At 62.2% G+C, this 54633-nt stretch carries 61 protein-coding genes and 3 tRNA genes (1 of these 64 only partly in view); 38 read left to right on the top strand and 26 right to left on the bottom strand.

Annotation, left to right across the window (positions count from 1 at the left end; all coding sequences use genetic code 11):
- Both ilvA and LB524_RS25790 read left to right on the top strand, forming a co-directional pair.
- Positions 1-398: the 3' portion of a threonine ammonia-lyase IlvA gene (gene ilvA / locus LB524_RS25795; RefSeq protein ID WP_140665554.1), read on the top strand. Its footprint begins 859 nt before the window's first position; the window shows 398 of its 1257 coding nt (coding positions 860-1257); its start codon lies off the left edge, out of view; the stop codon is at positions 396-398.
- A complete protein-coding gene (locus tag LB524_RS25790) occupies positions 395-949 on the top strand; it encodes a DUF1697 domain-containing protein (protein ID WP_224531100.1) in 555 nt (184 codons plus the stop codon). Before ilvA ends, LB524_RS25790 begins: the two co-directional genes overlap by 4 nt.
- 47 nt (positions 950-996) lie before the next feature.
- On the opposite strand, the gene LB524_RS25785 is transcribed toward LB524_RS25790, so the two are convergent.
- On the bottom strand, positions 997-1290 hold the full coding sequence (locus LB524_RS25785; protein ID WP_224531098.1) for a DUF2218 domain-containing protein: 294 nt from the start codon (positions 1288-1290) through the stop codon (positions 997-999).
- Between the two features lie 128 nt (positions 1291-1418).
- On the bottom strand, positions 1419-1859 hold the full coding sequence (gloA, locus tag LB524_RS25780) for a lactoylglutathione lyase (protein WP_224531095.1): 441 nt from the start codon (positions 1857-1859) through the stop codon (positions 1419-1421).
- Positions 1860-2076: 217 nt separating this feature from the next.
- On the opposite strand from gloA, the gene LB524_RS25775 reads away from it, so the two are divergent.
- The 3 genes from LB524_RS25775 to LB524_RS25765 are packed head-to-tail and all read left to right on the top strand — an operon-like array spanning position 2077 to position 4043.
- Complete coding sequence (locus LB524_RS25775; RefSeq protein WP_224531171.1) at positions 2077-2670, top strand: cold-shock protein; 594 nt, start codon at positions 2077-2079, stop codon at positions 2668-2670.
- 23 nt (positions 2671-2693) lie between these two features.
- Positions 2694-3254 carry a DUF192 domain-containing protein gene (locus tag LB524_RS25770; protein WP_224531092.1) on the top strand — a complete coding sequence of 187 codons (561 nt, stop codon included), beginning with the start codon at positions 2694-2696 and terminating at the stop codon, positions 3252-3254.
- A 21-nt stretch (positions 3255-3275) separates the two neighbouring features.
- Positions 3276-4043, top strand: a complete 768-nt coding sequence (locus tag LB524_RS25765) for an alpha/beta fold hydrolase (protein WP_224531089.1) — start codon at positions 3276-3278, stop codon at positions 4041-4043.
- Between the two features lie 49 nt (positions 4044-4092).
- Here the strand turns inward: LB524_RS25765 and LB524_RS25760 are convergent, their stop codons facing one another.
- Entirely contained in the window at positions 4093-4689 is a 597-nt protein-coding gene (locus LB524_RS25760) for a hypothetical protein (protein ID WP_224531086.1), read from the bottom strand.
- 133 nt (positions 4690-4822) lie between these two features.
- Here LB524_RS25760 and cysE point away from each other — a divergent pair, with 133 nt between their 5' ends.
- Both cysE and LB524_RS25750 read left to right on the top strand, forming a co-directional pair.
- A complete protein-coding gene (gene cysE, locus LB524_RS25755; protein WP_015318060.1) occupies positions 4823-5671 on the top strand; it encodes a serine O-acetyltransferase in 849 nt (282 codons plus the stop codon).
- A gap of 139 nt (positions 5672-5810) precedes the next feature.
- Positions 5811-6014 (top strand): DUF3126 family protein, encoded by a 204-nt coding sequence (locus LB524_RS25750; RefSeq protein WP_006200852.1) that lies wholly within the window; start codon positions 5811-5813, stop codon positions 6012-6014.
- A 52-nt stretch (positions 6015-6066) separates the two neighbouring features.
- On the opposite strand, the gene LB524_RS25745 is transcribed toward LB524_RS25750, so the two are convergent.
- Entirely contained in the window at positions 6067-6798 is a 732-nt protein-coding gene (locus LB524_RS25745) for a hypothetical protein (protein WP_140823585.1), read from the bottom strand.
- 147 nt (positions 6799-6945) lie between these two features.
- On the opposite strand from LB524_RS25745, the gene LB524_RS25740 reads away from it, so the two are divergent.
- Positions 6946-7272 carry a DUF6949 family protein gene (locus LB524_RS25740; protein ID WP_263485710.1) on the top strand — a complete coding sequence of 109 codons (327 nt, stop codon included), beginning with the start codon at positions 6946-6948 and terminating at the stop codon, positions 7270-7272.
- 19 nt (positions 7273-7291) lie between these two features.
- On the top strand, positions 7292-7819 hold the full coding sequence (locus LB524_RS25735; RefSeq protein WP_015318057.1) for a gamma carbonic anhydrase family protein: 528 nt from the start codon (positions 7292-7294) through the stop codon (positions 7817-7819).
- 36 nt (positions 7820-7855) lie between these two features.
- Here LB524_RS25735 and LB524_RS25730 read toward each other — a convergent pair whose 3' ends face one another.
- The 4 genes from LB524_RS25730 to LB524_RS25715 all read right to left on the bottom strand — a co-directional run bounded on the left by LB524_RS25730 (position 7856) and on the right by LB524_RS25715 (position 10901).
- Positions 7856-8419 (bottom strand): ankyrin repeat domain-containing protein, encoded by a 564-nt coding sequence (locus tag LB524_RS25730; protein WP_224531084.1) that lies wholly within the window; start codon positions 8417-8419, stop codon positions 7856-7858.
- Positions 8420-8639: 220 nt separating this feature from the next.
- The gene (locus tag LB524_RS25725) at positions 8640-9248 is read right to left on the bottom strand and encodes a transglutaminase-like cysteine peptidase (RefSeq protein ID WP_224531083.1); all 609 of its coding nucleotides are present in this window, start codon (positions 9246-9248) and stop codon (positions 8640-8642) included.
- A 283-nt stretch (positions 9249-9531) separates the two neighbouring features.
- Positions 9532-10149 carry a PilZ domain-containing protein gene (locus LB524_RS25720; RefSeq protein WP_015318053.1) on the bottom strand — a complete coding sequence of 206 codons (618 nt, stop codon included), beginning with the start codon at positions 10147-10149 and terminating at the stop codon, positions 9532-9534.
- 119 nt (positions 10150-10268) lie between these two features.
- Positions 10269-10901 (bottom strand): PAS domain-containing protein, encoded by a 633-nt coding sequence (locus tag LB524_RS25715; protein ID WP_015318052.1) that lies wholly within the window; start codon positions 10899-10901, stop codon positions 10269-10271.
- Between the two features lie 430 nt (positions 10902-11331).
- On the opposite strand from LB524_RS25715, the gene LB524_RS25710 reads away from it, so the two are divergent.
- Both LB524_RS25710 and LB524_RS25705 read left to right on the top strand, forming a co-directional pair.
- Positions 11332-12087 (top strand): rhomboid family intramembrane serine protease, encoded by a 756-nt coding sequence (locus tag LB524_RS25710; RefSeq protein WP_140665519.1) that lies wholly within the window; start codon positions 11332-11334, stop codon positions 12085-12087.
- A gap of 86 nt (positions 12088-12173) precedes the next feature.
- On the top strand, positions 12174-12605 hold the full coding sequence (locus tag LB524_RS25705) for a CBS domain-containing protein (RefSeq protein ID WP_015318050.1): 432 nt from the start codon (positions 12174-12176) through the stop codon (positions 12603-12605).
- A gap of 44 nt (positions 12606-12649) precedes the next feature.
- On the opposite strand, the gene LB524_RS25700 is transcribed toward LB524_RS25705, so the two are convergent.
- A complete protein-coding gene (locus tag LB524_RS25700; protein ID WP_015318049.1) occupies positions 12650-12907 on the bottom strand; it encodes a YjhX family toxin in 258 nt (85 codons plus the stop codon).
- A 288-nt stretch (positions 12908-13195) separates the two neighbouring features.
- On the opposite strand from LB524_RS25700, the gene gatB reads away from it, so the two are divergent.
- The 3 genes from gatB to LB524_RS25685 all read left to right on the top strand — a co-directional run bounded on the left by gatB (position 13196) and on the right by LB524_RS25685 (position 16041).
- Positions 13196-14695: an Asp-tRNA(Asn)/Glu-tRNA(Gln) amidotransferase subunit GatB gene (gene gatB, locus LB524_RS25695; protein WP_140792528.1), complete on the top strand. Its 1500-nt coding sequence runs from the start codon at positions 13196-13198 to the stop codon at positions 14693-14695.
- Positions 14696-14699: 4 nt separating this feature from the next.
- Positions 14700-15194: a GNAT family N-acetyltransferase gene (locus tag LB524_RS25690; RefSeq protein WP_140792530.1), complete on the top strand. Its 495-nt coding sequence runs from the start codon at positions 14700-14702 to the stop codon at positions 15192-15194.
- A gap of 148 nt (positions 15195-15342) precedes the next feature.
- Complete coding sequence (locus LB524_RS25685) at positions 15343-16041, top strand: AIM24 family protein (RefSeq protein WP_015318046.1); 699 nt, start codon at positions 15343-15345, stop codon at positions 16039-16041.
- A 133-nt stretch (positions 16042-16174) separates the two neighbouring features.
- Here the strand turns inward: LB524_RS25685 and panC are convergent, their stop codons facing one another.
- Positions 16175-17026, bottom strand: a complete 852-nt coding sequence (panC, locus tag LB524_RS25680) for a pantoate--beta-alanine ligase (protein ID WP_224531082.1) — start codon at positions 17024-17026, stop codon at positions 16175-16177.
- Positions 17023-17865 (bottom strand): 3-methyl-2-oxobutanoate hydroxymethyltransferase, encoded by an 843-nt coding sequence (gene panB / locus LB524_RS25675; protein WP_140616929.1) that lies wholly within the window; start codon positions 17863-17865, stop codon positions 17023-17025. Before panB ends, panC begins: the two co-directional genes overlap by 4 nt.
- Before the next feature lie 228 nt (positions 17866-18093).
- Between panB and LB524_RS25670 the strand changes: the two genes are divergently transcribed.
- The 3 genes from LB524_RS25670 to LB524_RS25660 all read left to right on the top strand — a co-directional run bounded on the left by LB524_RS25670 (position 18094) and on the right by LB524_RS25660 (position 19680).
- Entirely contained in the window at positions 18094-18492 is a 399-nt protein-coding gene (locus LB524_RS25670) for an NADH:ubiquinone oxidoreductase subunit NDUFA12 (protein WP_015318043.1), read from the top strand.
- Between the two features lie 138 nt (positions 18493-18630).
- Positions 18631-19233 (top strand): DUF2155 domain-containing protein, encoded by a 603-nt coding sequence (locus tag LB524_RS25665; protein WP_224531081.1) that lies wholly within the window; start codon positions 18631-18633, stop codon positions 19231-19233.
- Between the two features lie 63 nt (positions 19234-19296).
- Positions 19297-19680 carry a hypothetical protein gene (locus LB524_RS25660; protein ID WP_140616926.1) on the top strand — a complete coding sequence of 128 codons (384 nt, stop codon included), beginning with the start codon at positions 19297-19299 and terminating at the stop codon, positions 19678-19680.
- A gap of 9 nt (positions 19681-19689) precedes the next feature.
- Here LB524_RS25660 and aat read toward each other — a convergent pair whose 3' ends face one another.
- The 6 genes from aat to LB524_RS25630 form a co-directional block, all read right to left on the bottom strand.
- Positions 19690-20307, bottom strand: a complete 618-nt coding sequence (gene aat / locus LB524_RS25655) for a leucyl/phenylalanyl-tRNA--protein transferase (RefSeq protein WP_140616925.1) — start codon at positions 20305-20307, stop codon at positions 19690-19692.
- Between the two features lie 26 nt (positions 20308-20333).
- Positions 20334-21677: an acetyl-CoA carboxylase biotin carboxylase subunit gene (accC, locus tag LB524_RS25650; protein WP_015318039.1), complete on the bottom strand. Its 1344-nt coding sequence runs from the start codon at positions 21675-21677 to the stop codon at positions 20334-20336.
- A gap of 10 nt (positions 21678-21687) precedes the next feature.
- Positions 21688-22140 carry an acetyl-CoA carboxylase biotin carboxyl carrier protein gene (gene accB / locus LB524_RS25645; RefSeq protein ID WP_015318038.1) on the bottom strand — a complete coding sequence of 151 codons (453 nt, stop codon included), beginning with the start codon at positions 22138-22140 and terminating at the stop codon, positions 21688-21690.
- Between the two features lie 26 nt (positions 22141-22166).
- On the bottom strand, positions 22167-22601 hold the full coding sequence (gene aroQ / locus LB524_RS25640; RefSeq protein WP_015318037.1) for a type II 3-dehydroquinate dehydratase: 435 nt from the start codon (positions 22599-22601) through the stop codon (positions 22167-22169).
- A gap of 145 nt (positions 22602-22746) precedes the next feature.
- Positions 22747-23583 (bottom strand): DsbA family protein, encoded by an 837-nt coding sequence (locus LB524_RS25635; protein ID WP_224531080.1) that lies wholly within the window; start codon positions 23581-23583, stop codon positions 22747-22749.
- A gap of 69 nt (positions 23584-23652) precedes the next feature.
- The gene (locus tag LB524_RS25630) at positions 23653-25047 is read right to left on the bottom strand and encodes a M48 family metalloprotease (protein ID WP_224531079.1); all 1395 of its coding nucleotides are present in this window, start codon (positions 25045-25047) and stop codon (positions 23653-23655) included.
- A 147-nt stretch (positions 25048-25194) separates the two neighbouring features.
- On the opposite strand from LB524_RS25630, the gene LB524_RS25625 reads away from it, so the two are divergent.
- Positions 25195-26343 carry a pyridoxal phosphate-dependent aminotransferase gene (locus LB524_RS25625; RefSeq protein ID WP_140665505.1) on the top strand — a complete coding sequence of 383 codons (1149 nt, stop codon included), beginning with the start codon at positions 25195-25197 and terminating at the stop codon, positions 26341-26343.
- A gap of 4 nt (positions 26344-26347) precedes the next feature.
- The gene (locus tag LB524_RS25620; RefSeq protein WP_015318033.1) at positions 26348-27295 is read left to right on the top strand and encodes a glutaminase; all 948 of its coding nucleotides are present in this window, start codon (positions 26348-26350) and stop codon (positions 27293-27295) included.
- A 93-nt stretch (positions 27296-27388) separates the two neighbouring features.
- On the opposite strand, the gene LB524_RS25615 is transcribed toward LB524_RS25620, so the two are convergent.
- Positions 27389-30343, bottom strand: coding sequence for a ribonuclease E/G (locus tag LB524_RS25615; RefSeq protein ID WP_224531078.1), 2955 nt, complete (start codon positions 30341-30343; stop codon positions 27389-27391).
- A gap of 650 nt (positions 30344-30993) precedes the next feature.
- Here LB524_RS25615 and LB524_RS25610 point away from each other — a divergent pair.
- The 7 genes from LB524_RS25610 (at position 30994) to LB524_RS25580 (ending at position 39265) form a co-directional block, all read left to right on the top strand.
- The gene (locus LB524_RS25610; protein WP_015318031.1) at positions 30994-32271 is read left to right on the top strand and encodes an N-acetylmuramoyl-L-alanine amidase; all 1278 of its coding nucleotides are present in this window, start codon (positions 30994-30996) and stop codon (positions 32269-32271) included.
- Positions 32272-32485: 214 nt separating this feature from the next.
- The gene (locus tag LB524_RS25605) at positions 32486-34930 is read left to right on the top strand and encodes a penicillin-binding protein 1A (protein WP_140720555.1); all 2445 of its coding nucleotides are present in this window, start codon (positions 32486-32488) and stop codon (positions 34928-34930) included.
- 124 nt (positions 34931-35054) lie between these two features.
- Positions 35055-36186 (top strand): peptide chain release factor 2 gene (prfB, locus tag LB524_RS25600; RefSeq protein WP_015318029.1). Its coding sequence is split into 2 segments (ribosomal slippage): positions 35055-35120 and positions 35122-36186, totalling 1131 coding nucleotides; the frame shifts between segments, so codons are not numbered across the junction.
- Between the two features lie 584 nt (positions 36187-36770).
- Complete coding sequence (locus LB524_RS25595; protein ID WP_015318027.1) at positions 36771-37139, top strand: hypothetical protein; 369 nt, start codon at positions 36771-36773, stop codon at positions 37137-37139.
- Between the two features lie 114 nt (positions 37140-37253).
- Positions 37254-37622 carry a GFA family protein gene (locus LB524_RS25590; RefSeq protein ID WP_015318026.1) on the top strand — a complete coding sequence of 123 codons (369 nt, stop codon included), beginning with the start codon at positions 37254-37256 and terminating at the stop codon, positions 37620-37622.
- 133 nt (positions 37623-37755) lie between these two features.
- Complete coding sequence (locus LB524_RS25585; RefSeq protein ID WP_015318025.1) at positions 37756-38406, top strand: OmpA family protein; 651 nt, start codon at positions 37756-37758, stop codon at positions 38404-38406.
- 253 nt (positions 38407-38659) lie between these two features.
- Positions 38660-39265, top strand: coding sequence for a hypothetical protein (locus LB524_RS25580; RefSeq protein WP_224531076.1), 606 nt, complete (start codon positions 38660-38662; stop codon positions 39263-39265).
- A 153-nt stretch (positions 39266-39418) separates the two neighbouring features.
- On the opposite strand, the gene LB524_RS25575 is transcribed toward LB524_RS25580, so the two are convergent.
- Both LB524_RS25575 and LB524_RS25570 read right to left on the bottom strand, forming a co-directional pair.
- Complete coding sequence (locus LB524_RS25575) at positions 39419-41002, bottom strand: DEAD/DEAH box helicase (RefSeq protein ID WP_015318023.1); 1584 nt, start codon at positions 41000-41002, stop codon at positions 39419-39421.
- Positions 41003-41194: 192 nt separating this feature from the next.
- Positions 41195-41968 carry an NAD kinase gene (locus tag LB524_RS25570; RefSeq protein WP_041163462.1) on the bottom strand — a complete coding sequence of 258 codons (774 nt, stop codon included), beginning with the start codon at positions 41966-41968 and terminating at the stop codon, positions 41195-41197.
- 540 nt (positions 41969-42508) lie between these two features.
- Between LB524_RS25570 and LB524_RS25565 the strand changes: the two genes are divergently transcribed.
- On the top strand, positions 42509-42715 hold the full coding sequence (locus LB524_RS25565) for a hypothetical protein (RefSeq protein ID WP_224531074.1): 207 nt from the start codon (positions 42509-42511) through the stop codon (positions 42713-42715).
- 127 nt (positions 42716-42842) lie between these two features.
- Positions 42843-43412 carry a DUF2569 family protein gene (locus tag LB524_RS25560; RefSeq protein ID WP_224531071.1) on the top strand — a complete coding sequence of 190 codons (570 nt, stop codon included), beginning with the start codon at positions 42843-42845 and terminating at the stop codon, positions 43410-43412.
- A 105-nt stretch (positions 43413-43517) separates the two neighbouring features.
- Here the strand turns inward: LB524_RS25560 and LB524_RS25555 are convergent.
- A tRNA-Thr gene (locus LB524_RS25555) sits at positions 43518-43593 on the bottom strand.
- A gap of 156 nt (positions 43594-43749) precedes the next feature.
- Between LB524_RS25555 and LB524_RS25550 the strand changes: the two genes are divergently transcribed.
- The 3 genes from LB524_RS25550 to LB524_RS25540 all read left to right on the top strand — a co-directional run bounded on the left by LB524_RS25550 (position 43750) and on the right by LB524_RS25540 (position 44933).
- Positions 43750-43917 carry a hypothetical protein gene (locus tag LB524_RS25550; RefSeq protein WP_140717303.1) on the top strand — a complete coding sequence of 56 codons (168 nt, stop codon included), beginning with the start codon at positions 43750-43752 and terminating at the stop codon, positions 43915-43917.
- Positions 43918-44111: 194 nt separating this feature from the next.
- Positions 44112-44336 (top strand): hypothetical protein, encoded by a 225-nt coding sequence (locus LB524_RS25545; RefSeq protein ID WP_015318009.1) that lies wholly within the window; start codon positions 44112-44114, stop codon positions 44334-44336.
- Between the two features lie 291 nt (positions 44337-44627).
- Positions 44628-44933 (top strand): BA14K family protein, encoded by a 306-nt coding sequence (locus LB524_RS25540; protein WP_041163844.1) that lies wholly within the window; start codon positions 44628-44630, stop codon positions 44931-44933.
- 67 nt (positions 44934-45000) lie between these two features.
- Here LB524_RS25540 and LB524_RS25535 read toward each other — a convergent pair whose 3' ends face one another.
- Positions 45001-45375, bottom strand: coding sequence for a hypothetical protein (locus LB524_RS25535; RefSeq protein WP_224531068.1), 375 nt, complete (start codon positions 45373-45375; stop codon positions 45001-45003).
- A 149-nt stretch (positions 45376-45524) separates the two neighbouring features.
- Positions 45525-46346, bottom strand: a complete 822-nt coding sequence (bhcR, locus tag LB524_RS25530) for an HTH-type transcriptional regulator BhcR (RefSeq protein ID WP_224531065.1) — start codon at positions 46344-46346, stop codon at positions 45525-45527.
- Positions 46347-46553: 207 nt separating this feature from the next.
- On the opposite strand from bhcR, the gene gcl reads away from it, so the two are divergent.
- From gcl to LB524_RS25515, 3 genes are all read left to right on the top strand, one after another.
- The gene (gene gcl / locus LB524_RS25525; protein WP_224531063.1) at positions 46554-48335 is read left to right on the top strand and encodes a glyoxylate carboligase; all 1782 of its coding nucleotides are present in this window, start codon (positions 46554-46556) and stop codon (positions 48333-48335) included.
- A gap of 171 nt (positions 48336-48506) precedes the next feature.
- Positions 48507-49304 carry a 2-oxo-tetronate isomerase gene (otnI, locus tag LB524_RS25520; RefSeq protein ID WP_140665433.1) on the top strand — a complete coding sequence of 266 codons (798 nt, stop codon included), beginning with the start codon at positions 48507-48509 and terminating at the stop codon, positions 49302-49304.
- A gap of 89 nt (positions 49305-49393) precedes the next feature.
- A complete protein-coding gene (locus tag LB524_RS25515) occupies positions 49394-50305 on the top strand; it encodes a 2-hydroxy-3-oxopropionate reductase (protein WP_140616907.1) in 912 nt (303 codons plus the stop codon).
- 120 nt (positions 50306-50425) lie between these two features.
- Here the strand turns inward: LB524_RS25515 and LB524_RS25510 are convergent, their stop codons facing one another.
- Positions 50426-51274: a TrmH family RNA methyltransferase gene (locus LB524_RS25510; RefSeq protein ID WP_224531061.1), complete on the bottom strand. Its 849-nt coding sequence runs from the start codon at positions 51272-51274 to the stop codon at positions 50426-50428.
- Positions 51275-51474: 200 nt separating this feature from the next.
- Here LB524_RS25510 and LB524_RS25505 point away from each other — a divergent pair.
- Together LB524_RS25505 and LB524_RS25500 are read left to right on the top strand one after the other, a co-directional pair.
- Positions 51475-51559 (top strand) — tRNA-Tyr (locus LB524_RS25505).
- 89 nt (positions 51560-51648) lie between these two features.
- A tRNA-Gly gene (locus LB524_RS25500) sits at positions 51649-51722 on the top strand.
- Positions 51723-51800: 78 nt separating this feature from the next.
- Here the strand turns inward: LB524_RS25500 and LB524_RS25495 are convergent.
- Complete coding sequence (locus tag LB524_RS25495; protein WP_140874006.1) at positions 51801-52265, bottom strand: YidB family protein; 465 nt, start codon at positions 52263-52265, stop codon at positions 51801-51803.
- A gap of 131 nt (positions 52266-52396) precedes the next feature.
- Here LB524_RS25495 and LB524_RS25490 point away from each other — a divergent pair, with 131 nt between their 5' ends.
- Positions 52397-52654 carry a GlsB/YeaQ/YmgE family stress response membrane protein gene (locus LB524_RS25490; protein WP_015318000.1) on the top strand — a complete coding sequence of 86 codons (258 nt, stop codon included), beginning with the start codon at positions 52397-52399 and terminating at the stop codon, positions 52652-52654.
- A 109-nt stretch (positions 52655-52763) separates the two neighbouring features.
- Here LB524_RS25490 and LB524_RS25485 read toward each other — a convergent pair whose 3' ends face one another.
- Complete coding sequence (locus LB524_RS25485) at positions 52764-53651, bottom strand: DMT family transporter (protein ID WP_224531059.1); 888 nt, start codon at positions 53649-53651, stop codon at positions 52764-52766.
- Between the two features lie 293 nt (positions 53652-53944).
- Here LB524_RS25485 and LB524_RS25480 point away from each other — a divergent pair.
- On the top strand, positions 53945-54633 hold a 689-nt coding region (locus LB524_RS25480; RefSeq protein WP_224531056.1), incomplete at its 3' end, for a GTP-binding protein.

Here is a 54633-nt window from a genome sequence, read left to right as displayed (position 1 = left end):
GCGCGCTGGCGATCGACGCGCTGAAGGATTTTTCCAGGAAGGAGATCAGGGGCAAGACCATCGTCGCCGTGGTGTCTGGGGGCAATTTCGATTTCGAGCGGCTGCCGGACGTCAAGGAAAGGGCGCTGCGCTTCGAGGGCCTGAAGAAATACTTCATCATCCGTTTTCCGCAGCGGCCGGGCGCGCTGCGCGACTTCCTCGACATGCTGGGTCCCGACGACGACATCGCCCGCTTCGAATATCTGAAGAAGTCGGCGCGCAATTTCGGCTCGGTGCTGATCGGCATCGAAACCAAGGATCGGCGCAATTTCGATCTCCTTGAGGCAAATTTCGAGGCCGAGGGCGTCCAGTATCAGGACATCACCGAAAACGAGACATTGGCCGGGTTCATCATATGAGCGGAAAGATCTTCATCGCCCTGTTTTCCGGCATCAATGTCGGCGGCAACCGCATCGTCAAGATGGCGGAGTTGCGGGCCTTCTTCGAGGATCTCGGCTTTTCCGATGTCGCCACCTATGTGCAGAGCGGCAATGTCGTGTTCCGGGCCGACAAGGGTGATGCGGCCGCGCTGACCAAACGGATCGAGGCGGCCTTCGAGACAAAATGGGGTTTCCATTCGCGCATCATGGTGCGCGATTTCAAATGGTTCGAAAGGCTGGTGCGCGAAAATCCATATCCGGAAGCGGCCGCCGACCACACAAAGCTCCACGCCTATGCGCTGGAGCGTGAGCCGACCGCCGACGAGGTGGCGCGGTTGGCGGAAAAGTGCACTGGTCCCGAGCGTTTCGAGGTCAAGGGCGACGTGCTCTACCTCAGCGCGCCGGACGGGCTCGGCAAATCGGTGTTCGCCAACCTCATTCCGCGCACGTTGAAAGTGCCGGGCACGGCACGCAATTGGCGTTCGGTGCTGGCGCTGCTGGAGATGGCGGGCAAGTCCCGCAGCGACTGATCCGTGCGTCTCGCCGGAAATGCGGGGCGGCGACACGCATGAACGAACTACGCCGCCTCGGCGCGTTTCCAGTCGAAGGCCAGTTCTTCGCGGAACGCAAAGCGCTTGATGTGGTCGGCAACGACGCTTTCGAGGCGCTCGATCGAAGCGGGCTCGTCGGTCGATACCGTGATGTGCAGCGCTGCCCCGTCGGCGTCCATGGCCGTACGGCCGAGTGAAAGGTCGATGATGCCGTGGTTGGGGTCGAACTCGACGGGAAACTTGTGCGCCCAATGCTTGCACAGCTGTTGCAGATAGCGGCTTGCATGGGCCGTGGTGACATTGGCATGGCTTGTCGGCATGAAGGTTCTCCGAAGCTCAATCTCATGACGAGGCGCCGCTCTTCCGAGCAGGCGCCATGGCTGCATAGATAGGCACAACCTCGCCAAACACCATCGAGTGGCCGCCGGCCACTCGAAAAGGTGATCGATTACCAGCTTCCGGAATTCGCCATCGATGCCCACGGCTCGGCCTTGGCCTTGGCTGGGCCTTTTTGCAGAAGCTCGATGGAGATGCCGTCAGGCGACTTGATGAAAGCCATGTTGCCGTCGCGCGGCGGCCGGTTGATGGTGACGCCATTGTCCATCAGATGCTGGCAAGTGGCGTAGATATCGTCGACCTCATAGGCGAGGTGACCGAAATTGCGCCCGCCCTTGTAGTCTTCCGGATCCCAATTGTAGGTGAGTTCGACCAGCGGCGCCTTCTCGTTGATGCCGCTCTGCTCGTCTTCCGAAGCGGCCAGGAAGATCAGCGTGAAGCGGCCCTGCTCGTTTTCATAGCGGCGAACTTCCTTCAGGCCGAGCTTGTTGCAGTAGAAATCGAGTGAGGCATCGACATCGGCGACGCGGACCATGGTGTGCAGATAGCGCATGTGTTTTCCTCGATCTGTTGGGTTGCGGCGCAACATAGGGTCGGCCCGGTCAAAGGGCAATCGTGAGGCGGCAAGCGGTGCCGGCAAAGAACAAATCCGGTATTCCCGCAATGAACCGTGAAAAAAGGCACGTCAGGTCTTGCACACACCGGAAGCCGCGGTGTTAATCTGGTATCAAGAATCAGTTGCGGTGTTCTTGAATAAAGGGGGCATTCTTATGGGGGAAAAGGCCTCTTTGACGGGGCGGGCCAATACCCTTGGCGACGCTTTGACGCGCGACGAAGGCGGCGATGCCGACCTGGCCGAGATTGCCGGCGCCATCAAGTGGTTCGATGTGGCCAAGGGCTATGGCTTTATCCTTCCCGATGACGGTGTTTCGGGCGATATCCTCCTCCATGTGACTTGCCTTCGACGGGACGGCTTCCAGACTGCCCTGGAAGGCGCGCGCGTGGTCTGCCTTGTCAAGCAGGGTGAGCGCGGGCTGCAGGCGTTCCGTGTGCTTTCCATGGATGTCACCACCGCCGTCCATCCCGCGGAAATGCAGGAACAGCGCACCCACGTCTCGGTGACTCCGGAGAGCGGGCTCGAACGCGCTTTGGTCAAATGGTTCAACCGCACCAAGGGGTTTGGTTTTCTGACGCGCGGCGAGGACACCGAGGACATTTTCGTCCATATGGAGACCTTGCGGCGCTACGGCATCACCGAGCTTCGGCCAGGGCAGGTCGTGCTTGTCCGTTTCGGCCGCGGTGACAAAGGCCTTATGGCCGCCGAAATTCACCCCGATATGGGCACCTTGCCGGTCTCGCATTAGGGCGATCCGGCCGAGGATTTCATATGACACACAGGAACGGGCTGACGGCGGGCGTGATGTGCGCTGTGGCTGCCGTCATTGTCGCCGCCGCCGCATTCTTCTATTTCCAGGTACCCAGCGCGGCCGATGGCCGGGCCATGGTCCTTCCCGTCGATCCCGCGCCGCTGGTTGTGGCGACGAAAAACGGAGATCGCTCGTTTTCCATTGAAGTCGCTGACACCGACGCGGAGCGGGAGGCCGGGCTGATGTATCGCCAGGAGATGGCGGACGACCATGGCATGCTGTTCGTTTTTCCGATCCAGCAACAGGTCGGCTTCTGGATGAAGAACACGCCGATGCCGCTTGACCTGATCTTTATTGGTCAGGACGGCAAGATCCGGGCTATCAAACAGGGCGCACCGCAGTCCGAGGCCGTCATTTCACCTGGCGTACCCGTGCGTTTCGTACTTGAACTCAAGGCCGGCACGGCCGCCAGGAACGGCATCGAATATGGCAATCTGTTGAGCCACCCGGCCATCGGCACGGTCTCCGGTCCGAGTGCGCCGCCGGCGGACGACGGCGATGCGCCAAGTGGCGGCGGCTGAGTGCCGATGGTGGTGTAGCCGATGCAGTTTTTCTTTCATGACGGGTTCGATCTGGCTTTCCTCGACCGCCAGCCGGCATCGGGCGAGGGCGATCCGGTGCTCATGATCCACGGCTTTGCGTCGAGCCATTATGTCAACTGGGTGTCGCCCGGCTGGTTCAAGACGCTCAACGATGCCGGCTACCGCGCCATCGCCTTCGACAATCGCGGCCACGGCTCGTCATCCAAGAGCTATGAGGAGGTCGATTATACACCGGCGAAAATGGCTTCGGACGCGGCAGCCCTGCTCGGTCATCTCGGCATCGAGCGCGCCCATGTCATGGGTTATTCGATGGGCGCGCGCACCGCGGCCTTCCTGGCACTGTCCGACCCGGACAAGGTGGCGACGCTGGTCTTTGGTGGCCTCGGCATCGGCATGATCGATGGGGTAGGCGATTGGGATCCGATCGCCGCCGCCCTTCTGGCCGAGGATCCGGCCGCGACCACCCATCCGCGCGGTCGCTCTTTTCGCGCCTTCGCCGACCAGACCCGCAGCGACCGCCGGGCGCTTGCCGCCTGCATCGTCACCTCACGGGAACTGCTTGATGAGCAGGATATTGCCCGCATCGCCCAGCCGACGCTGATCGCGGTCGGTACCACCGACGACATTGGCGGATCGCCGGACGAGCTTGCGGCGCTGATGCCGAACGCCAGGGCCTTCCACATCGAGGGCAGGGACCATATGCTGGCCGTCGGGGACAAGACCTTCAAGCAGCGCGTGCTGGAGTTTTACGCCGAAAATCCGCTCTGAGGCTCCGGCGTTTGGGGACGAGCGTCTCGGGTCGCGAAAATGATCTAAATCAGGTCAAGGCCTGCAGCGACCGCGCCATGTTCCGCCTTGCCTGCGGCTCGAAGCGCTGCCGGAACTCCTGCGTGTGAAAAATATGCGGGCGGGCAAGGAAGCTTTTCAGCACCGCGCCGCGGCCGGCACGCCACATCGGCTCTTCCACCCAGCCATATTCGTGGCGAACCGCGCGTTCATAGGCGTCGAATGCATCCGGCGCGGCACCCAGGATCGAAAGATCCATGTCGAGGAACAAGCTGGCGTCGCGCGTCGCCGCAACGTCGTCGAACAGCGGCACCTGGTGCGTGGCGGTGGCGAGGATCATTGCGCTGACGCGGCTCAGCCGCCCGGCATCGATGCGGCCGGCGAGCTTTTGCTCGGCAAGGGCGGCACTTTGCGCCTCATTGTCCTTGGCCCTGCTGTCATACACGGCGTCGTGGAACCAGATCGCCGCTTCGACGGCCTCGGGGTCGTCCAGAAGCGTTCGATAGTCGCCGGCCAGACCCAGCATCGCTTCGATATGGGCGAGGTTGTGATAGTGGCGATCGCCGGCCTTGTAGAGGACCGAAAGCTCGGTTTTAAGGGCATCGTCGATCAAGGGTTCGTTTTCCATGGCTGCTTGAATTCCCGCGAACCAAATCCATTTGACACAGCACTAAGGAAAATTGAGTTCAATCATGCTATGAACTGGCTTATATGTGCGGCCAGATGGCAGGCAGACTAGCAGGACGCAGGACGAGACGTCGATGAACAGCATCAGCATTTCCCGCCAAAGCGCGTTACAGCCGGTCGATCCGATCTGGCGTTCGATCCGCGACGAAGCGATGGAAGCGGTCAACCGCGACCCCTTGCTGGCCGCGTTCCTCTATTCCACGATCCTCAACCAGGAGAGTCTGGAAGAGGCTGTCATCCATAGGATCGCGGAGCGGCTTGCCCATCAGGATATCGGCTCCGATCTCATCCGCCAGACCTTCAAGTCGATGCTCGCCGACGACAAGGACTGGCCGACCACGGTGCGCGTCGACATACAGGCTTACTATGACCGCGACCCGGCTTGCGACCGGTTCATCATGCCGGTGCTCTATTTCAAGGGCTTTCATGCCATCCAGACCCACCGGCTGGCGCATTGGCTGTGGAACCACGGCCGCAAGGATTTCGCGCTTTACCTGCAGAGCCGTTCGTCCGCGGTCTTCCAGACCGACATCAATCCGGCCGCGCGCATCGGCAAGGGCATCTTCATCGATCACGCCACCGGCCTCGTCGTCGGCGAGACGGCGGTTATCGAGGACGACGTTTCGATCCTGCATGGCGTGACGCTGGGCGGCACCGGCAAGGCCGGCGGCGACCGCCATCCCAAGATCCGCCACGGCGTGCTGATTGGCGCCGGCGCCAAGATTCTCGGCAACATCGAGATCGGCCATTGCTCAAAGATTGCCGCCGGATCGGTGGTGCTGTCGCCTGTGCCGCACAACAAGACGGTAGCCGGCGTGCCGGCCCGCGTGGTTGGCGAGACCGGCTGCGACCAGCCTTCGCGCCAGATGGACCAGCTTCTGCCGTCGCAGAAGATGGACCATGTCATCAGTTTCGATATCTGATTTGCCGGCAGTTGCCCCGGATGATTGCCCGGCAGCGCTGCCGCTTCCGGTGCAATAAGGCCGGCTTGCCTTTACATCGCCATTGTCGACGTGCCAGAAGCGCCGTTCAAACGAGCAAGCCGATGATCGGAGAAGACTGTTGAAGCCGGACGAAATCAGAAAGCTGGACGCCTATTTCAAGCGCGTCTTCCAGAACCCCAAGCTTGAGGTCAAGGCACGGCCGCGCAAGGAAGATTCGGCCGAGGTCTATGTCGGCGACGAATTCCTCGGCATCGTCTTCAAGGACGAGGACGACGGCGACTACAATTTCTCGATGGCGATCCTGGACATCGACCTGGCCTGAGCCCGCAATGCCACGGCAGGCCGCATCGAGCGCGGCCGGCCTCTTCTGCCTGTCAATGTCCGGTCTTTAGGATTCGCCCCGCCTTGGCCGTGATTGCCGCGTCTAGCGTCTGCCAGTCGTCAAGGAATTCCCTTGGGAAGCGATAGGTAAGGCTGAGATCGTCCCCGACATGGATATCCCGCTCGCAGGGCGCCAGCGATTCGCCGGCGCTCGGCCCGCTGAGGCAGCGGGCCACGAAAGGGTCGGTGCCCGCGCGCTTGCCGACGACCAGCACCTCGTTCAGGTAGCCTGATTTCTCATTGAACCCGTAGACCGTCGTGCCGCCGGGGCCTGGTATGCCGGGCTGGATGATGAGCGCGCTGTAGATCGGCCCGAACCGGCCGCTCATGTCGCGCGACATCATCTGCTGCTCGAAGGACAGGAAAATGATGTTCCTGTTGGCTCCGGCGTGATTGAAATCATCGCGCGACGCCTCGCTGTAGCCGTCCATCTGGGGATAGCGCATATAAAGGTCGAGGCGCGTGGCGACGCCGTCGCGCCGGGCCTGCTCGAACCGGATGAAATTGGCCGGCACGGTGATGACGTTCTTGCCGATCACCACTTCGCGCACGGTCGCGTCGTCGGTGTAGCCGGCCATGGCAATGGAACGGCCGAACCATTTGCCGCCAAGGCTGATGGCTATCGACAGCAAGGCCAGAGCCGCGAACGCGTAGAACACCCGCTTCATCAGCATGGAATCGACCACGGTCAGTTTCGGGCCGTCGGCGATCGCTGCCTGCTTCATCTCGGTCCTCGTTCCACCGCCAAACGGCCATCCGTGTGTCCGCGGTCCAAGTGTCCCTTGACGGCACACTTCGCACGGCACGGCCCTTGCAGACTTCCTGAAACGACTGTGCGATTGCATGGTAAATGGAGGGTTAATGTGGCCCAGATGGAACTCTTGCTGTTCGCTTTTGTCGTCGGCTTGACGGTTTGCGGTCTGGCGGGCTCGACAATGGAGCTGGTATCGGGTCGCAAGGTCGCCTTCACCGAACCCTATGTGTCGCCCGCCCATGTGCTGCGCTCGCTGGCTGTGACCGCGGGCGCCGGGCCGTTCATGCTGGTCAACGATGCGCTTGACGCCAGGCGCGCGAACCGCATCTCGACAGTGGCGCTCCTGTCATGCGGCTGCACCGCTATTGCCTGGTCGTTGGCGCTGGGCATCGTCGTACTGGCCATTGCTTCCTGGGCCGTCGGTCTCCTAGGGTTTCCAGCCTGAGGCGATTCGGAGACCGACAATGCCGCTTTATGCGATCGATGGAACGGAGCCGAGCTTCGCCGACGCGGACTCGAACTGGATCGCGCCCGATGCGACGCTGATCGGCGACATCAGGATCGGCCGCAATGCCGGCTTCTGGTTCGGCGCCGTCATCAGGGGTGACAACGAGCCCATCGTCATCGGCGCCGACACCAATGTGCAGGAACATACCGTCATGCACACCGATCCCGGCTTTCCGCTGACCGTCGGCGAGGGCTGTACGATCGGCCATCGCGCCATGCTGCATGGCTGCACGATTGGTGACAACAGCCTGATCGGCATGGGCGCCATCGTGCTCAACGGCGCCAGGATCGGCAAGAATTCACTCGTCGGCGCCGGCGCGCTGGTCACCGAAGGCAAGGAATTTCCGGACAATTCGCTGATCGTCGGCTCGCCCGCCAAGGCGATCCGGGTGCTGGACGACGCGGCGGTCGAGCGGCTGCGGGCCTCGGCCGCGCACTACGTCGCCAACGCCAGGCGCTTCAAGCTCGGGTTGAAGAAGGTCTGAGGTCTCGGCCGGCATGCCGTCGGCCACCGGCGCCTATTAATCCCGGCTGCCGGTTGCGCGCTCCGCAAGGGCTGCCCGCAGCAGCGATGCGCCCACCTCGAACCCTGCAATCTCTGCTTCTTCCAGCGCTGTCGTGCAGTGGTCGATGCGAGTCCTCAAAGAGGGATCCGCGCCGGCGGCAAGAAGCAGGCGGATCGCCTCGGCGTCTCGCATGGCCACGGCGTGATGGAGCGGCGTCCAGTCGTTGACACCTCGCATGTCTGCACTGGCGCCGTGATCGATGAGGATGCGGATGATGTCGAGCTTGTCGGCGCGCTCGGTGGACAGCGCCGCGATGATCGATGGAAATCCGGCATGATCGTCGTAGTTCGGGCTCGATCCGGCGTCGAGCAGCGCCGCGACGAAGGCAAGAGGGCTCCAGTAGATCGCGTATTCGAGCGGATGGCCAAGGCCGAGCTCAAACGGCATGCGCTCGTCAAACCAGCGGGGCGAACAGCCCAGGACGGTGCCGAGGCCCTCGAAGTCACCAGCCTTGAAGGCATCGTCGATCGCCTTGAACAGACGATGGCGTTCGCATCGATCTTCCGGAGTTTCCTGCATGGCTGCGGTCCAGAAGGCGGAGTTGCCGACTGATAATATCTCGATCTTCCGCCTGTGGAGATTAATATCACAATGTACTGATGTCTTCCCAGAAATGGCGGAGCCGGCCCGGGGACGGGGCCGGCTCCTTTGACCCGGTCGTTGGGGACGGGGAGGGTGGGGACTCGACCGGGCTTCTCGTTAGGCGCGTCGTGCAACGCGCCTGATCTCATTGGCGTCCTCAGCGGACGCTGGCGACCGCATCGGAACGGCCGTCGTTGATCGTCACCCAAACGCCGGAATTCTCCGTCGATTGACGCTTGAGATAGGTGTAGTCGGTATCCGTCCAGGACAGCACCTTGGTCTCAAGATTGTCGAGGATGAACTCGCCGAGGCTGGTGCGCACGGTCAGCACCGCGTGGCCGTCGCCATTCGGCTGGCGCGCAACCGTCATCAAGAGGTCACCGGCCGGCACGCCCGCATCCATCAACTCGCGGCGCTTTTCCAGCGCGTAGTCCTCGCAATCGCCATAGCCATTGTCCGGGTAGGCCCAGTATTCCTCGGCACCGTAGTTTTCCATGTCGGTGCGCGGCTTGATGCGGGTGTTGACCGAATTGTTGACGCTGACGATCGTCGCCCAGAGCTTGCGGCTCAGGTCGACAGGCGCCCCCTTGGCGGTCTTCTCGTTGCATTCGCCGGGGATGCGTTGGCAGAATTCATAGTGGCCAACAGGCTGCGTCGTGCGTCCGCCGGTATGCATATAGGCCGGTCCCGCGGCATATGCTGATCCCCAGGCGAAAAGCTGCATCGCCATTGCCATCAGCAACAGCTTGCCCCTCGTTTTTTTCATTGTTCAGTCTCCCCGTTCGAAGGAGACAGTGCCACATCTGGATTTATTCGACGCAAAGGCCCGAAGTAGATTTTAAGTAAAACGCCTATAGAATAAACATAAAATTTGAGTCATTTTAGTATTGAATTGGTTGGATTGTTGCACTGGGGTTTCGGCAAATTCGGCCTCGCCCGGACCATTTCCGACTATGTCGACCTGCCGTCCAAGATCTATCGATCGCCGTACCCCGAAATCGAAAAAGCCGGCCGCGAGGGCCGGCTTGACGGGCATGCTTTGCGGCCGATCAGGCGCGCGGCGTGTTGAATTCGGAATCGAGCGTCTCGGGGCGCTGGATGACGGCGAATTCGATGGCGACGCCATCTTCGAAATGCCGGACGATCTGACCCCGCATCGTGCCGAGCATGACCTGGACGCCGATCGCCGGTTTCACGTCGATCTCGATCGCGGCGCCCGACAGCGACAGATCGATGATCCGGCACTGATACTGGCGGCCGTCGGTGAGCTGCAGCACGCTGGTCGGGTTGCGGGGCGAGACGCGCTCGTGGCGGCGGTCTTCCGGCAGGTCGAGTTCGTGCTTGTTGGCAAGCCATGTCAACTGCGCGGCGAGTTTGTCCTTCTTGCGGTCGGACGCGATCACCGTCATTGCGAAGCCATCCGGCAGCGTGCGTGTCAGCACACCCTCGATGCGGCCGATATGGTCGATATAGGCGATGACTTTCTCGCCGGGCATGCCGATGCGGTCGGTGCGAAGCGCCACGTTGCCGGGCGACATGTCCACGACCTGGCATGGGTGCTCAGTGCGGTCCTCCAGCATGAAACGTCCGTAGATCTTGACCCGGACGCGCTGAAAGTTACGCCTTTCAGCTTGGGACGGCGCGTAGTCGACCGCCGCTGACCTCATGACTGCCTACACCCCGTTTGGCATTCCCGCGCGTGGATGCGAGGAACTTCAGCAGAGAACTACAACAAATCGGGTTAACAAAGGGGAAAAACGAGCCTGCAAGACCATGCGATCGTCAACTATTCGTCCCGCCCGCCGTCGAAAACGACGAGATGGCGGATGCGGCGGGCACGGCCGAGCGCGGAGATCGTTTCAGGCGCCTCGATCTCGTCGGGAACGAGCGAGGGAACGTTGATCGCCGGACGGCTGTTCAGCAGTTCCTTCTCCGGGTCGATGACGCGGATGGAATCGATCAAGGCGTCGGTGATCGGATCCGCGCCCAGCCAGAACGGCTTCTCCACGGCGCTGATCACGCCGAGGCAGCGTGGATTTTCGATGCCGCCGTCGAGCGGCAAGGCGAGCAATTCGAACTTGTTGGAGCGGCCGTTGCGGCTGAAGCCCTCGAAAATGATCAGCACGACCGATTTCTGTTCGAAAACCCCGTGAATGAGCCGCGAAACCAGCCTCTGGTCCTTCTCCCGCCACAGCGACGGGAAGGAGAATCCCTTGAGTTCGCGGCCGTAGGAGGCGCAGAGCCTGGTGCCGGCCAGGCGAAATACAGGCTGCCCACGCGTGTCCTTTTCGAGGATGAACGTATCGGCCAGCAGCGACTTGATATCGGCCGGCTCGACTTCCGATCGCTTCGGAGCGGGGCGTCCGTCACGCAGGCGGTTCCAATAGTGGAACAGCGTGATCGATCCGTTTTGGTTCATACTACAAAGCTCCGCGCATTCTGTCGTCTGATGTCCCATCGGTGAACAGAAGGGCGCCCTCCGATGACCTACATGCGTTGGGGAGCAGGAAGCGTGCCAGCGTCGTTAACACTTGTTCACGGGTCGGGGCTGTTAAGGTTAACAACTGGTTTACGTTGCGCCCTGGGTCGCCGCGTGGCACACCAAAACCACTCCAGAAGCGATCGTTTCGCGACGATCGGCAGCACTTCAGTCAAGAGTTTTAGGGGAGCAGGGGCTCGACCGGCCGTTCAGGGGAAACCTTGGACGGCTTCTTTTTTGATTCGCCCCTTTGATTCGGAGCGGGACGATTCGCCGTTTGCGGTTCCATCGGCGGTGATCTAGATGCTCGCCAGACCGGACCAGCCCAGTCGAACCAGCCCCGTCGAACCAGCATCGAGTGCGATTGCAGATGAGCGAACAGCAAAATCCGTCCGAGCCCGAACCGGCCGAGACCATGCCGCCACCGGTGCGTGAGCCGGTGTTCAATCTGCCGCCGATCGTGCTGGCGGTGATCGGCATCTGCGCGGTCGTCTACCTGCTGCAGCAATATGCGCTGAACGACGCCCAGCAGATGACGCTGCTCTATGACGGAGCTTTCATTCCGGTCCTCTATACCGGCCGGTACGGGTTCGACTGGTTTCTCTTCACGCGGCCTTTCACCTATGCCTTCATGCATGGCGGCTTTGCCCATATCGCCATCAACATGGTCTGGCTTGCCGCCTTCGGTTCGCCGCTGGCCAATCGGCTCGGCGCGCTTCGGTTCGCGTTGTTCTTTGCCGCCACCGGGTTGGCTTCGGTGGCGCTCTTCTGGGCGATGCATCCGTACGGAGAAGCGCCGCTGGTCGGCGCATCGGGCGCCATATCGGGCATGATGGGGGCTGCGGCGCGCTTTGGCTTCCGCACCGACCGCTCGGCCGGCAAGGCTGCTTTCGCCGGCCCGGTGCTGCCGGTCGGGGTCGTGCTGCGCTCGCGCGGCGTCGTCATCTTCCTGGCCATGTGGATGATCATCAATCTGGCCACCGGCCTTCTCGGCTTCGCGCCCGGCGTGGATGGCCAGGTCGCCTGGGAGGCCCATATCGGCGGCTTTGTCGCGGGCTTCTTCGGCCTGCGCTGGTTCGACGGGATATGGCAAGCGCCCGAATGGGAGACCTCCGACCGGGCTTGAAATGCAACCGATCACGGCGCACGATGTTCACTCTTATGTGAAAGCCGGTCAGGCAGGAACCGGTTGGCAAAGTAGAGGAGGACGCCATGACGGTTAAGGCCATTCTCGAGCAAAAAGGCCATGACGTGTTGACGCTCGGGCCGAACGAAAAACTGAGCGAAGCCATCCGCATCCTTGCCGAGCACAGGATCGGGGCGCTGGTCATCACCAATGGCGATCGCAAGATCGTCGGCATCCTTTCGGAGCGCGACATCGTGCGCGTGGTAGCCAGGGAAGGCGGTGCCGCCCTCGATATAGCAGTGCGCTCGGCGATGACGCCGAAGGTGAAGATCTGCAACGAAAACCACACCGTCAACGAGGTGATGGAGATCATGACCAGGGGCCGCTTCCGCCATCTCCCGGTGGAAAAGGACGGCCTGCTCGATGGCATCGTATCCATCGGCGACGTGGTCAAGCGCCGCATCGAGGACGTCGAGCGCGAGGCCGAGGAAATCCGGGCCTACATCGCTACCGCCTGAGCGGCCGGCAACTACCGGCCGGGTGCCGGCCGGCGGCACCAAGGCTACCTGTTGTCGAGTTCGGAGCGAACGAGTTCGAGCCCGCGCTTCGTGATGCGGTAGGGCCCGCCGCCGGACGACGAAACCGCCTTCTTGCGTTTCAATTTTCGAAACAGGTCGGGATCGACGCCGGGGTAATGCCAGCCGTCGCGGGTCAGGCATTTGACCGAGGCGATCCGTTTCTTGTCGTTCTTTTCGATTTCAATGCGTCCACCCTGCGCGAGCAGGTGCAGGATGCGCTGTTCAATGCGCGAAATATCCATGTGAAGAGTTCCCGGAAAACGAGAAATACCGCCGCCGCGAAGCTTCGCGGCACGGGGTTTCAGGTTTTCTGCCCTGCCTCGCTACGAGGTCAGGGCCTCACCGGGACTGAGCGTAAGTGGACATCCACTCTCCTAAGTGGACATCCACTCTCCATTGAGACGAACGGATACAGGCGAAAGCGGTCGAAGAGGCCAGCCCACGGCTTTGCGCCCACGGCTTTGCGCTTGTCTCTTTTGGCGGTTTGCACTAGCGAAGTTGCATTAATGCACTTCAGTCCGTAGGCCACAATGAGCATCATCGACACTCGCACCCCTGACGCAAAACGCCTGATATCCGGCGCCACCGGCGACTGGGAGATCATCATCGGTCTCGAGGTGCACGCACAGGTCATCTCGGAAGCAAAGCTGTTCTCCGGCGCTTCGACCGCTTTCGGTGCCGCGCCCAATGCCAATGTCAGCCTTGTCGATGCGGCAATGCCAGGCATGCTGCCCGTCATCAACGAGGAATGCGTCAAGCAGGCGATCCGCACCGGCCTGGGGTTGAAGGCGCAGATCAACCACAAGTCGGTCTTCGACCGGAAGAATTATTTCTATCCGGACCTGCCGCAGGGCTACCAGATCTCGCAGTTCAAGCAGCCGATCGTCGGCGAGGGCACGGTCATCGTCTCGGTCGGCCCCGACCGCCAGGGCGAGTTCGAGGACATCGAGGTTGGCATCGAGCGCCTGCACCTGGAGCAGGATGCCGGCAAGTCGATCCACGACCAGCACCCGACCATGTCTTATGTCGACCTCAACCGCTCCGGCGTGGCGCTGATGGAGATCGTGTCGAAACCCGACATGCGCTCCGGCGATGAGGCCAAGGCCTATGTGACCAAGCTGCGGACCATCATGCGCTATCTCGGCACCTGCGACGGCAACATGGACGAAGGCTCGTTGCGCGCCGACGTCAATGTCTCGGTACGCCGGCCAGGTGGCGAATTCGGCACGCGCTGCGAAATCAAGAACATGAACTCGATCCGCTTCATCGGCCAGGCCATCGACTACGAGGCGCGCCGGCAGATCGCCATCATCGAGGACGGCGGCAGGATCGACCAGGAAACGCGGCTGTTCGACGCCGTCAAGGGCGAGACGCGCTCGATGCGCTCCAAGGAAGAGGCGCACGACTATCGCTACTTCCCCGATCCCGACCTTCTGCCGCTGGAATTCGACCAGGCCTATGTCGATAGGCTGGCCAAGGAATTGCCGGAACTGCCCGATGACAAGAAGCTGCGGCTGATCTCCTCGCTCGGCCTCTCGACCTACGACGCCGCGATCCTGGTGTCGGAAAAGCCGATCGCCGATTATTTCGAGAAGGTGGCGGCCGGTCGCGACGGCAAGCTCGCCGCCAACTGGGTCATCAACGACCTGCTGGGTGCTCTCAACAAGGCCGGCAAGGACATTGAATCCGCTCCGGTTTCGCCAGACCAGCTTGGCGCTGTCATCGATCTGATCAAGGAAGGCACCATCTCCGGCAAGATCGCCAAGGACCTGTTCGAGATCGTCTGGAACGAGGGTGGGGATCCGCGCCAGCTGGTCGAAAGCCGTGGCATGAAGCAGGTCACCGATACCGGGGCCATCGAGAAGGCGGTCGACGAGGTGATCGCGGCCAATCCCGACAAGGTCGAGCAGGCTCGCGCCAAGCCCACCATGGCCGGCTGGTTCGTCGGCCAGGTGATGAAGGCGACTGGCGGCAAGGCCAATCCGCAGGCCGTCAACGACCTCGTCAAGGGCAAGCTCGGTATCGAGTAAAAGCATGTTCGTTCGCACCGCCGGGGATCGCGACCTCGCAGCCGTCCGGGCGTTGCTCGTCGAGACCTGGCATGCGACGTATGACGCCATCTATGGCGCTGAGCGGGTCACCGAAATCACCAATGAATGGCACTCCATCGCCTCGTTGAAGGCCAGGCTGGCAAAGCCGAACAGCGAGTTCCTCGTTGCCGATGACGGCAAGCGCATTGGCGGCATGGCGTTTGCCGAAGCCGTCGATGGCGGCGGCGTGGTCATGCTCAGGCAGATCTACGTGCTTCCCTCGCTGCAGGGCCGCGGTATCGGCGGCATGCTCCTCGACGAGATCATCGAGAGTTTTCCGGAAGCTCACCGCATTCGGCTCGAAGTGGAAGAGAAGAACACCCGCGCCGTTGCCTTTTATCAGGCCAACGGCTTCGTCCAGATCGGCCGCACCGAGAATTGCGGCTCCGCCAGCTCTGCCATCCCGGCGCTGATCTATGAACGGGTACTTGCCGCCTGAGCACCGTGGCGGCGTGATCACCTTCGCGCGAGCGCGCGTCGCGGGATCTGTTTTCGTTTGACGGCCCTGGTGTCCGGCACCAAAGCTGCCTAGGCCGACCCGTGTGAAGCCGGAATAAACCGACACAAGGATGGCTTTGGGGGGAACCATGCCAAGTCTGCCGGAACTGATGCCGACCGAGGTGTCGGATGAAACCTTTGGTGGCGTCACCTATCACATAGCGGGCGAACTGGTGCCCGTGCTTTCCGTCGATGTGACGCGGATGCCTGTCTATTTCGAGCACCACATCCTGCTGTGGAAGAATTCCACAATCACCATCGGCCTGAAATCGCTGAAGGGCGCGCTGAAGCGCATGATGGCCGGCATGCAGATCTTCGTCACCGAGGCGTCGGGGGCGGGCATCATCGCCTTCAGCCGTGATGGGCCGGGTCACATCGTGCCGATTCACCTGCGGCGAGGCGAGGAGATCCAGGTCCGCGAGCACCAGTTTCTAGCCGCCACCAGCAATGTCGACTACACGTTCGAGCGTGTACGCGGCCTGGCGACGATGCTGTTCGGCCAGAGCGGCTTCTTCATCGACCGGTTTCGCGGCGATACCGGTGACGGCATCGTCTGGCTGCACGGCTATGGCAACGTTTTTGAAAAGACGCTCGCTCCGGGCGAGATCATAGACATCGAGCCCGGCGGCTGGCTGTTCAAGGATGCCTCGGTCAGGATGGAGACCAAGATCGACCGGCTGTCGAGCGGCTTCTTCGGTGCCAACTTGAATTTCATCGTCAACCGCTTCACCGGGCCGGGCAGGGTCGGCATCCAGTCGATGTACCTGCATATGCCGACCGAGGAATAGGCTGGGAGCCAGAAGCCAGACGGATGAAGCCTGGCCAGAGCGAACGCGGCGGTGACTTGTCAGCGGATCGCCTCCCCGTGCCTTGGCATCGGCAGCGGCGGGCCTTCGACTTGATCGAGAGTACGAACGCCGATCAGGCAGTAGGAACTTCCACATTGTCGATCAGCCTGGTTTTTCCCAGCCAGGCGGCGGCGAGAACGCGGCCCGCGCGGTCGCGCCGCCATGGCGTGAGTGTCAGGCTGTCGCGGGCCTCGACATAATCCACCGCCTGGAAGCCGGTCGCGACCAAGACGCGGCCTGCTTCGGCGATCGTTTCCTCCTGTCCTGCGCCCGCCGCCAGCGCGGCAGCTGCCTTGCGCAGAATGACGTTGAATTGGCGAGCGATCTGGAGTTCGGCTTCATCGAGATAGGCGTTGCGTGACGACATGGCGAGGCCATGCGCGTCGCGTATGGTCGGCGCGCCGATGATCTCGACAGGCAGGTCGAGGTCGCGGCAAAGCTGCCTGACGACGCAAAGCTGCTGGTAATCCTTTTCGCCAAAGATGGCGAAGTCGGGTGCGGCCTGCAGGAGAAGCTTGGCCACCACCGTGGCGACGCCGTCGAAAAAGGTAGGGCGAAAGTCCGTTTCGAGCCCGGCTGACGGGCCGCCTACCGAGATCTTCGTGGCAAAGCCTGCGCGATACATCTCGCTGACACCGGGCGTGAAGGCAAGGTCGGTTTTGACTGCGGCCAGCATGTCGAGGTCGCGGGCCAACTGGCGCGGGTACTTGTCGAGATCCTCGGTCGGTGCGAACTGCGTCGGGTTGACGAAGATCGACACCACGCAACGATCAGCCCTTTCGAGGGCGATCTTGACCAGCGAAAGATGCCCGTCATGCAAGGCGCCCATGGTCGGCACCATGGCGATGCGTTGTCCGTCGCGCCGCCAGTCGCGGATTCGCGCGCGAAGCGCGGCAACGCTGTCGACGACGTGGGGCCGGCTCACGCGTCATCCCCGCCGTTGGTTTTTGAAAAGACGTGGGCGGGCCCGGGGAAAACGCGATCCCGCACCTCCGATGCGTAGCGCTCCGCGGCATGCGTGATCACGCTGCGCAGGTCGGCGTATTGCTTGACGAATTTCGGCACGCGGTCGACGGTCAGCCCGACCATGTCGTCGACGACCAGGATCTGGCCGTCGCAATCGTCGCTGGCGCCGATGCCGATGGTTGGAATGGCTATGCGGCGGGTGATGTCGGCGGCGACCGTCTCGATCGTGCCTTCGATGACCACCGAGAACGCGCCGGCCTTCTCGACCGCCAGCGCGTCGGCGATCAGGGCGGCTACAGTCTCGTCCGTGCGGCCCTTGATCTTGTAGCCGCCATCCTTTTTCACCGATTGAGGCTGCAGGCCGATATGGCCCATGACCGGGATATCGGCGGCCACGATCGCGGCAATCTGACGAGCCATGTCGACGCCGCCTTCGAGCTTCACCGCCTGGCAGCCGGTCTCGCCCACGATGCGCCGTGCCGAGGCCAGGGCTTGCACGGCGGACCCCTCATAGCTGCCGGCCGGCATGTCGACGACCACGCAGGCCCGGGCCGAGCCCCTCATCACGGCTTGGCCGTGCGCGATCATCATCTCCAGAGAGGCGCCCAGCGTCGTCTCGTGGCCATGCAGGACCATGGCGACGCTGTCGCCGACCAGGAGCAGGTCGACATGGGGATCGAGCAGGCGGGCGATCGGATAGGTGTAGGCGGTGAGGCAGACGATCGGCGTGCCGCCCTTGCGGCGGCGAATCAGGTCGGCGCCGACGCGAATATCGGTGGTCGGCAATTGCGTGGCCAATCGTCGCCTCCTTCAGCCCCAGCGGGACAGGATTTTCGCATGGGCGCGCAGAGCTTTAGAAAGAGCGGCAAGGCTTGGCAAGCGCGCATCCGGTCACCCCCGGGGATCACAGGCTGGTGTCGGGTCCCTGGCGCGCCATTTGCGCGCTCCTCGTGGCAAAACCCTTGCCTTCCCGAAGGCCTGACGCCATAAGCAGGAAACGGGCGCCGCCAGCGCGAGGGTTCTGAGATGAAGACTTTCCTGACGCAGTTTTTCACCTGGTGGAACAGCCAGACGCTGGGAACGCGCCTGCACACATGGCGCTACGGCAAGAGGGTCGGCCAGGACGAGGCCGGCAATGTCTATTACGAAGGCGGTATCGATTCGGAAGGCCGCACGCGTCGCTGGGTCATCTACCGCAACTATTCGGAAGCTTCGGCCATTCCGCCGGGCTGGCACGGCTGGATTCACCATCGTGTCGATATCGCTCCCCCCAGCGATGACTACCGGCCGCGCGACTGGCAAAAGCCGCATTTACCCAATCTGACCGGCACGCCATCGGCCTATCGTCCGAAGGGCTCGGTGCTGACCAATCAACACCGCCCGCAGGTCACCGGCGACTACGACGCCTGGACGCCGGGCTCGTAACGGCGCGAGTTGCAAAGGTAAGGTGCAGGCCGGTCCTTTATCGCCACAATTGGTGTTTAGCTGCTTGCTGATCAGAAAACGGCGACTAGCCTTGGCGATCGACGGAATCACCTGGGCGCGAACCACCGGTACCCCTGCATGAGCTTTTTCAACCCGACATTGACGGGCGGCCTGACGTTAGCAGCCAGCCTCGCCGTCAGCACCATCGCCTTTGCGGCTTCACCCGCACCCGCTCCCGCCGCCCCGGCGCCGGCGGCGCCCTCGGGATCGGATCGCATCACCAACCCGGTCGCCGAGTTCGCCGGCATCGACAAGATCACCGGCCGCATCATCACCTTCGATGTCTATATCGACGAGACGGTGCAGTTCGGCGCCCTGCAGGTCACGCCGCGCGTCTGCTATTCCCGGCCGCAGAACGAACAGCCGAAAACCGATTCTTTCGTCGAGGTCGACGAGATCACGCTCGACCGCAAGATCCGCCGTATCTTTACCGGTTGGATGTTTGCGGAAAGTCCGGGGCTCAACGCCGTCGAACATGCCGTCTATGACGTCTGGCTGAAGGAATGCAAGCAGAAGTCGGATGTGCCGGCGCCCGATGCTGGCAAGAGTGGCTCGACCAAGGCCGATGGGGCGAAAGCCGACGCGTCGAAGCCAGACGCGACCAAGCCAAAGCCCCCGGTCGCTCCCGACGCGGCACAGCCCGACGACGCCGTGGAACCGGCTACGACGGACACCAACTGATCTCTTGGAACCGCCATGGCTGGCGCGCGTTGGACCACCACCACGCGCGTTGAGGATACGCCAATGTCGGACAGCAAGCGGATCATGGCCAACAAGGCCGAGTTGCTGGAGCTCGAAAAGGGGTTCTGGACGGGCGACACTGCCTACTATGCTGCCAATGTCGACACCGAATGCCTTGTGGCGTTTCCACAGATGGCACAGGCCATGGACAATGCCGATCTGGCCAAGACCGCAGCCAAACCCAACCGCTGGCGCGACCTCGACATCGAACTCAAGGGAATAATCGAACCCGGCAGCGATATCGTCATGCTGACCTATGAAGCGCATGCGACGCGCGAAAATGGCGAGCCCTATGCGGCGCTGGTCAGCACCGGCTACGTCCATCGCGTCAATGGCTGGAAGATGATGTTCCATGCGCAGACGCCGATCGAGGCGTCGCCCAAGTAGGGCCTGATCCTACGGAAAAAAGACCGCTTCGCCTTTTAGCGCGTCTGCCAGCATCTTTTCGTATTTGCCGCGCGGCACGTCGACCGCGCCGAAACGCTTGAGGTGCTCTGTCGTGAACTGCGTATCGAGCAGCGCGAAGCCGCGTGCCTTCAGGCGCTCGACGAGATGCACTAGGCAGGTCTTCGACGCGTCCGTCTCTTTGGAAAACATGCTTTCGCCGAAGAACACCCGCCCGAGCGAGACGCCATAGAGGCCGCCGACCATACGCCCCTCGCGCCAGGCCTCGACCGAGTGGCAATGACCCATGCGGTGCAGTTGCACATAGGCTTCGCGGATCGGCGCATTGATCCAGGTAGAGCGGCGCTCCTCACGCTTTTCGGCGCAGCCATCGATCGTCGCCTCGAAATCGAAATCGAAACGGATTTCGAACAGGTGCCTGCGGATCGTCTTCTTCAGGCTTTTGGGGGTGTGAAAATCATCGAGCGGGATGATGCCGCGCGTCTCCGGCCGCACCCAGAAGACTTCTGGGTCACCAGCACTTTCGGCCATGGGGAAGACGCCCGAGGCGTATGCCTTGAGCAGAAGGTCGGTTGGGATGCGATAGCCTGGCGCGTAGGGACGGGTCATCGCGTCATTATAGCGGCAAGTTGAGGCTATTCGCCCTTGGCCAGATATTTTTCCAGCCAGTGGATGTCGTAGTCGCCATTGGCGATGTCGGCATTGCCGACGAGATCGCGAAACAGTGGCAACGTCGTCTTGATCCCGTCGACGACGAATTCGTCGAGTGCCCGCCGCAGCCGCATCATGCATTCGACGCGGTTGCGGCCATGCACGATCAGCTTGCCGATCAGGCTGTCATAGTAGGGTGGGATCTTGTAGCCCGAATAGACGCCGGAATCGACGCGGATGCCGAGGCCGCCCGGCGTGTGAAAATGCGTGATCGTGCCGGGCGAGGGAGTGAAAGTGCGGGGATCCTCGGCGTTGATACGGCATTCGATGGCGTGGCCGTTGAACTTGATGTCTTCCTGCTTGACCGAAAGGCCGCCGCCGGACGCGACGCGGATCTGCTCGTGGACCAGATCGATGCCGGTGATCGCTTCCGTCACCGGATGCTCGACCTGCAGGCGCGTGTTCATCTCGATGAAATAGAACTCGCCGTTCTCGTACAGGAACTCGATGGTGCCGGCGCCCGAATAGCCGAGATCGGCGATCGCCTTGGCGCAGATACCGCCGATGCGGGACCGCTCCTCGGCGTTGAGCGCCGGCGAATTGGCCTCTTCCCAGACTTTCTGGTGGCGCCGCTGCAGCGAGCAGTCGCGCTCGCCGAAATGCACGCCGCCGCCGAAGCCGTCGCCAAACACCTGCACCTCGATGTGGCGCGGTTTCTCCAGGTATTTCTCGATGTAGACCGCGTCGTCGCCGAAGGCCGCGCCCGCTTCCGAGCGTGCCGTCTGCAGTGCGATTTCGAGGTCTGCCTCCGTATGCGCTACTTTCATGCCGCGTCCGCCGCCGCCGGCCGACGCCTTGATGATGACGGGATAGCCAATCTCGGCGGCGATGCGCCTGGCTTCTTTTTCCTCGGTCACCGCACCGTCGGAACCGGGCACAACCGGAATGCCGAGGCGTTTTGCCGTGCGCTTGGCCTCGATCTTGTCGCCCATGATGCGGATGTGGTCGCCGGACGGGCCGATGAAGGTGATGTTGTGCGCCGCCAAAATGTCGGCGAACTTGGCGTTCTCCGACAGGAAGCCATAGCCCGGATGCACGGCGTCGGCGCCGGTGATCTCACAGGCCGCGACGATCTGGTGGATGTTGAGATAGCTGTCGCGCGACGGCGGCGGACCGATGCACACGCTTTCGTCGGCGAGCCTGACATGCATGGCGTCAGCGTCGGCGGTCGAATGCACCACCACCGTCTGGATGCCAAGCTCCTTGCAGGCGCGCAGCACCCGGAGCGCGATTTCGCCGCGATTGGCGATGAGGATCTTCTGGAACATCAGGTCCGCTCTACTCGATCACGACGAGCGGCATGCCGTATTCCACCGGCGTAGCGTCCTCGAACAGGATCGCCGTCACCGTGCCCGCGCGCGGCGAGGGGATCTGGTTCATCGTCTTCATCGCCTCGATGATCAGCAGCGTCTGGCCTTCCTTGATCTTCTGGCCGACCTCGATGAACGGCTTTGCGTCCGGCGACGGCGCCAGATAGGCGGTGCCGACCATGGGCGAGGTCACCGCGTTTTTCGACACGTCGACCGCCGCCGGGGCGGCCGCGGGCTGGGTTGCCGTTGGTGCATAGGTGGGCTGCGGGGCCGCAATCGCGTGAACGGCGGGCGCCTGCCGCGACACCCGTACCTTCAGGTCGCCGAGTTCCACCTCGATCTCTGTCAGGTTGGTGTCGTTCAGTATGCCCGCCAGATCGCGGATCAGTTGCTGGTCAACACCGGTCTTCTTTATCGACATTTTCGAGCCTTCTGTTTGTTGGCCGGTCATAGGCGTGCGGCGAGCGCTTGCAGCGCCAGCGTGTAGCCGAGCGGCCCAAAGCCACAGATCATGCCGACAGCGACCGGCGCGACCATGGAGACGTGGCGGAACGGTTCCCGCGCGTGAATGTTGGAAAGGTGAACTTCGGCAACCGGCAATGGCGCGATCGAACGGATGGCGTCGTGGATTGCGATCGAGGTATGGCTATAGGCGCCTGGGTTGATGACGATGCCGGCGGCTTTGTCGCCGGCCTCCTGGATCCAGTCGACGAGATCGCCCTCATGGTTCGACTGACGGAAATCGATCTCGATCCCAAGCGACGCACCTGCCTGCTTGCAGTCGTCAGCGATGGCGGCAAGCGTCTTGCCGCCATAGATGCCCGGCTCGCGCTTGCCGAGTGCGTTGAGATTGGGACCGTTCAGGACAAAAACCGTTTTCAAAAAAACCGACCTTTTCCGGCGCCGGCATCAAGCCGGCGCGCTGGGCCTCTATACCGGGCATAGTCGCCCGCGGAAAGAGCGCAAGTGCGTTCTTTCACTGTCCACAACAGGCCGAAATGCGCCCGTGAAGAAAACCGCTTGCCGCTCAAAGCGCGGCTTTCGCCGCCTCGATCTTTTCGGCAAGCACTTCCTGCCCGAGCGCCCCGAACACGACCTCGTTGCCGACGACGTAGGACGGGGTTCCGGTGATCTGCAGTTTGTTGGCAAGATCGTAAGTTTTGGTGAAGGCCTCGGTGATCGATGGGTCCTTCATCTTCTCGTGCAATGTCGCCTCGTCGGCGCCGAGCGAAAGCGCGATCTTGATCGCGGTTGCCTCGGTGGCGCGCCCCTGGCCGCCGAGCAACGCATTGTGGAACTCGCCGTATTTCTCCGGCATCATCAGGTGAAACGCCATCGAGACGACGCTCGCCTTCTGCGAATCCGGGCCGAGGATCGGGAATTCCTTGAGCACGAAACGCAGGTCCGGATCGGACTTGGTAAGCGCCCGCATGTCCTCGATGGCGCGTTTGCAGAAGCCGCAATTGTAGTCGTAGAATTCGACGATCGTGACCTTGCCGTTCGGGTTGCCGACAACGCCGTCGAAGGTGGAATTGAAGATCTGGTCCTTGGCGTTCTTGATGACGCCGAGTGCCGCTAGCCGCTGTTCCTCTTTCTGCTTGGCCTCGAGCGCGTCCTGCACTTCCAGCAGCACTTCCGGATTCTTCAGGAGATAGTCGCGGATGATTCCCTCGACCTCGGTGCGGTCGATTTTGGTATCGGGCGCCGTCTGGACAGGCTGCGCCGTCTGGACAGGCTGAGCCGTCTGGACAGCCTGTGCCGTTCCGGCCTTCGCAACCTGCGGACTGCCGGCCACGAAACCGAAAGCCAGCATGGCAAGGGCGACCGCAACCCCCGTGGTGCCCAGCAGCAGTGCCTTTTTCATCGTTGTCGTTCCTTCTGCCTGTTTTCCGGTCTGGCTGTGTCGCAGCACGCGGCCGGAAGGTTCATGAGATTACTGGCTCTTGCCTGACGATTTGTAGTTTATGATGTCCTGGGCGCGTATCCAGCGCGGCTCGCCGCGCTTCATCTGCTGTTGCGCCCGCATGGCGAAGATCTTGGCATCCTTGTAGTTGCCGGAATAGAAATGGCCTTCGGCGGTGGCAAGCTCCGCGCCCGGTATGTCTCCCAGCTCCCCATAAGCCTGCGCCAGATAGCGATATCCGGTGGAGTTTTCCTTGTCGCGGCCCAGGCCATTGTTGATCTGCACGACAGCTTTCTTGAGCGAGTCGGGCGTGCCGACCGCCATCAGCGCCTGGCCAAGCGAGACAGGCAACAGGCCGGACCGTGCCGGGTCGAGGCTGACCGCCTTGGAATAAGCGTCGGCCGCATCCGCGGGCTTGTTGGCTTTCATAAGAATATCGCCGAGCAGCTCCTGGAAGTAGGCATTCTTGGGCTGCGCCTTGATCAGGGCGTTGGTCTTGGTGAGCGCCGCGGCGATGTTGCCGTAGAGATAGGCCGACTGGGCATCGCCATACAGCGCCGCCATGCTGCCCCGCATCTTTTGCATCAGCCGCGTCGCGGCGGCCTGGCCTTCCATGTAGACGGCAATCTTCACCCGCATCATGTCGTGGCGCTGCTGCAGTGCCGGCGCGTCGATCTTGTCGATGTTGGGGCTCTGTTTGACCAGCACCTCGAGGTTGGCGATGCGGTCCTGCGGCATCGGGTGGCTGATCCGGTAGGGATCGACCTGCGCGCCCGACAGCGACAGCGCGGTCTGGAAGCGGTGGAAGGTCTTCAGCATGCCCATGCCGGACTGGCCGGTGGCATTGAGATAGGTGATGGCCGAGCGGTCGGCCGTGATTTCCTCGGTGCGCTGGTAGGCGAGGATGCTGCGCTGCGCCATCTCGCCGCCGCCGGCCGCCACGCCCATGCCGGCGCCGGCAAGGCCGCGGCTGTTCGTGGTCGCACCGGCAACGATCGCGCCGGCACCGAGCAAGGTGGCGATGATGGCCATGGTCTTGGCGCGTTCGAGCTGGTCGCGCAGTTTCTGCTGGTGGCCGCCGGCGATATGCCCGGCTTCGTGTGCGATGACGCCGATGATTTCGTTCGGCGTCTCAGCCGTCATCAACGCGCCGGTGTTGATGAACAACCGGCGCCCGGTGACGAAGGCGTTGAAGCTGGAATCGTTGACCAGCACGATGTCGATGCCGTCATTCGCCAGCCCGGCGGCCCTGAAGATCGGCCGTGCATAATCGCGCACCAGGGCTTCGATCTCGGCGTCGCGGACCACTGGCACGCCTTGGGCGAAGGCGGTCTGCGAACCGGCAACCGCAACTGCGGCGGCAAGCGAAACCGTCGCGAAGACACGCGCTGCCCGGGCAATCGTCGATCTGGGTCGGCTCAACATAATGTGTCCACTGGTAGACGAGCGGGCGAAAGATGAAAAGTCGGCGCCTGAAAAACTTCCTCAACTTGTGATCCTCACATCAATCGGGCATTTGTGCGGCGCATGCGTCAGGACCTGGCGCGCTCAATCCTGGGGACAGGGGTAAAAATGGTCGTTTCGCTCTCCCATCGCGGCAATGTCGAGCCGTTCCACGCCATGGATGTGCTGGCCGAAGCGAACCGGCTGAGGGCTCAGGGCGTGCCGGTGATTTCCATGGCGGTCGGCCAGCCATCCGATCCAGCGCCCGTACGGGTTCGCGCCGCCGCCGCCAAGGCGCTGGAGGTTGGACGCATAGGCTATACCGACACCTTGGGTCTGGCCCCGCTGCGCAAGGCGATCGCCGGGCATTACGCGGATCATTATGGCCTCGATGTCGACCCCGGCCGGATCGCGGTGACCACCGGATCGTCGGCGGCCTTCAATCTCGCCTTCCTGGCGATGTTCGACCCGGGCGACCGGGTCGCCATCGCCGCGCCCGGCTACCCCGCCTATCGCAACATCATGGCAGCCCTTGGCATCGACGTGGTCGAAATCGAGCTCGGCGACGCGGCTTATCTGCATGCTAGCCATCTGGAAGCCGCGCATCGCGAGGCGCCGCTGAAGGGCGTGCTGTTTGCAAGTCCGGCCAATCCGACGGGCGCCGTCATCCCAGTCGACGAACTGGCGACGCTGGTCGCCACGGCGGAATCGCTCGGCATCGCCGTCATTTCCGATGAGATCTACCATCGGCTGGCCTATGGCGCCCCCGACACCACGGCACTCGCCTTCAGCGGCAGCGTGACGGTTATCAACTCCTTCTCGAAATACTACTGCATGACCGGCTGGCGCATCGGCTGGATGGTTTTGCCGGAAGAACTCGTGCGGCCGGTCGAGCGCATCGCCCAGAGCCTCTACATCTCGCCGCCGGAGCTGTCGCAGATTGCGGCGATCGAGGCTTTTGCCGCAACCGAGGAACTGGAGGCGGTGAAGGGACGCTATGCCTGGAATCGCGAGCTCTTGATGAAGCGTTTGCCGGAGCTGGGTTTTCCCCTGGCGGCGCCCATGGATGGCGCCTTCTATGCCTTTTGCGATGTCACCCGGCACAGCAATGACAGCATGGTCTTCGCCCGCAGGATGCTGGCCGAGGCGCATGTTGCAGCGACACCCGGCCGCGATTTCGACACCAGGGCGGGGCATCTCACGATGCGGTTTTCCTATGCTGGCAGCCACGACGACATGGTCGAGGCGATGGCGCACATCGAACGCTGGTTGAGGTAGCGTCATGCCGGAAGTCGAACAGGCCCCCAAACTTGATCAAGCATTGGCGGAAGTCGCGGCGGAAATGGCGGAACGCACCGATCGCGGCGATGTGGCGACCTATATTCCCCAACTGGGCAAGGTCGACCCGAAGAAATTCGGCATCGCGGCCGTTACCAATGATGGCCGCACGCTCGTGGCCGGCGATGCCGACCAGGCGTTTTCGATCCAGAGCATCTCGAAGGTGTTCACGCTGACGCTGGCGCTCGGCAATGTCGGCGATGCGCTGTGGAAGCGGGTGGGGCGCGAGCCCTCCGGCAACCCGTTCAACTCGATTGTCCAGCTCGAGCATGAGAACGGCATTCCGCGCAATCCGTTCATCAATGCCGGTGCCATCGTCATTTCCGACATCCTGCTTGCCGGTCACCAGCCGCGCGAGGCGATCGGCGAGATACTGCGCTTCATCCAGTTCCTCGCCGACGACGAGACGATCATCATCGACCGCGAGGTCGCGGCTTCCGAACGTGCCACTGGCTACCGCAACTTCGCGCTCGCCAATTACATGAAATCCTTCGGCAATCTCCATCATGCACCGGAACTGGCGCTGGGCGTCTACTTCCACCATTGCGCCATTGCCATGAGCTGCCGGCAATTGGCAATGGCCGGCCGCTTCCTCGCCAATGGCGGCAAGAACCCGGCGACCGGGCATTCCGTGGTGTCGGCGGAGCGGGCGCGGCGCATCGGCGCCATGATGCTGACCTGCGGCCACTATGACGGCTCTGGCGATTTTGCTTTCCGCGTCGGCATCCCCGGCAAGAGCGGCGTCGGCGGCGGCATATTGGGCATCGTGCCGGGTGTCGCCTCGCTCGCCGTCTGGTCGCCCGGCCTCAACGCCAACGGCAATTCCAAGCTGGGGTCGATCGCGCTGGAAAAGCTCGCCAGGATGATGAACTGGTCGATCTTCGCGCCGTAGAAACGTGACCTGCCGATAAGAAAAATCCCGCGCCGTTCATTTCGATCGGCGCGGGATTTTTTGTCAAAGATTCAATTCAACGATTTGAAAAGCTTAGAAAAAGCCTTTCCGCTGCCACCAGCCGGCACGCTTCGGCTTTTCTTCGGTCTTGACTTCAGGCTCATCGGCGACGGTCGAGGAAACCACCGGTACGACAGGCGTATCAGCGGCTGCCGCCTTGCGGCGCGATGGCCGGGCCTTCGGCGTCTCCTCGGCGGCCGCTGCCTCGTCCGATGCCGTGGCTGGCGTTTCGGCCGGTGCCTGCACGGCCAGGTCCGCGGTCGGCTCCTCGGCGACGGCTTCGGCGGCCGCCTTCTTCGGCTTGGCTGCGCGACGCGGTTTCTTGGGCTTCTCGGTGCTTGGCACCTCGTCGCTCAAGGTAGCCGCGGGTTGTTCGACGGCGGTGGCAGCCACCGGCTCGATCGACACAGGCTCGCTTAGCGAAGCATCAGCTTCGGCGGGCTCGGTCGTTTCGCCGGCTTCCGCCTCGGTCTCGCCTTCACCGTCTTCGCGACGGTTGCGCTTGCCGCCGCGCTTGCCGCGCCGACGCTTCTTGCCCTGGCCATCGTCGGACGCTTCCGCCGTTTCGACGGTCTCGGTTGCGGCGACCGCAGCCTCGTCGTCTACCTCGGCATCGCCATGGTCCGCCGCGCCTTCCGACGCGGAGAAACCGTCATCGGACGTGGCGAGGGAAGCGCCGTCGGTTGGGGCGCCATGCTCGCGGTCGCGGTCCTTGCCGCCACGCCGCCTGCGGCGCTTGCGGCGTTTGCGATCGCGGCCTTCGCCGTCCTCGCCGGATTTGGGCTGCTGATGCTGCGGCTGTTGGGCGTGGCGCGGCTGTTCGGCCTGGGCCGGCGCCTCGTCTTCCTCCTCGGCGACGATGATCTCGTCCTCGGGCTCTTCCGGCTCGACATAGGCCGGCAGGCTGCGCACCTCGACGAAACCTTCCGGCTTTTCGGCCAGCGCGCCGCGGAAGATCGCGTAGTGCTGGGCACCGACCGCATCGTCTGCCTCGATGGTGATCGTCAGGCCGAAGCGGCTTTCCAGTTCCACCAGCGTGCCGCGCTTGTGGTTGAGCACGTAGAGCGCGGTCGCGGCCGGCGTGCGCACCGTGATGTGGCTTCGCGAGTCCTTGAGCAGGAACTCCTCGATTGCCCGTACCACCATCAGCGCCACCGACGAATCGGACCTGACATGGCCGGTGCCGCCGCAATGCGGGCACGGCTTCATGGTCGATTCCAGCACGCTGGCGCGGATGCGCTGACGCGACATCTCCATCAGGCCGAAATGCGAGATGCGGCCGACCTGAATGCGAGCACGATCGTTCTTGAGGTGATCCTTCAGCCGCTTCTCGACGGAGCGGTTGTTGCGGTTCTCCTCCATGTCGATGAAGTCGATGACGATCAGGCCGGCAAGGTCGCGCAGCCTGAGCTGGCGGGCGACTTCCTCGGCCGCTTCCAGATTGGTGTGGAGCGCGGTGTCCTCGATCGAGTGCTCCTTGGTGGAACGGCCCGAATTGACGTCGATGGCGACCAGCGCTTCGGTCTGGTTGATGATGATGTAGCCGCCGCTCTTCAGCGTCACTTGCGGCTGCAGCATGCGGTCGAGCTGCGCCTCGATGCCGTTGCGCACGAAGATCGGCGTCGTGTCGCGGAACGGCTGAACCACCTTGGCGTGGCTCGGCATCAGCATGCGCATGAAATCCTTGGCCTCGCGATAGCCCTCTTCGCCCGAGACGAGAATCTCGTCGATGTCCTTGTTGTAGAGGTCGCGCACCGAGCGCTTGATCAGGCTGCCTTCCTCATAGACAAGGGCAGGGGCCGTGGACTGGAGCGTGAGATTGCGCACGTTCTCCCACAGCCGCATCAGATATTCGTAGTCGCGCTTGATCTCAGCCTTGGTGCGGCTCTCGCCGGCGGTGCGCAGGATGACCCCCATGCCTTGCGGCACTTCGAGATCGGCGACGACCTCCTTGAGGCGCTTGCGGTCGACCGCGCTGGTGATCTTGCGCGAAATACCGCCGCCGCGCGCCGTGTTCGGCATCAGAACGGAATAGCGGCCGGCGAGCGACAGATAGGTGGTGAGCGCCGCGCCCTTGTTGCCGCGCTCTTCCTTGACGACCTGCACCAGCAGGATCTGCCGGCGCTTGATCACTTCCTGGATCTTGTACTGGCGGCGCACCGGCTTGCGGCGATTGCGCACTTCCTCGAGCGCGTCCTCGGCGCCGACCGATTCGATCTCATGATCGTCCGGATGGGAAGAGGATACTTCCTCCAGCATGCCGCGATCATTGTCGGTGGAGGTGGCTTCGCTGCCCTGTTCGGCATGCGGGATGGGCTCGGAAATCACATCGCCTTCGACGGAGGCGGCGATCGACTTGGGAGGGCCGTCGTTGGTCTCGCCTTTATCCTGTTCGGAAGAAACCTCGTCCTGTTCGGGTGCGTCGGCGTATTCCGAGGCGTCGGATGCGTGTTCCGTGGTCCCGGAAACGTCGGCCATGTTCTCGGCGATAACGTCCGGGCCATTGTCATCCGGGCCATTGTCGTTGTTTTCGTCTGCCTCGCCGGCGGCTTCGCTTGCCTCGCCGGATTCGGCCGTGCCGGCATCGCGCCTGTTTTCACCACGGTCGCGGGGCTTGCCGCCGCGCCGGCGACCGCGCCGTCCACGATCCCGGCTCTGGCGATCGTCGCCTTCGCCGTCCTCGTTCTCTTCGTCCTCGGCCTCCTGCGCTTCCGCGCGCAGCAGTGCCTGACGGTCGGCGACCGGAATCTGGTAGTAATCGGGGTGTATTTCACTGAAGGCGAGAAAACCGTGACGGTTGCCGCCATATTCGACAAAGGCTGCCTGAAGGGAAGGTTCGACGCGCGTTACACGGGCGAGATAGATATTTCCTTTGAGCTGCTTCTTGTCCTGGGATTCAAAGTCGAATTCTTCGATACGGTTACCGCGTACGACGACTACGCGTGTTTCCTCCGGGTGGGAGGCGTCTATCAGCATTTTGTTGGGCATTATTTCGTTTCCTCCCGGCAGCCGTCAGCCGCAGCTTGCAAGGCAAAGCCCGCTGCTGCGTTTCTGGTGTGTGGGTGCCGGATGTCTGAATGTCCGCCGGACGCTGCCTGCGTGTCATGGCGGTGCCGCCCGCAGCCATATTGGCGCGGTTTGATGCGGACCTTTCCATGATTGCGCTTGAAGCCATCGTCACCAGCAGAACCTTTTGAACCAAAGCCCGGAAACCGGACCAGCTTGTTTGCTCATACAGAGCCGGCGCGGGAACAAACCCGGGCCGTTTTCCTCACGCAGGCGATTCCCCCGCCACGGGAGCACACCTGCGAAATTCGTCGCAATCACCTGAAGCCTTTTCGCGTGAAGCGAAAGGAGCCGCCTTTCATCTGACCCTGTAGCAGGAAGCTGCGGAGGAGGGCGGTTCCAGGATTGCAGTGATCCACCATCGCTTTTATGATTTGGCGGGTTGGAAGGCAACCCCGATTTCCGATGCCGGCAAAAAGCAGTTCCGTAGCGTAAGCCTGGCCCCGTCCTTGCGTGAAAAGGCTTGGTTAACCTTCTCTGGATACCAATCGTTAATCGAGCTCGCGGCCTAACCGGCATGTTGACGAAACGAACCGGCGCCTGGCGCCAAACCGGGAGCGACTGGAAGAAAGATGGGACTGGCGGACTTCACAGACAAGGGATGTCGTGTTGGCGGCCAGGTTCTCCGTGCCTTCTGTCTCCTGCTGCTGGTGGCGATTTCCCAAGTCTTTTCCCCTGTAGCCTTTTCCATGGTTGCCAATGCGGCCGACGCTCCGCTCATGGCCAAGGGCTACAAAATGGCCGGCGATGCCACCAAGATGCGCATCGTCATGGATTTCGATCGCGAGCCTGACATCAAATGGTTCCTGCTGCGCGGACCCAATCGCCTTGTCATCGATCTTGCGAACACCCGATTTGCCATCGATGCCAAGGATCTGAAGCCGCGTGGCCTGGTCAAGGGCGTGCGGCTCGGCGAGCTCGGCGAGGGCGTCTCGCGACTGATCCTCACCGGCAAGGGGCCGTTCGCCGTCGACAAGCTCGATGTGCTCAAGAACGAGGACGGAACCGGCTACCGCCTTGCCGTCGACATGTCGGCGGCCTCCGAACGTGAGTTCGACGCCGCTCTTGCCAATCAGGCGCTGACCACCGGTTCCACGGTTTCGACCGACAAGGGCGGCCGGGTCGGAACCGGGCCTGTCTCCAATCCAGGCCACCGATTCACCGTCGTTATCGACCCCGGCCACGGCGGCATAGACGGCGGTGCCGAAGGTTTGAACGGCACCATCGAGAAGAACGTCACGCTGGCCTTTGCCGCGGAGCTGCGCGACAAACTCGCGGCCGCCGGCCGATACGATGTCTTCATGACCCGGGATACCGACGAATATCTGCGCCTCGACGACCGCGTCCGCATCGCCCGCCAGCATGAAGCCGATCTGCTGATTTCGATTCATGCCGACACGATCAGCGTCAAGGGAATCCGCGGCGCCACCGTCTATACCGTTTCCGACAAGGCCTCCGATCCGGAAGCGCAGGCGCTGGCCGACCGTGAAAACCTGTCCGACCAGTTCGCCGGCATGGTCATCAAGAACGACAGCAAGGAAGTGACCGACATCCTGATCGACCTGATCCGGCGCGAGACGCACACCTTCTCGATGAGTTTTGCCCACACATTGGTCGGTCAGCTGTCGACCAGCGTCGGTCTTATCAACAATCCGCAGCGTTCGGCCGGGTTCAAGGTGCTGAAGGCCCCCGACGTGCCGTCCGTGCTGGTCGAGCTCGGCTATCTCTCCAATGCCAAGGACGAGGCGCAACTGCTTGACGCCGAGTGGCGCGGCAAGGCAGCGCAAAGCATCACCAATGCCGTGGCATTGTTCGCTTCCGCGCGTGCCGGGGCTGGAACCGGAGGTTGACAATGCCCGGCGGCGCCTGCAACCAGAGGCGGCGTTGCGCGATGACAACACCCTGCGCTTTTATTTCGGGCTTGCGGCTGCGAAATCAGGCCTTGCCGTATTTTGTCCACATGGTGGCGACATGGGTTTTCGACTACGGGTTGGGACCGGCTCGAAAGCTTGCGTGAAAGGCGGCTTCGTTTAGGAAATTCCCGAACCAAGGACTGGAGCGGGTATGATTCGTCTCATTGGCTATTTCTTCGGCATAGGCACGACGCTGGCCCTCCTGGCCGCGGCGGGCGTTGCCCTCTACATCGGCCATGTAGCGAAGGATCTGCCTGACTACGAAGTGCTTGCAAAGTACGAGCCTCCGGTGACCACCCGCATCCATGCCTCGGATGGCGCGCTGATGGCCGAGTACGCGCGGGAACGGCGCCTGTATTTGCCGATCCAGGCTATCCCGGATCGCGTCAAGGCTGCCTTCCTGTCGGCTGAGGACAAGAACTTCTACAGCCACCCCGGTGTCGATATAACGGGATTGGGCAGAGCGGTTATCACTTACGTTTCGGGTGGCCCCATGCAGGGCGGCTCGACGATCACCCAGCAGGTTGCCAAGAACTTCCTGCTCACCAACGAGCGTTCCCTGGAACGCAAGGTCAAGGAGGCCATCCTCTCGTTCCGCATCGAACAGGCCTATTCCAAGGATCGTATCCTCGAGCTCTATCTCAACGAGATTTTCTTTGGCTTCAACGCCTATGGCGTTGCCGGTGCGGCACTGACCTACTTCGATAAATCGGTGAACGAGCTGACCGTGGCCGAGGCCGCCTATCTGGCATCGCTCCCGAAAGGTCCGGCCAACTACAATCCCTTCAAGCACGCCGACCGCGCAATTGAACGGCGAAACTGGGTCATCGGCCAGATGGTCGAGAACGGTTACGTGACGCCTGAAGAGGGCGCAAAGGCGAAGGCCGAGCCGCTTGGCGTTGCTCCGCGCCGCAGCGGCTCCTACCTTTTCGCCGGCGAGTATTTCACGGAAGAGGTTCGTCGGCAGATCATTGCCCGCTATGGCGAGAACGCGCTCTATGAGGGCGGGCTGTCGATTCGCACCACCCTTGACCCGAAGGTCCAGCTCATCGCCCGCAAGGCGATGCAGAATGGATTGATGAAATACGATACTTTGCGTGGCTATCGCGGGCCGTTGAAGACGATCGATGTCTCCGGCGATTGGGGTGTGCCGCTGGGCGCCGTCAAGGGACTGGAAGACGTTCCCGAGTGGTCGCTGGCCGTCGTGCTCGACAGTTCGGCGTCCGGGCTGTCGATCGGCCTGCAGCCCGCACGCCAGGCGTCGGGCGATATCGTGAAGGAACGCGTCGAAGGCACCGTCAGCAAGGAAGACATGGGCTTTGCCATGCGCCATGTGGTCGAGGGCAAGACAGTCAAGGCCAAGTCGCCGGCCGACGTGCTGAAGCCGGGCGATGTCATCTTCGTCCAGAAGAACGACGGCTCCGACAATACCTACAGCTTGCGCCAGGTTCCCGAGGTGGAAGGCGGACTGATCGCCATGGATCCGCACACCGGCCGCGTGCTGGCCATGGTCGGCGGCTTCTCCTATTCGCAGTCCGAATTCAACCGCGCCACCCAGGCGATGCGCCAGCCGGGTTCGTCATTCAAGCCCATCGTCTATTCGGCCGCACTCGACAATGGCTATACTCCGGCCTCGGTGATCATGGACGGACCGATCACCATCCAGAGCGGCAACACCACCTGGACGCCGAAGAACTATGACGGCACCGTCGCCGGGCCGGCAACGCTCCGCTCCGGCATCGAGAAGTCGCGCAACCTGATGACGGTGCGGCTTGCCAACGACATGGGCATGAAGCTGGTCGTCGAATATGCCGAGCGCTTCGGCGTCTATGATCATCTGGCGCCATATTTGCCGATGGCGCTGGGTTCGGGCGAGACGACCGTCATGCGCATGGTTTCGGCCTATTCGATCATGGCCAATGGCGGCAAGTCGATCAAGCCGTCGCTGATCGATCGTATCCAGGACCGCTACGGCAAGACCGTGTTCAAGCAGGACGAGCGTGGCTGCGAAGGCTGCAACGCTCCTGAATGGAAAAACCAGCCCGAGCCGGAACTGGTCGACAATTCCGAGCAGGTGCTCGATCCGATGACCGCCTACCAGATCACCTCGATGATGGAAGGCGTCGTCCAGCGCGGCACCGGCGCCACAATCGGGGAACTTGGCCGCCACATCGCCGGCAAGACCGGCACCACCAACGACGAGAAGGACGCCTGGTTCATCGGTTATACGCCGAACCTCGTGGTTGGTCTCTACATGGGCTACGACACGCCGCGCGGCCTCGGCCACGGCGCCACCGGCGGCGGTCTTGCCGCCCCGATCTTCAAGGACTTCATGCGTGTGGCGCTGGACGGCACGCCCAATGTCGACTTCAAGGTGCCTGACGGCATGAACCTGATCGCCATCAACCGCAAGACCGGCATGCGCTCCTCCTCGGGCGATGCGGGCACCATCATCGAGGCTTTCAAGCCGGGGACCGGCCCCGCCGACAGCTACTGGGTGATCGGCATGGGTGCCGATGGCTCCAACGCCTCGGGCGGCGCGCTGTCACCGCAGGCCAACCAGGCCATCCAGGACGGCGGCGGCGGCCTTTACTGACGAATTCACGCGTCCAGTTGGGCCTGCCTCCGGCTGGCCCATTTCGCTTTACACATGGCGGCACCGTCCCTATGTATCGCGCCGACCGAAGCGTCATTTCAGCAACAGGACAAAACATCAGGCCATGCGCGCGGAAACGCAGAATATCGTCGACGAGATCAGGCAGGCGATAACCCTGCTGAGGAGGCATCTTTGACTGGGATCAGGCCATAAAGCGGCTTGAATACCTGAACGTGCGGGCCGAGGACGCCAGTCTCTGGAACGAACCGCTGGAAGCGCAGAAGCTGATGCGCGAGCGCCAGGGCCTCGAGGAAGGCATCGCGGCGGTCAAGGGCCTGACCCAGGCGCTGGAAGACAATATCGGTCTCATCGAGCTCGGCGAGGAAGAGGGCGACGAAGGCGTCGTCGCCGAAGCCGAAGCCGCGATCCGTTCGATGCAGGGCGAGGCCAAGGCCCGACAGGTGGAAACGCTGCTCTCGGGCGAAGCGGACGCCAACGACACCTATCTCGAAATCCATGCCGGCGCCGGCGGCACCGAGAGCCAGGATTGGGCCTCGATGCTGTTGCGCATGTACACGCGCTGGGCCGAGCGCCGCCGCTTCAAGGTCGAGGTGCTGGAAGTGCATGACGGCGAAGAGGCCGGCATCAAGTCCGCGACCTTGCTGATCAAGGGCCACAATGCCTATGGCTGGATGAAGACCGAATCCGGCGTCCACCGCCTGGTGCGCATCTCACCCTATGACAGCAATGCGCGCCGTCATACGTCCTTCTCCAGCGTCTGGGTCTATCCTGTGGTCGACGACAGGATAGAGATCGACGTCTCTGAATCCGACGTGCGCATCGATACCTATCGTTCATCGGGTTCGGGCGGCCAGCACGTCAACACCACAGATTCGGCCGTGCGCATCACCCACATCGCCACCGGCATCGCGGTCGCCTGTCAGGCCGAACGCTCGCAGCACAAGAACAAGGCCAAGGCCTGGGAAATGCTGCGCTCGCGCCTCTACGAGGAAGAGCTGAAGAAACGCGAAGCGGTGGCCAATGCCACCGAGGCATCGAAGAGCGACATCGGCTGGGGTCACCAGATACGTTCCTACGTGTTGCAGCCCTATCAGCTGGTCAAGGATCTGCGCACCGGTGTCGAAAGCACCAGCCCCTCGAGCGTGCTCGACGGCGACCTCGACGACTTCATGGAAGCTTCGCTATCGCAACGCATCGAGGGTGGCGCGGGCGAAGCTGTGGCGGACCTGGATTAGGCTGCTTGCGCGGGCAATGATCGCGAGCCGTCGCAAAAGCGGAGGTATTGTCGTGCGGCCCCCGGTGTTGGCCTCAAGTGTTCGCCGGTGCGGCGCGACAAGTTCGTGGTGATTGGTCCCGACTCGGCACATCGCTCTGGTGCGGGAAGGGGCTTTTCTTGCTCCCAAAGCGAGCGCGGCGCATGTTCGCCGTTCGGCCGGCTGCTTATACCTTCTTCGGCTGCAGGGTGGCTGATTTTCCTTTGCGGACGATCGTCGGCACTGTCACCGGCAATCAAGAGCATGTGATTGGATTTGAGCGGCTGGAACCACTCCGGGCCAATCCCGTTGTTTGCATGCCCCGCCTGCCGGGAACTTACCTGGCTTGAATCTCGTCAGCGGTAGCAGTGTGTTATGGCGTGCGCTCATATCTGGGCGCAGCGGCTTCTTGCGCCGACCAAGGAATCAGCCCAGCATCCAAATGCTGGGAGACAAAAAGCATTTATGGCCGGACGCGGCATATCTGCGACTGATGATCCGGCCACTGGGAAGACACGTTCCGGGAACGGGCAGGCGAAATGCTTGACGCTCGAAAGGAACGTCCCATGTCTGCTGCCACGCCCAGATCGGCCCGAGCCGTTCAACCGGTCGGCCGACTTATGTTTTCTCTGTTTGCCGTCGCGATGTTCGCGCCTGCGGCCTTTGCTCATGATGCCAAGCCCACGGCAGCAAAGCCGCAGGGTTGGAGCTATCCGTTCGCCTGCTGCGCCAACTATGACTGTCGTGCCACGCACACCGGCGAAGTCCTGGAAAAGCCCGAAGGCTACGTGATTGCCGGTACCGGCGAAGTCGTTCCGATGACGGACAAGCGCGTCAAGGACAGCCCTGACGGCGAATTTCACTGGTGCGCGCATCAGGCCGGTCTCGATGCCGGCAAGACGATATGCCTGTTCGTGCCGCCGCGCTCATTTTGAGACGCGCCGACAGTTGAAGTGCATTGGCGCAAAGGCTGCTGACGGCCAGTTGTCAGGATCGCTTCTTTATGGTGCCTTGCCGCCTGGGCGGCGGACAATGGAGAGGTGATATTCATGGCCATCAAGGGAAGCTGCCACTGCAAGGCGACGATGTTCGAGGTGTCGGAAGCGCCGCAGACGGTGACGCAATGCACCTGTTCGTTCTGCTCGAAACGCGGCTCGCTTTGGGCCTACTATACCCCATCGCAGTTCAAGCTCGTCACGCCGCTGAAGAATGTTTCCTTTTATCAGTGGGGCTCAAAAACCGTAAAGCATGGTTTTTGCGCAACCTGCGGCTGCGGCACCTTCACCGAAACGCCGGACTGGTCGACCGGCGAGCCGGATTTCGACAATCCGAAGATCAGCGTGAACGCGCGGCTGTTCGATGATTTCGATCTCGATAAAGTCGAAGTGGTGGTCATTGACGGCAAGAATCTCTGGTAGCCACACCGGGCGGCCAACTGGATAATCGGCAGGCGCTTTTCCCGTTCCGTTTTTCGCCGCATTTCATGCTACAAGTCGCGGCAAGGGCTGATTTGGCGCCATCGTAAGGCGTGACTTGGAGAGGGACCATCCTATGAAGAAGACCGTGCTCGTCGTTATGGCGACGGCTCTGCTCGTGACCGCGTGCACCACCACCGATCCGTATACGGGCGACCAGAAGATTTCGAACACGGCGGCGGGCGCGGGCCTTGGCGCTCTGGCCGGTGCCAGCCTTGGTCTGCTTGCCGGCGGCAATGATCGTCGCAATGCGCTGATCGGCGCCGGCATCGGCGCGCTGGCCGGCGGCGCCATTGGCGCCACTATGGACCAGAACGAGGCGGAACTGCGCCGGCAGCTCGAGGGCACCGGCGTCAGCGTCACCCGCAGCGGCGACCAGATCATCCTCAACATGCCGTCCGACATCACCTTCAACACCGACCAGGACGCGGTGAAGCCCGGCTTCTACCAGGTGCTGAATTCGGTGGCGCTGGTGCTGAAGAAGTTCAAGCAGACCACGGTCGACGTTTTCGGCCACACCGATTCGACCGGTGGCGACCAGCACAATTTCGACCTGTCGCAGCGCCGTGCCCTGGCGGTCGCCAATTATCTGTCCGGCCAGGGCGTTGACCAGCGCCGCTTCGCCGTCACCGGATTTGGCAAGACGAGGCCCGTCGCCTCCAACGCCACGGCCGAGGGCCGGGCCCAGAACCGACGCGTCGAGATTCAGCTTTCGCCGCTCACCTGAGCAGGGCCGTGTTTGTCACGCTAAACGGCCCCCAATGGGGGCCGTTTTCATCCAGGCGTATACTGGCGGTGCCAGTTTCGTGACAGTAGTCAAATAAAATTAGCAATATCTAATAAGTTCTTTTCCGCAGCCGTGGAAAGGATTAGCATTGCCGCGTTCCAAAGGGGATGGGGCGGTTTAATCGGCCGCGCAATCAACGACTTTGCCGCCGCCTCGGTCTTGCACGGCCAGATCAGAAATCTGGGAGGAATGCATGACAAGAACAGCCAGCCTTGGGCGCTGCGGCGTCCTCGCTTTGACAGGTGTTGTAGGTGCATGGTTGGGCCTCGCCACGGCTCATGCCGAGGACGCCAACAAGGCCGACATGGACGCGTTGAAAAAATCGCTCGCCAAATATCAGGACTACACCGCCGCCGTCCGCGATCTCTATCTCTCGACGGTCGGCTGCGTCTACTACAGCGGAGAAAAGATACCCGGCTCCATGGACTATCCGAAAGGCGCCATGGGCATTCATTTCGTCAATGTTCCAAGCGTCGGCCAGAAACTCGACCCGATGAAGCCCAACGTCCTGATCTACGAGCCGACTAAGAAAGGCCTGAAGTTGGTCGGCGTGGAATGGCTGGTGCCGCTAACCCCGGACATCAAGGCGCCTCCGAAGCTGTTCGGTCAAACCTTCATGGGCCCGATGGAGGGACATTATCCGCTCATCCCGAAGGAGTTCGTCCACTACGATCTTCACGCCTGGCTCGATGACAATCCGAACGGCATGTTCAGTCCGACGAACCCGAAGGTGAAATGCAACAAGGCCGAGTTTCCGATGCTGGAAAAACCGACCAAGATGATGCCCGGGCCGATGTGAACTGGAGCGGACCAGCGTTCGCCTGAATCGCGCCACCTGTTTGTTTCCACGCAATTCGCGACGGAAGAGCGCTACGCGGCCTTTCCTCGAATGGCTGTCTGCCGCAGGGCAAAAAAGAAGGCAAGCCGCCCCTAGGCGGCTTGCTCGCTGGAATCAGACCTTGGCGACGATGCGCATGAAGGCCGGCATGTCGTCGCCGAAGCCGACCGTGGCGTCGTTGTCTTCCTGATGGTGGCGCGCAGGGCGGTTGTTGCTGCGCTGCGGCCTGGTGTCGCCGCGCTCAGGGGCGCGCGGCTCATTGCGGTCGGACGATTTGCGCTCGGTGTTTTCCGAGCGGATTGCATCCTTGCGGGCGCGCCGTTCGACAATATCGGCCGTCTCGGCCACATCGGGCTGCTCCTGCGGCTGAGCAACCACGGCCGAGGCATCTTCCTCGCTGTGTCTGCCGCGACGCTCGCCGCCCTTCTTGCGCCCGCCCCTGTCGTTGCGGTCCTCGTCCTTGCGGCCGGCGCGGCGCGGCGCGCCTTTGCCGCGGCGCGGAGCATCGTCCTCGCCTTCGCTGGCAACCACCGTCGACAGGTCGCCGTCATGCCACTCGATCTTGGTCCCGATCAGCCGTTCGATGGCGTCGATATACTTGGTGTCGGACTTGGTCGCGATGGTGAAGGACTTGCCGGAGCGTCCGGCGCGGCCGGTGCGACCGATGCGGTGGACATAGTCCTCGGCATGGATCGGCACGTCGTAGTTGAAGACATGGCTGACATCGGGAATGTCGAGGCCGCGCGCGGCGACATCCGAGGCGACGAGATAGCGCAGCTTGCCGTCACGGAAATTGGCCAGCATCTGCATGCGCGCGCGCTGGTCCATGTCGCCATGCAGCGCACCGGCATCGAAATCATATTTCAGCAGCGAGCGGAACAGCTCCGAAACCTCGATCTTGCGGTTGCAGAAGATGATCGCGTTCTTCAGCTCCGCATCCTCGGCCTTGATCAGGTTGCGCAGCGTTTCACGCTTGTCCCAAGGCTTCGAGCCCGATTTGACCAACCGCTGGATGATGTTGGTGGCCGCCGAAGCGGCCTTGGAGACCTCGACGCGCACCGGCGCATGCAGGAATTTTTCCGTCAGCTTGGTGATCTCTGGCGGCATGGTCGCCGAAAAGAACAGCGTCTGCCGGGTGAACGGGATCATCTCGCAGATACGCTCGATATCGGGAATGAAACCCATGTCGAGCATACGGTCCGCCTCGTCGATGACGAGGATCTCGACGCCGTTGAGCAGCAGCTTGCCGCGCTCGCGATGGTCGAGAAGACGGCCAGGCGTAGCGATCAGCACATCGGCGCCGCGCTCCAGCTTTTTGTCCTGTTCGTCGAACGACACCCCGCCGATCAGCAGCGCGATGTTGAGCTTGTGGTTCTTGCCGTATTTGACGAAGTTTTCCTCGACCTGCGCGGCAAGCTCACGCGTCGGCTCCAGGATCAGCGTGCGCGGCATGCGGGCGCGGGCACGGCCCTTTTCCAGCCGGGTCAGCATCGGCAGCACGAAGGATGCGGTCTTGCCGGTGCCGGTCTGGGCAATGCCCAGCACGTCCTTGCCGAGCAAGGCGTGCGGGATCGCACCAGCCTGGATCGGCGTCGGCTGGAGATAGCCGGCATCGGTGACTGCGGAAAGCACCTTCGGCGACAGGCCGAGGTCTGAAAAGGTCAACGCTTCTTGAGCGATCGTCGTGTCTGAGGACAAGTGTTGCTGTCTTTGGCTGGTTCGGGGAAGCGCAACGTCATTCGTCGCGGCAAGCGCCACGCGCCTGCAAGATTGGTATTGCGATTAGGCGCAAGCCCGCGATTTGTCAACAGAAACGGGTAGGATTGGCGCGATTGTGAAGTTGTAACCTTAATCGCGATGCTTAATCCGGCCTCCTGTCACTGTGCCGGCTCAGTAACGGAACTGTTCGGCCAGGATGCGTTCGTTCCAGGAGTGGTTGGGATCGAACAGCAAAGTCGCGGTGGCCGTTGGCGATTCCCGCACCGTGACCGAGGTCACCGCCTTGACCTCCGTGTGGTCGGCGGCCGCGTTCACCGGCCGCTTTTCCGACTCCAGAATGTCGAAGCGCACGGTCGCCTTGTTGGAAAGCAATGCGCCGCGCCAGCGTCGCGGACGAAACGGGCTGACCGGCGTGAGCGCCAAAAGCGGCGCGTCGAGAGGCAGGATCGGGCCGTGCGCGGAAAGATTATACGCGGTCGATCCGGCCGGCGTCGCGATCATGACGCCGTCGCAGTTCAGTTCCTCGAGCCGTATTTGGTCATCGATGCTGATGCGGATCTTGGCCGTCTGGTAGGATTGGCGCCACAGCGCCACTTCGTTGATCGCCAGTGCCGTGACGTGTTCGCCATCCGAGGTGGTTGCCAGCATCTCCAGCGGGCGGATCGTTTCGGCGACCGCCGCCGCGATGCGCTCGGTGAGCCCCCCGGACCGGTATTCGTTCATCAGGAAGCCGATGGTGCCACGGTTCATGCCGTAGACCTTTTTTCCCGTACCCATCGTGTCGCGCAATGTTTGCAGCAGAAAGCCGTCGCCGCCCAGCGCCACCACGACGGTCGCCTCGGCGACCGAACATTGGCCATAGCGTGCCGACAGGCTATCCAGCGCCGCCTTGGCGTCTGCTGTGTCGGACGAGACGAAGGCGATGCTGTTGGTGGCTGTGCTCATGGCTCCCCGATCGCGACCGATTGGCGCCGGCAGGTTCTGGCGCGCCAGCGCCGGGGTAGCATGGGGCAGGCACGTCTGCAAAGAGAGCCTCTGTCAGCCCATGAGGCGAGGGTGCGGCAGTGCCGCCGCACCAGCCGGTCGCGGTTGATGTCACGGCGCGAGCGAATGTGATGGTTAAGGCAGGGCTTAAGCTCTCGTAAAGCCGGGTCGATCATGTTAGCCGGCATGGGGTGGCGTGGGGCGCCCGCAGCACTACCTTGCCACTTCGGGACGCAAAGGACGCTGCGGCAGTTCAGATATGCGTGCATGAACCCGCGGTTCTCGATGCCAGGGGATATGCGCCAGCCAGACGAGGCCGACATATTGCCGGTAGCACGCCTGATCATCGTCTTTCTCATGTTGGGAAGTTTCGCGCTTGTCTTCGCAGAACTGGTGCGCCAGTCGGAAGAAACGAGCGCTAGGCCGATCCCCACGGCGTCGCGTTGCGGCGATGCCGCCGGCATGCCTTGCCCGCAAAGGGCGCTATAGGCCAAACACGACGTGCCGATCGCTGGCTGGCACAAGGCACGGTTGAAGCGTATCGCCGAGCATGTCGGCTCGTCCGGCACGGCACTCGGCGAATTGATCTTCAACAACATGAACATGATGTTCATCGAATTCGTGAAGCGGGATGAAGCCAGGATACCGGAGTTGAGGGCCGCGATACGGCGGCAGAACCGGATATTGGTGGCGGCGATCGGAGTGTGAGGGCGTCAGGAGCAGGCAGGAGAAGTTGTCGCTTCGGCATCGGACGGCGTCTTACGCGATGATTGGCTCTTGAGTTGAGTTTGAAATCTGCTACAACTTATAGGGGTATAAAAAAGGGGAAGGGTAAATGGGGACGTTTTCCATCTGGCATTGGGCGATCGTGCTGCTGCTGATCGGCGTGCCTGTTTTCTTTGCTGTCCGGTCAGCCGCGAAGCCGTCGCAGAATCCTGAGTCACTTGTGGGCTTCGGTGGCTGGCTGATGCTGCTGGCTATCGGTCAGACATTGTCACCGCTGCGCACGCTCGCCGATTTCGGCAATTCCGCCGACGGCTACCAGCAACTCATGACCCTCCCAAACGGCTCTCTGGCTGTGTATGGCGAGGTTGCCCTCAATCTGGCATTTCTGGCGCTTCAGCTGGTGGTGCTGGTTTCAATGCTGCGGCGAAGCCGTCGATTCCCGCAATTGTTTCTCTGCCAATGGTTTGCGATTCCTGTTGTGTTTATCCTGGATACGATCTGGATTTCGTCAATCCTGGGCGTTCCGGTAAACAAGGTGCTCGCAGGCGACGCGCTGGCGGCACCCATAGCTTCGTTTGTGGTGACCGGCATCTGGGCCGCTTATGTCTATAAGTCTGTGAGGGTGAGGAATACGTTCACCAGGACGAACGTGTCGGCCCAAATCGCGAGCGCTTCGTAAAGGGGGGTGGCGACGTAATCGCCCTACAAGGGGGTTTTCGGAGGACACTCCTGCGTCTCTACGGGCTTGGGGTGGCCTGCCACCCGGGGCTCGAAGAGCGTAGGGTGGTGCCCCCGGACGGAATCGAACCGCCGACCTTCGGTTTACAAAACCGCTGCTCTACCAGCTGAGCTACAAGGGCACGGCGCTCCGGTTAGCATATTTGTTGCGCCAGTAAAGACAAAACTCCGTTTTTGGGCATCAGCCGTGGTGGAGGATGCCCACGCGTCCGCATGCTGAAATCCGCGAACGCGCTTCCTACATCAGGGTAAGTGCAATGCGCTGAACGGAGTGTCGCATGATCAGGCTTGTCATCATTCTCCCTATCGTCGTCGTGGCGTGGATGCTGCTGGTGAAGCTCATCAGCGATGTGAAGAAGGCCAATGTCGACTGGACAGGCGTCACCACCTTCATCGGCTTTATCGCGCTCGCCTTCTGGCTTCGGCATGTCACCGGCATGGGCTGAGTGGGGGAGTAGTGAGTAGTGAGTAGTGAGTAGTGAGCAATTGCTGCCGGTCATGGCGCGAGCCGGTGCTGCCTACTCAGTTTCGCCAACAGTGCGCCAAAAAAATCTCCAGATCTGTCGAACCTTTCGCCGCGGCGCGCCGACTGATCCTCAGAGGCGAATGGTCGCCTCGATCAGAGATCCAGGAGATCATCATGTTCAAGCGCAGTTTCGTTTCCAGCATCGTCGCCATCGTCGTTGCAACCGGCGCGCTCGCCGGCACCGTTCAGTCTTCGTCGGCTCACGGCATGCATCATCATCATCGTCATTTCGACGACTACCTCTACTACCAGGATTACCCGGACTATCCGGATTACTGGTGGGTCTATGGCCATCACCATCATCGTCATCACCACCACCGCCACATCATCCTCTACTGAGCGCAGCCTGGCGGCTTGATTGAAACCTCCAGCAAAGGGCGGCTTCGGCCGCCCTTTTCTCATCGAACGCGGCGCTTCCAGTCGCCGTCACGGACGATGACCGATCGGCGCAAGGTGCCTGAAGTGCCGGAATGGATGATCAACGTCGGCGAGGGTCGCCACGCCTTTTCAGCCAGCGAATTCCTGCTCTTCGAAAAAAATCAAAACCCCGTCGAACCTTTTTCCTTGCCGCAACGACAGATCATCAAGAGGCGGATGGCTCGCCTCTCCAAACGAAGCAAGGAGATCATCATGTTCAAGCGCACACTCGTTTCCGGCCTCATCGCCACCACCGTCGCCGCCACCGCTTTGGTCGGCACCGTCCAGCCCTCTGCTGCCCACTCGCATCACCACGGCCTCGGCATCGGCATCGCCGCCGGCGTCGGCGGTTTCGTTCTCGGCAGCCTGCTTGCCCAGCAGCAGCCGCGCACCGTCTATGTCGATGAAGATGGCGGTTCCTGGCACGTCCGCCGCTGCTTCGATCGCTACTCCAGCTACGATCCGGACTCCGACACCTATATCGGCCGTGACGGCTACAGCCATTACTGCCGGCTCTGAGTGGCGGCGGGCGACTGGAAAGAGGGGTTGCGAGGCAGCCCCTCTTCGTCGTTTGAAGACCGTCTTTCTAGAGGTGCATCTTCGGGTCGAGGATCGGCAGACCGGCCGCGCGGCAGGTGCCGCCAATCTGAAGCCGGGCAGCCTCGGTCTCGTCGCCCATCGCGACCAGTTCGAAGTGGCTTGCGGCGTCCGGGTAGACTTTGGCGATGAATGGCTTGTCGCCGACGCCGGATGAGGTTTTGGCATTGACGGTGCCGCAAACCACGATCTCCTCGCGGCCATCAAGCTTTCGCTCGCCTGCGAGCATGGTTCCGAACTTGGCGGAGGCCGAATCCGGCAGCCGCTGGCGGATACCGGCCGTGATGATCTCCTCCAGCGCGAGCGAGATCGGGATGGGATTGACCCGCTGGTCGCCGGTATCGGGTCGTGGTGCCGCCGCCACGCATCCGCACAGCGAAACGGCAAGCAGAAGCTGAACCACTTTCCTCATGCGCGCCCTTTCGCATGCATTCGAACGCGACGGCAAGACGGTCAAATCTCATGCAGCCGGCGGCATGCAGCGATTTTCGGCGCGTTTAGTCTATCCCTTGATCAGCCTGCCTTCGAGCCGCCGATCATTTTCGTCACTTCGGCCGCCGCGTCGCGCACCAGCGGGCCGATCTCGGCCAGCCGCTCGGGCGTGACCCGCACCGTCGGCCCGGACACGGAAACGCCGCCGATCGGCTCGCCATACTCGTTGAAGATGGCGGCGGCCACGCATCGCATGCCGGGATGGCGCTCCTCGTCGTCGACCGACCAGCCGCGATGCTTGACGACGGCCAGATCGTGCGCGAGGGCGGAGATGTCGGAAAGGGTCTTGTCCGTATAGCGCTGCAGGCCCGCCTTGCGCAGGATGGTTCCGACGCGCTCCGGTTCGAGATGTGCCAGCACCGCCTTGCCGATTCCCGAGGCATGGAAAGGGCTGCGCGTACCCGGCCGGAAGAAGGCGCGGATCGCCTGGTGCGTCTCGACCTGGTTGACGAAGACCACGCAATCGTCTTCCGCGACGCCGAGATTGGCGGTCTCGCCGGTCTTCTCCATCAGTTCCTGCATGACGATGCGGGCGCGGTCGACCAGCTTGCGGCGGCGCAGGAACGCCGCGCCCATGCGGTAGGTCTCGACGCCGATCGACCAGAGCTGGTCCGATGTATCGAACTCGACCATGCCGTGGTTTTCGAGTGTCGTCAGCATGCGGTAGGCGGTGGAGGCGGCAAGCCCGCTCTGCGCCGATATCTCGCTCAGCGACAGGCCGCTGCCTTCGGCGACAATGGCCAGGATACGCAAGGCCCGGTCGAGCGACTGCACCGAGGCAGCTTCGGCCGGACCATTGAAGGCGCGCGGGCGGCCACGCTGACGTTTTTCGCTCGTTTCCATGGCTGGCATTCTCGACCGTTTCTCCCAAGATGCAATGAAAAAGTTTTTCATGAAATTCTCGGTGCAAATCCTGGAAAAGAGAAAAGGAAACAAAATCAGTTGGTAAGAGCCGTTTATCAGAAATGAAAAAATATTCTGAAAAAATTGAAAAAGCGCCCGCCCGATGACATCCTTAGCCATCCAACAATCATCTCGTGGAGGCTGGAAATGGCCAGGATGCGCGCTGTCGATGCCGCTGTTCTCGTTCTCGAAAAGGAAGGCATGTCCTGTGCCTTCGGCGTGCCGGGTGCGGCGATCAATCCGCTGTACTCGGCATTGAAGGCGAGGGGCACGATCCGCCATGTCCTTGCCCGCCACGTCGAGGGCGCCTCGCATATGGCCGAAGGCTATACCCGAGCCAAGGCGGGCAATATCGGCCTCTGCATCGGCACATCGGGGCCGGCCGGCACCGATATGATCACCGGGCTCTATTCGGCCGCGGCCGATTCCATTCCGATCCTGTGCATCACCGGCCAGGCGCCGCGCGCGCGGCTGAACAAGGAGGATTTCCAGGCTGTCGACATCGCCGCGATCGCTGCGCCCGTCGCCAAATGGGCGGTGACGGTGATGGAGCCCTATCTGGTGCCGATGGCGCTGCAAAAAGCGTTCCATTTGATGCGCTCGTCGCGGCCGGGTCCGGTGCTGATCGACCTGCCGGTCGACGTCCAACTGGCCGAGATCGAGTTCGACATCGATGCCTATGAGCCGCTGACGCCATTCAAGCCGGCGATGACGCGCGCCCAGGCCGAAAAGGCGCTGGCGATGCTCAACGCGGCCGAGAAGCCGCTGATCGTTGCCGGCGGCGGCATCATCAATGCCGACGCGTCCGACCTGTTGATCGAGTTTGCCGAGATCACGGGCGTTCCGGTCATTCCGACGCTGATGGGCTGGGGCGCGATTCCTGACGACCACCGGCTGATGGCCGGCATGTGCGGGCTGCAGACCTCGCACCGGTACGGCAACGCCACCATGCTGGAAGCCGATTTCGTCTTCGGCATCGGCAACCGCTGGGCCAACCGTCACACCGGTTCGGTGGACGTCTACACCAAGGGCAAGAAATTCATCCATGTCGACATCGAGCCCACACAGATCGGCCGTGTCTTCGCCCCCGATCTCGGCGTCGTTTCGGATGCCGGCGCTGCACTGAAGATGCTGCTCGACGTCGCCACCGAGTGGAAGACGGCGGGCAGGCTGCGCGATTGGTCGGGCTGGGCCAGGGAATGCCAGGGCCGCAAGAAGACGATGAAGCGCAAAACCCACTTCGAACAGGTGCCGCTGAAGCCGCAGCGTGTCTACGAGGAGATGAACAAGGCGTTCGGCCGTGACGTCACCTATGTCACCACCATCGGCCTGTCGCAAATCGCCGGCGCGCAGTTCCTGCATGTCTACAAGCCGCGCAACTGGATCAACTGCGGCCAGGCCGGCCCGCTCGGTTGGACCTTGCCAGCCGCACTCGGCGTGCGCGCCGCCGATCCCGAGCGCACCATCGTGGCGCTGTCTGGCGACTACGACTTCCAGTTCATGATCGAGGAACTGGCGGTCGGCGCGCAGCACAAGCTGCCCTATATCCACGTCGTCGTGAACAATGCCTATCTCGGCCTCATCCGCCAGGCGCAGCGCGGCTTTTCGATCGACTATGAGGTCAGCCTTGCTTTCGAGAACATCAACCGGGCCGACGATCCGGAGGCGGGCTATGGCGTCGACCATGTCGCCGTCGCCGAGGCAATGGGCTGCAAGGCGGTCAGGGTGCGCAAGCCGGAGGAATTCGCCGGCGCCTTCAAGCAAGCGCAGCGGTTGCTGAAGGAACACCAGGTTCCGGTCGTGCTCGAATTCATTCTCGAACGGGTCACCAACATCTCGATGGGGACCGAGATCGACAAGATCACCGAATTCGAAGACCTTGCCGAACATCAGGAAGACGCGCCCACCGCGATCGTGATGCTGGACTAAGCCATGCTGATATTCAGGTGAGGCCGGCCTGCAAACGGCGGCTTCCTGCGCTTCCGGTGCTCACGTACGAAAAGTACGCTCCGCTCCGGTTCTCGGAAACCACCATTTTCGACTCGGCCTGACCTGAATCTCAACACGGCTTTGGTTCCAGGCAAGAAAAGGAGAAAAAGAATGCCGCGTTTTTCAGCCAATCTGTCGATGCTCTTTGGCGAGCATGATTTCCTCGACCGTTTCGATGCCGCCGCCCGCGCCGGCTTCAAGGGGGTCGAATATATCGGCCCTTACGATCATGCGCCCGAGGTGGTCGCCGCCCGACTGAAGAAGAATGGCCTGACGCAGGTGCTGTTCAACCTGCCGGCGGGCGACTGGGCCAAGGGCGAGCGTGGCATCGCCGTGCTGCCGGACCGCGTGCCGGAATTCCGCCAGGGCATTGCCAGGGCGATCGCCTACGCGCAGGCACTTGGCTGCGGGCAGGTCAACTGCCTGGCCGGCATCGCGCCAGCCAATGTCGACCGCAAGGTGCTGGAGGATGTCTTTGCCGAAAACCTGGCTTTCGCGGCGGAGAAACTCGATCAAGCCGGCATCAAGCTGCTGATCGAGCCGATCAACACCCGCGATATCCCGGGCTTCTTCCTCAACTACTCCGACCAGGCGCTGACGCTGATCGACCGCGTCGGCTCGAAGAACCTGTTCCTGCAATATGACATCTACCACATGCAGATCATGGAGGGGGATCTCGCCCGTAAGATCGAGGCAAACCTCGGCCGCATCGCGCATATCCAGCTTGCGGACAATCCCGGCCGTCACGAGCCGGGGACGGGCGAGATCAACTATCCCTTCCTCTACGAACATATCGACCGGATTGGTTATGCCGGCTGGATTGGCGCGGAGTACAAGCCGAAGGCAGGGACGGAGGCCGGTCTGGGGTGGTTCAGGGAACTGACCGGGCAGGGAAGTGCTGCCGCTTAGCTGTCAAGAATCTTGCAATTCAGGTCGCGTTCTGTTGCGCCCCCTCTGGGCGTGAAGGAACGCGATCTGACAAAAAACGGAGAGAAGCAATGGAAACCATCGGCTTCATCGGGCTGGGCATCATGGGCGCGCCGATGGCGGGGCATCTGCTGGCGGCCGGCTACAGCGTCATCGCCAGCGACCACCGCTCAAAACCGCCGGCCGATCTCGTCGCCAAGGGTCTGAAGTCGGTCGCCGGCCATGCCGCCGTCGCGAGGGCCGCCGAGATCATCATCCTGATGGTTCCCGACACACCGCAGGTGGCCGATGTGCTGTTCGGCGACAACGGAGTCGCGTCCGGCCTGGCCAAGGGCAAGCTGGTGATCGACATGAGTTCGATCTCGCCGATCGAGACAAAGGACTTCGCGAAAAGGATCAACGATCTCGGTTGCGACTATCTCGACGCGCCGGTTTCCGGCGGCGAGGTCGGTGCCAGGGCGGCTTCGCTTACCATCATGGTCGGTGGTGAGGAACCGGCCTTCGAGCGCGCAAAACCCGTGTTCGAGAAAATGGGCAAGAACATCACTTTGGTCGGACCCAATGGTGTCGGCCAGACCACCAAGGTCGCCAACCAGATCGTCGTCGCGCTGACCATTGAAGCGGTCGCCGAAGCGCTTGTTTTTGCCTCAAAAGCTGGGGCCGACCCAGCCAAGGTCAGGCAGGCGCTGATGGGCGGGCTGGCCGCCTCGCGCATTCTCGAAGTACATGGCGAGCGCATGGTCAAGCGCACCTTCGCGCCGGGCTTTCGCATCGAACTGCACCAGAAGGATCTCAACCTGGCGCTGGAGGGTGCGAAGGCGCTTGGTGTGTCGCTGCCCAACACCTCGACCGCCCAGCAACTGTTCAATTCCTGCGCCGCCAATGGCGGCGCGAAGGAAGATCATTCCGCGCTGGTGAGGGCGCTGGAGCGGATGGCGAATTTCGAAATCGGCAAGGAGGCAAGGGAAATCAAAGCGGCATAGGTCGGAAGAGGGCGGCGTAACGTTCCCAGGCCGTCAATTTCCGTCTTAACCCAGCAACGGGTTCCGGCAAGCATCGCCGGGACCCGTTTTGATTTCTGGCTGGAGGCTTGCCGCTTCCAGTCAGCCGCGCTTCAGAAATGCCCGCGCCGCATAAAGGCTCACCGCCGCCGCGTTCGAGACATTGAGCGAGCGGATGGCGCCGGGCATGTCGAGCCTGGCCAGCGTCGTCACCGTCTCGCGCGTCTTCTGCCGCAGGCCCTTGCCCTCGGCGCCGAGCACCAAAGCGATCCTGTCGCCGGCAAAGCTGGTTTCGAGCTCAGCCGGCCCGTCCGAATCGAGCCCGATGGTCTGGAAGCCCGCTTCGTGCAACTGGCCGACCGCGTCGGCGAGGTTCTTCACCTCGACCTGGTCGATATGCTCAAGCGCACCGGAGGCGGATTTTGCCAGCACGCCTGATTCCTGCGGGCTGTGGCGCGCCGTGGTGATCAGCGCGCCAGCGCCGAAAGCGACCGCCGAACGCAGGATGGCGCCGACATTGTGCGGGTCGGTGACCTGGTCGAGCACCAGCACCAACCTTATGTCGCCAAGTGCGTCGAGGCGCTTGGGCTTCAGCGGCTCGGCCTCGATCAGCACCCCCTGGTGCACAGCGTCCGATCCGGTAATCTTGTCGATGTCCCTGGGTTCGACCAGTTCAGCCTTGAAGGGCAGGGCGGCGAGATCGGTGATCTCGAGCCGTTCGGCCGCATTGCGCGTCACCAGCATTTTCTTGATCCGGCGGCGCGGATTGTCGAGTGCCGCGCGCACCGTATGCAGGCCATAGAGCCGCACCAGCCCGTCGGCTGCGTTTTCGCCTGGTGGCACTGGTTGCCGTGGCTTGAACGCCGGCGCGCCGCCGCTCTTCTCGTCGCGGAAGGCGCGGCGCAGCTTGGCGTAATGGGTGTCTTTGGGGGTGTTGGAATTGTTGCTCATGGCCGGCTTCTATAGCCGTGTCCTCCGGCCAAGGATATGCCCTGTCGCCGCAGCCGGCGAACAACATCGAAAAACCGTGGCCGCGCGGTTGACACCCAATGGGCTTGCCGCCATAAGGCGCTTCGCTGGTTTCGGAGAAGACATCTATCTCGGGTCCGGATCGGCAAGAATGCCTCGTTGCATGGCTCCGGCGGCAGACTGGAGAGGTGCCCGAGTGGTTAAAGGGGACGGACTGTAAATCCGTTGGCTTAGCCTACGTTGGTTCGAATCCAACCCTCTCCACCACTGCCGGCCGGAAGCCCTGAAACGTGAAAGCATCGGAGGCGAAAAGCGCATGGCGCTTTCCCGGGAAATCCGATACTTCAGTGCAAGGCGCGGGTATAGCTCAGTGGTAGAGCAGCAGCCTTCCAAGCTGAATATGCGGGTTCGATTCCCGCTACCCGCTCCAGATTTTCAGCGAAACAACCGGCAAGCCGAAACACTGCGCGGCAGGCGCGCAGCGCTTCAGGCATTGGTGGGCGCCGCGTCAGCTGTTGAAGGCGGAGGCGACCTGGTGCTGTTGCGGTACCTGGCCGTTCGGGGTCAGCTTGTCGACGATGCCGGGCAAGGCGGCCGATAGCTGCTTGAGCAGCTCCTGCTCGTCGAGCCCCGTCCTTTGGGCGATCTCGCGAATGACCTGCGGTCCGATCGCGTTGCCCAACTCATTGGCCCCGATTGACTGGTTCTGCCCGGTGCCGACCCAGGAGTCGGCGACATTGCCATGGCCGGCGTTCTTGAGCTTGTCGAGCAGCCCGCCCAGTCCGCCGAGCAGCCCACCGTCACCGGACGCGGTTCCGACGGGCGTGGGATCGGTGGGCGCCGGCGCTTGAGCCTGGTCCGGCTGTTCGGCGCTTCTGCCGCTCAGCATCTTTCCAACCAGCAGCGCACCGAGCGCGATCATCAGCGGTTTGGTGATATTGCCGCCGGGAACGGCGTTGTCAAAAAGTCCCATAATGGATCCTCCATTTCAACCAAGCCCAGCCCGTCTTCAACAATGGCGCATTCGGGGGGAATTTCAAGCTGGCTTGAGCTTTTGACAATCATATGAAAATGTCCGGTTGGCGGAGGAATGGAGAGGAAAAAATGGGTATCATCAGCTGGATCATTCTCGGCGTCATTGCCGGGTTCATTGGCAGTAAGATCGTCAACAAGACCGGTCAGGGCATGATCATGGATATCGTGCTCGGCATTGTCGGCGCCATAGTCGGCGGGCTGATCTTCAGCGCCTTCGGTGCTTCGGGTGTGACCGGCCTCAACATCTATAGCCTGATCGTCGCCGTCGTGGGTGCCGTCGTGGTGTTGTGGGCCTATCATCAGTTCGCTGGCAAGCGGACCATCTAGACGCAATCGGCAGATTATCAGCTGCCGAATCCTGAATTGCGCTAACCCGCCGTCGGTGCTGACCGCGCTCACGGTATCGGAAACTATTATGCCGGTGCGTAGCCGCGGATCAGGCAACCACGGCCAGCCGACGCTTGCGCTGGTCCAGCGACACGATGGTCAGCCCACTGGCGACAACCAGCAGGATGCCGCAGACCGCCAGTGCATTGGGGAATTGCCCGAACACCAGCAGGCCCGAAATGACGGCCCAGACCGTGAAGCAGTAATAGAACGGCGCCACCGCGCCGGTCGGCCCGACGCGATAGGCCATGAAGATGAAGAAGTGGCCGAAGATCAGGAAGAAACCGGCTCCCGCCATCAGCATCAGGTGGTGCGCCTCCGGCGCCACCCAGCGCTCGGAAACGAGATGCGCGGCGCCTGCGCCGATCAGGACCACGACGACCGCCGAGATCGCCACGATCATTCCTGGCACTTCGGCGGCGATCTTGCGGCCGGCCAGATCGCGCGCGGCGGCGAACGTCGCGTTGCCGAGCGCCAGCAAGGCATAGACCGAAATGCCTTGCATGGTCGGCTGCGCCACCATCAGCGCGCCGATGAAGCCCAGCCCGATCAGCGCCATGCGTTGGCCGCCGATGCGCTCGCCAAACAGGATCGAGGAGCCGACCAGCATCAGCAGCGGCGTGATCTGCCCCAACGCGGTGGAATCGGCGATCTGCATGTTGGCGAGCGCGACGACGTAACAGAGGATCGCCGCCAGTTCGAGGAGGTTCCTGCGCAGCACCCGCCTGTCGAAGATCAGCGGGATCTGCTTGCCGTAGCCGAGCGCAAACAACAGCGGAAGGCCCCACAGCGTTGCCGCGGCACCACGCAGGAAGAGCACTTCGTAGGAGGGCAAACCCGACGTGGCGAGCTTCATCATCGTGTCGTTGACCAGATACGACCCGGTCGCGACGATCATGAACAGCGGGCCGCGAACGGCAGTCGGGATGAAATGCATCGGCGCAGGAAATCAGACGCGGATCGCTGCCGCAATGGGCCATGAACCGCCGATAAATCCGACAGCGACTGACGTGGAGACCCGAGCAATCCTCGCTTTGCTCCCTCGGTTTTCGCCCATTCCATTTTCAACGGCGGATCCCCATATCAGCGCCACATCCCCGCAATCGGATCAAGGGTTCTGGCCGAGTGAGATGGCGCCCCGGCAAAAGACGCTTGTGTTTTTTGGCCTTTATCGCTAATCGCCCCGCATTCGACTGAACTGAAGGTCCAGGCCGTCCAAGGAAAGAGACTATGGCAAAAGGTAAATTCGAGCGCACCAAGCCTCATGTGAACATCGGCACGATTGGTCACGTCGACCATGGCAAGACGTCGCTGACGGCGGCGATCACCAAGTATTTTGGCGAATACAAGCGCTACGACCAGATCGACGCGGCGCCGGAAGAGAAGGCGCGCGGCATCACGATCTCGACGGCTCACGTCGAATACGAGACCGCCAACCGCCACTATGCCCACGTCGACTGCCCCGGCCACGCCGACTATGTGAAGAACATGATCACCGGTGCCGCGCAGATGGACGGCGCGATCCTGGTCGTGTCGGCCGCCGACGGCCCGATGCCGCAGACCCGCGAGCATATCCTGCTTGCCCGTCAGGTCGGCGTGCCGTCGATCGTTGTGTTCCTGAACAAGGTCGACCAGGTCGACGACGCCGAGCTGCTCGAACTGGTCGAGCTCGAGGTTCGCGAACTGCTGTCGAAGAACGAATTCCCCGGCGACGACATTCCGATCGTCAAGGGTTCGGCGCTTGCCGCTCTGGAAGATTCGGACAAGAAGATCGGTGAGGACGCGATCCGCGAGCTGATGGCTGCGGTCGACGCCTACATCCCGACGCCGGTTCGTCCGCTGGACAAGCCGTTCCTGATGCCGATCGAGGACGTGTTCTCGATCTCGGGCCGCGGCACGGTCGTCACCGGCCGCGTCGA

It is taken from the genome of Mesorhizobium sp. ESP6-5, from assembly GCF_020164695.1.
GTDB classification, from domain to species: Bacteria; Pseudomonadota; Alphaproteobacteria; order Rhizobiales; family Rhizobiaceae; genus Mesorhizobium; species Mesorhizobium australicum.
Note: the sequence above shows the minus strand (reverse complement) of the source record. Positions and strands in the feature narration are given on the sequence as shown.

Coding starts and splice junctions, on each gene's coding strand:
- LB524_RS25630 (WP_224531079.1), bottom strand. CDS start 25,047: ATGTTGAGCCGACCCAGATCGACGATTGCCCGGGCAGCGCGTGTCTTC.
- cysE (WP_015318060.1), top strand. CDS start 4,823: ATGAACAGCATCAGCATTTCCCGCCAAAGCGCGTTACAGCCGGTCGAT.
- LB524_RS25595 (WP_015318027.1), top strand. CDS start 36,771: ATGTCTGCTGCCACGCCCAGATCGGCCCGAGCCGTTCAACCGGTCGGC.
- LB524_RS25665 (WP_224531081.1), top strand. CDS start 18,631: ATGAGCTTTTTCAACCCGACATTGACGGGCGGCCTGACGTTAGCAGCC.
- bhcR (WP_224531065.1), bottom strand. CDS start 46,346: ATGGAAACGAGCGAAAAACGTCAGCGTGGCCGCCCGCGCGCCTTCAAT.
- LB524_RS25540 (WP_041163844.1), top strand. CDS start 44,628: ATGTTCAAGCGCACACTCGTTTCCGGCCTCATCGCCACCACCGTCGCC.
- LB524_RS25615 (WP_224531078.1), bottom strand. CDS start 30,343: ATGCCCAACAAAATGCTGATAGACGCCTCCCACCCGGAGGAAACACGC.
- LB524_RS25765 (WP_224531089.1), top strand. CDS start 3,276: ATGCAGTTTTTCTTTCATGACGGGTTCGATCTGGCTTTCCTCGACCGC.
- LB524_RS25570 (WP_041163462.1), bottom strand. CDS start 41,968: ATGAGCACAGCCACCAACAGCATCGCCTTCGTCTCGTCCGACACAGCA.
- LB524_RS25590 (WP_015318026.1), top strand. CDS start 37,254: ATGGCCATCAAGGGAAGCTGCCACTGCAAGGCGACGATGTTCGAGGTG.
- LB524_RS25625 (WP_140665505.1), top strand. CDS start 25,195: ATGGTCGTTTCGCTCTCCCATCGCGGCAATGTCGAGCCGTTCCACGCC.
- LB524_RS25690 (WP_140792530.1), top strand. CDS start 14,700: ATGTTCGTTCGCACCGCCGGGGATCGCGACCTCGCAGCCGTCCGGGCG.
- LB524_RS25610 (WP_015318031.1), top strand. CDS start 30,994: ATGGGACTGGCGGACTTCACAGACAAGGGATGTCGTGTTGGCGGCCAG.
- LB524_RS25720 (WP_015318053.1), bottom strand. CDS start 10,149: ATGAGGTCAGCGGCGGTCGACTACGCGCCGTCCCAAGCTGAAAGGCGT.
- aat (WP_140616925.1), bottom strand. CDS start 20,307: ATGACCCGTCCCTACGCGCCAGGCTATCGCATCCCAACCGACCTTCTG.
- LB524_RS25740 (WP_263485710.1), top strand. CDS start 6,946: ATGGAACTCTTGCTGTTCGCTTTTGTCGTCGGCTTGACGGTTTGCGGT.
- accC (WP_015318039.1), bottom strand. CDS start 21,677: ATGTTCCAGAAGATCCTCATCGCCAATCGCGGCGAAATCGCGCTCCGG.
- LB524_RS25580 (WP_224531076.1), top strand. CDS start 38,660: ATGACAAGAACAGCCAGCCTTGGGCGCTGCGGCGTCCTCGCTTTGACA.
- LB524_RS25545 (WP_015318009.1), top strand. CDS start 44,112: ATGTTCAAGCGCAGTTTCGTTTCCAGCATCGTCGCCATCGTCGTTGCA.
- LB524_RS25585 (WP_015318025.1), top strand. CDS start 37,756: ATGAAGAAGACCGTGCTCGTCGTTATGGCGACGGCTCTGCTCGTGACC.
- LB524_RS25515 (WP_140616907.1), top strand. CDS start 49,394: ATGGAAACCATCGGCTTCATCGGGCTGGGCATCATGGGCGCGCCGATG.
- LB524_RS25490 (WP_015318000.1), top strand. CDS start 52,397: ATGGGTATCATCAGCTGGATCATTCTCGGCGTCATTGCCGGGTTCATT.
- LB524_RS25560 (WP_224531071.1), top strand. CDS start 42,843: ATGGGGACGTTTTCCATCTGGCATTGGGCGATCGTGCTGCTGCTGATC.
- LB524_RS25715 (WP_015318052.1), bottom strand. CDS start 10,901: ATGAACCAAAACGGATCGATCACGCTGTTCCACTATTGGAACCGCCTG.
- LB524_RS25550 (WP_140717303.1), top strand. CDS start 43,750: ATGATCAGGCTTGTCATCATTCTCCCTATCGTCGTCGTGGCGTGGATG.
- otnI (WP_140665433.1), top strand. CDS start 48,507: ATGCCGCGTTTTTCAGCCAATCTGTCGATGCTCTTTGGCGAGCATGAT.
- gcl (WP_224531063.1), top strand. CDS start 46,554: ATGGCCAGGATGCGCGCTGTCGATGCCGCTGTTCTCGTTCTCGAAAAG.
- gloA (WP_224531095.1), bottom strand. CDS start 1,859: ATGCGCTATCTGCACACCATGGTCCGCGTCGCCGATGTCGATGCCTCA.
- LB524_RS25685 (WP_015318046.1), top strand. CDS start 15,343: ATGCCAAGTCTGCCGGAACTGATGCCGACCGAGGTGTCGGATGAAACC.
- LB524_RS25495 (WP_140874006.1), bottom strand. CDS start 52,265: ATGGGACTTTTTGACAACGCCGTTCCCGGCGGCAATATCACCAAACCG.
- LB524_RS25620 (WP_015318033.1), top strand. CDS start 26,348: ATGCCGGAAGTCGAACAGGCCCCCAAACTTGATCAAGCATTGGCGGAA.
- LB524_RS25775 (WP_224531171.1), top strand. CDS start 2,077: ATGGGGGAAAAGGCCTCTTTGACGGGGCGGGCCAATACCCTTGGCGAC.
- LB524_RS25660 (WP_140616926.1), top strand. CDS start 19,297: ATGTCGGACAGCAAGCGGATCATGGCCAACAAGGCCGAGTTGCTGGAG.
- LB524_RS25710 (WP_140665519.1), top strand. CDS start 11,332: ATGAGCGAACAGCAAAATCCGTCCGAGCCCGAACCGGCCGAGACCATG.
- LB524_RS25705 (WP_015318050.1), top strand. CDS start 12,174: ATGACGGTTAAGGCCATTCTCGAGCAAAAAGGCCATGACGTGTTGACG.
- LB524_RS25605 (WP_140720555.1), top strand. CDS start 32,486: ATGATTCGTCTCATTGGCTATTTCTTCGGCATAGGCACGACGCTGGCC.
- LB524_RS25700 (WP_015318049.1), bottom strand. CDS start 12,907: ATGGATATTTCGCGCATTGAACAGCGCATCCTGCACCTGCTCGCGCAG.
- LB524_RS25510 (WP_224531061.1), bottom strand. CDS start 51,274: ATGAGCAACAATTCCAACACCCCCAAAGACACCCATTACGCCAAGCTG.
- LB524_RS25770 (WP_224531092.1), top strand. CDS start 2,694: ATGACACACAGGAACGGGCTGACGGCGGGCGTGATGTGCGCTGTGGCT.
- gatB (WP_140792528.1), top strand. CDS start 13,196: ATGAGCATCATCGACACTCGCACCCCTGACGCAAAACGCCTGATATCC.
- LB524_RS25785 (WP_224531098.1), bottom strand. CDS start 1,290: ATGCCGACAAGCCATGCCAATGTCACCACGGCCCATGCAAGCCGCTAT.
- LB524_RS25670 (WP_015318043.1), top strand. CDS start 18,094: ATGAAGACTTTCCTGACGCAGTTTTTCACCTGGTGGAACAGCCAGACG.
- LB524_RS25730 (WP_224531084.1), bottom strand. CDS start 8,419: ATGCAGGAAACTCCGGAAGATCGATGCGAACGCCATCGTCTGTTCAAG.
- LB524_RS25760 (WP_224531086.1), bottom strand. CDS start 4,689: ATGGAAAACGAACCCTTGATCGACGATGCCCTTAAAACCGAGCTTTCG.
- LB524_RS25790 (WP_224531100.1), top strand. CDS start 395: ATGAGCGGAAAGATCTTCATCGCCCTGTTTTCCGGCATCAATGTCGGC.
- LB524_RS25635 (WP_224531080.1), bottom strand. CDS start 23,583: ATGAAAAAGGCACTGCTGCTGGGCACCACGGGGGTTGCGGTCGCCCTT.
- LB524_RS25735 (WP_015318057.1), top strand. CDS start 7,292: ATGCCGCTTTATGCGATCGATGGAACGGAGCCGAGCTTCGCCGACGCG.
- LB524_RS25485 (WP_224531059.1), bottom strand. CDS start 53,651: ATGCATTTCATCCCGACTGCCGTTCGCGGCCCGCTGTTCATGATCGTC.
- LB524_RS25745 (WP_140823585.1), bottom strand. CDS start 6,798: ATGAAGCAGGCAGCGATCGCCGACGGCCCGAAACTGACCGTGGTCGAT.
- LB524_RS25725 (WP_224531083.1), bottom strand. CDS start 9,248: ATGAAAAAAACGAGGGGCAAGCTGTTGCTGATGGCAATGGCGATGCAG.
- accB (WP_015318038.1), bottom strand. CDS start 22,140: ATGTCGATAAAGAAGACCGGTGTTGACCAGCAACTGATCCGCGATCTG.